The sequence below is a fragment of the Mesorhizobium sp. BR1-1-2 genome (assembly GCF_020165435.1).
GTDB lineage: Bacteria > Pseudomonadota > Alphaproteobacteria > Rhizobiales > Rhizobiaceae > Mesorhizobium.
Genome location: NZ_JAIUID010000006.1, coordinates 171330 through 227074 on the forward strand (window position 1 = coordinate 171330; position 55745 = coordinate 227074).

General features: G+C 64.4%; 56 protein-coding genes, 1 tRNA gene and 1 riboswitch (1 of these 58 only partly in view). Of the genes, 34 read left to right on the forward strand and 23 right to left on the reverse strand.

The window, feature by feature from the left end:
• Positions 1-9 precede the first annotated feature (9 nt).
• The 9 genes from LB551_RS16130 to LB551_RS16170 all read left to right on the forward strand — a co-directional run bounded on the left by LB551_RS16130 (position 10) and on the right by LB551_RS16170 (position 10784).
• Entirely contained in the window at positions 10-1791 is a 1782-nt protein-coding gene (locus LB551_RS16130) for an acetolactate synthase 3 large subunit (protein WP_140553557.1), read from the forward strand.
• Between the two features lie 82 nt (positions 1792-1873).
• Positions 1874-2446, forward strand: coding sequence for an acetolactate synthase small subunit (gene ilvN / locus LB551_RS16135; protein ID WP_023676680.1), 573 nt, complete (start codon positions 1874-1876; stop codon positions 2444-2446).
• Positions 2447-2555: 109 nt separating this feature from the next.
• Complete coding sequence (locus tag LB551_RS16140; RefSeq protein ID WP_140553558.1) at positions 2556-3152, forward strand: LysE family translocator; 597 nt, start codon at positions 2556-2558, stop codon at positions 3150-3152.
• Between the two features lie 215 nt (positions 3153-3367).
• A complete protein-coding gene (locus LB551_RS16145) occupies positions 3368-4654 on the forward strand; it encodes an efflux RND transporter periplasmic adaptor subunit (protein WP_224659823.1) in 1287 nt (428 codons plus the stop codon).
• Positions 4651-7812 carry an efflux RND transporter permease subunit gene (locus tag LB551_RS16150; protein ID WP_224659824.1) on the forward strand — a complete coding sequence of 1054 codons (3162 nt, stop codon included), beginning with the start codon at positions 4651-4653 and terminating at the stop codon, positions 7810-7812. Before LB551_RS16145 ends, LB551_RS16150 begins: the two co-directional genes overlap by 4 nt.
• A gap of 75 nt (positions 7813-7887) precedes the next feature.
• On the forward strand, positions 7888-8493 hold the full coding sequence (gene nthA / locus LB551_RS16155; RefSeq protein WP_224659825.1) for a nitrile hydratase subunit alpha: 606 nt from the start codon (positions 7888-7890) through the stop codon (positions 8491-8493).
• Positions 8494-8507: 14 nt separating this feature from the next.
• Positions 8508-9167, forward strand: coding sequence for a nitrile hydratase subunit beta (gene nthB / locus LB551_RS16160; RefSeq protein ID WP_224659826.1), 660 nt, complete (start codon positions 8508-8510; stop codon positions 9165-9167).
• Complete coding sequence (locus tag LB551_RS16165; protein ID WP_224659827.1) at positions 9154-9516, forward strand: nitrile hydratase accessory protein; 363 nt, start codon at positions 9154-9156, stop codon at positions 9514-9516. The genes nthB and LB551_RS16165 overlap by 14 nt, the downstream gene beginning before the upstream one ends.
• A 140-nt stretch (positions 9517-9656) precedes the next feature.
• Positions 9657-10784 carry an ATP-dependent RecD-like DNA helicase gene (locus LB551_RS16170; RefSeq protein WP_224659828.1) on the forward strand — a complete coding sequence of 376 codons (1128 nt, stop codon included), beginning with the start codon at positions 9657-9659 and terminating at the stop codon, positions 10782-10784.
• Here the strand turns inward: LB551_RS16170 and LB551_RS16175 are convergent.
• Complete coding sequence (locus tag LB551_RS16175; RefSeq protein ID WP_224659829.1) at positions 10777-11184, reverse strand: STAS/SEC14 domain-containing protein; 408 nt, start codon at positions 11182-11184, stop codon at positions 10777-10779. The genes LB551_RS16170 and LB551_RS16175 overlap by 8 nt on opposite strands.
• A gap of 112 nt (positions 11185-11296) precedes the next feature.
• Here LB551_RS16175 and LB551_RS16180 point away from each other — a divergent pair, with 112 nt between their 5' ends.
• From LB551_RS16180 to LB551_RS16190, 3 genes are all read left to right on the forward strand, one after another.
• On the forward strand, positions 11297-12037 hold the full coding sequence (locus LB551_RS16180) for a pyridoxine 5'-phosphate synthase (protein WP_224659830.1): 741 nt from the start codon (positions 11297-11299) through the stop codon (positions 12035-12037).
• Between the two features lie 103 nt (positions 12038-12140).
• Positions 12141-14060 carry a potassium transporter Kup gene (locus tag LB551_RS16185; RefSeq protein ID WP_224659831.1) on the forward strand — a complete coding sequence of 640 codons (1920 nt, stop codon included), beginning with the start codon at positions 12141-12143 and terminating at the stop codon, positions 14058-14060.
• Between the two features lie 40 nt (positions 14061-14100).
• A complete protein-coding gene (locus LB551_RS16190) occupies positions 14101-15141 on the forward strand; it encodes an SDR family oxidoreductase (protein WP_224659832.1) in 1041 nt (346 codons plus the stop codon).
• A gap of 44 nt (positions 15142-15185) precedes the next feature.
• On the opposite strand, the gene LB551_RS16195 is transcribed toward LB551_RS16190, so the two are convergent.
• Positions 15186-16079, reverse strand: coding sequence for an SDR family oxidoreductase (locus LB551_RS16195; protein WP_224659833.1), 894 nt, complete (start codon positions 16077-16079; stop codon positions 15186-15188).
• Positions 16080-16214: 135 nt separating this feature from the next.
• Here LB551_RS16195 and LB551_RS16200 point away from each other — a divergent pair, with 135 nt between their 5' ends.
• A complete protein-coding gene (locus tag LB551_RS16200) occupies positions 16215-16625 on the forward strand; it encodes a winged helix-turn-helix transcriptional regulator (protein ID WP_224627449.1) in 411 nt (136 codons plus the stop codon).
• Positions 16626-16757: 132 nt separating this feature from the next.
• On the opposite strand, the gene LB551_RS16205 is transcribed toward LB551_RS16200, so the two are convergent.
• Positions 16758-17495, reverse strand: coding sequence for a glutathione S-transferase family protein (locus tag LB551_RS16205; RefSeq protein WP_224659834.1), 738 nt, complete (start codon positions 17493-17495; stop codon positions 16758-16760).
• A 100-nt stretch (positions 17496-17595) separates the two neighbouring features.
• Here LB551_RS16205 and LB551_RS16210 point away from each other — a divergent pair, with 100 nt between their 5' ends.
• The 3 genes from LB551_RS16210 (at position 17596) to ilvC (ending at position 19901) form a co-directional block, all read left to right on the forward strand.
• Positions 17596-18054, forward strand: coding sequence for a MarR family winged helix-turn-helix transcriptional regulator (locus LB551_RS16210; RefSeq protein WP_224627453.1), 459 nt, complete (start codon positions 17596-17598; stop codon positions 18052-18054).
• A gap of 151 nt (positions 18055-18205) precedes the next feature.
• Positions 18206-18856, forward strand: a complete 651-nt coding sequence (locus LB551_RS16215) for a TetR/AcrR family transcriptional regulator (RefSeq protein ID WP_263495894.1) — start codon at positions 18206-18208, stop codon at positions 18854-18856.
• 25 nt (positions 18857-18881) lie between these two features.
• Positions 18882-19901 (forward strand): ketol-acid reductoisomerase, encoded by a 1020-nt coding sequence (gene ilvC / locus LB551_RS16220; protein ID WP_010910140.1) that lies wholly within the window; start codon positions 18882-18884, stop codon positions 19899-19901.
• Positions 19902-20002: 101 nt separating this feature from the next.
• Here ilvC and LB551_RS16225 read toward each other — a convergent pair whose 3' ends face one another.
• Positions 20003-20575: a BA14K family protein gene (locus LB551_RS16225; protein WP_224627473.1), complete on the reverse strand. Its 573-nt coding sequence runs from the start codon at positions 20573-20575 to the stop codon at positions 20003-20005.
• Between the two features lie 187 nt (positions 20576-20762).
• Here LB551_RS16225 and LB551_RS16230 point away from each other — a divergent pair, with 187 nt between their 5' ends.
• The 4 genes from LB551_RS16230 to LB551_RS16245 all read left to right on the forward strand — a co-directional run bounded on the left by LB551_RS16230 (position 20763) and on the right by LB551_RS16245 (position 23446).
• Positions 20763-21875 carry an endonuclease/exonuclease/phosphatase family protein gene (locus tag LB551_RS16230; RefSeq protein WP_224627485.1) on the forward strand — a complete coding sequence of 371 codons (1113 nt, stop codon included), beginning with the start codon at positions 20763-20765 and terminating at the stop codon, positions 21873-21875.
• A gap of 3 nt (positions 21876-21878) precedes the next feature.
• Positions 21879-22595, forward strand: a complete 717-nt coding sequence (locus LB551_RS16235) for a hypothetical protein (RefSeq protein WP_224659835.1) — start codon at positions 21879-21881, stop codon at positions 22593-22595.
• A 174-nt stretch (positions 22596-22769) separates the two neighbouring features.
• Positions 22770-23024 (forward strand): FitA-like ribbon-helix-helix domain-containing protein, encoded by a 255-nt coding sequence (locus LB551_RS16240; RefSeq protein ID WP_224659836.1) that lies wholly within the window; start codon positions 22770-22772, stop codon positions 23022-23024.
• Positions 23021-23446 (forward strand): type II toxin-antitoxin system VapC family toxin, encoded by a 426-nt coding sequence (locus tag LB551_RS16245; RefSeq protein ID WP_224659837.1) that lies wholly within the window; start codon positions 23021-23023, stop codon positions 23444-23446. The genes LB551_RS16240 and LB551_RS16245 overlap by 4 nt, the downstream gene beginning before the upstream one ends.
• An 80-nt stretch (positions 23447-23526) precedes the next feature.
• Here the strand turns inward: LB551_RS16245 and LB551_RS16250 are convergent, their stop codons facing one another.
• The 3 genes from LB551_RS16250 to LB551_RS16260 are packed head-to-tail and all read right to left on the reverse strand — an operon-like array spanning position 23527 to position 26751.
• Positions 23527-24744 carry an ABC transporter permease gene (locus LB551_RS16250; protein ID WP_224659838.1) on the reverse strand — a complete coding sequence of 406 codons (1218 nt, stop codon included), beginning with the start codon at positions 24742-24744 and terminating at the stop codon, positions 23527-23529.
• Positions 24745-24746: 2 nt separating this feature from the next.
• The gene (locus LB551_RS16255) at positions 24747-25454 is read right to left on the reverse strand and encodes an ABC transporter ATP-binding protein (RefSeq protein WP_224659839.1); all 708 of its coding nucleotides are present in this window, start codon (positions 25452-25454) and stop codon (positions 24747-24749) included.
• Positions 25455-25458: 4 nt separating this feature from the next.
• On the reverse strand, positions 25459-26751 hold the full coding sequence (locus LB551_RS16260) for an efflux RND transporter periplasmic adaptor subunit (RefSeq protein WP_224659840.1): 1293 nt from the start codon (positions 26749-26751) through the stop codon (positions 25459-25461).
• A gap of 130 nt (positions 26752-26881) precedes the next feature.
• Here LB551_RS16260 and LB551_RS16265 point away from each other — a divergent pair, with 130 nt between their 5' ends.
• Together LB551_RS16265 and LB551_RS16270 are read left to right on the forward strand one after the other, a co-directional pair.
• Positions 26882-27814, forward strand: a complete 933-nt coding sequence (locus LB551_RS16265; protein ID WP_224627502.1) for a PhzF family phenazine biosynthesis protein — start codon at positions 26882-26884, stop codon at positions 27812-27814.
• A 107-nt stretch (positions 27815-27921) separates the two neighbouring features.
• Positions 27922-27997: transfer RNA gene (locus tag LB551_RS16270), tRNA-Lys, on the forward strand.
• A gap of 137 nt (positions 27998-28134) precedes the next feature.
• Here the strand turns inward: LB551_RS16270 and LB551_RS16275 are convergent.
• From LB551_RS16275 to cbiE, 8 genes are read right to left on the reverse strand one after another with little or no spacing between them, the layout of a single operon-like run.
• Positions 28135-28398, reverse strand: a complete 264-nt coding sequence (locus LB551_RS16275; protein WP_224659841.1) for a hypothetical protein — start codon at positions 28396-28398, stop codon at positions 28135-28137.
• 39 nt (positions 28399-28437) lie between these two features.
• Positions 28438-29448, reverse strand: coding sequence for a nicotinate-nucleotide--dimethylbenzimidazole phosphoribosyltransferase (gene cobT / locus LB551_RS16280; protein ID WP_224659842.1), 1011 nt, complete (start codon positions 29446-29448; stop codon positions 28438-28440).
• Between the two features lie 24 nt (positions 29449-29472).
• Positions 29473-30249 (reverse strand): adenosylcobinamide-GDP ribazoletransferase, encoded by a 777-nt coding sequence (gene cobS / locus LB551_RS16285; RefSeq protein ID WP_224659843.1) that lies wholly within the window; start codon positions 30247-30249, stop codon positions 29473-29475.
• 3 nt (positions 30250-30252) lie between these two features.
• On the reverse strand, positions 30253-31566 hold the full coding sequence (locus tag LB551_RS16290; protein WP_224659844.1) for a cobyrinate a,c-diamide synthase: 1314 nt from the start codon (positions 31564-31566) through the stop codon (positions 30253-30255).
• Positions 31563-32381 (reverse strand): uroporphyrinogen-III C-methyltransferase, encoded by an 819-nt coding sequence (gene cobA / locus LB551_RS16295; protein ID WP_224659845.1) that lies wholly within the window; start codon positions 32379-32381, stop codon positions 31563-31565. Before cobA ends, LB551_RS16290 begins: the two co-directional genes overlap by 4 nt.
• Positions 32378-33142 (reverse strand): precorrin-4 C(11)-methyltransferase, encoded by a 765-nt coding sequence (cobM, locus tag LB551_RS16300; RefSeq protein ID WP_224659846.1) that lies wholly within the window; start codon positions 33140-33142, stop codon positions 32378-32380. The genes cobA and cobM overlap by 4 nt, the downstream gene beginning before the upstream one ends.
• The gene (locus LB551_RS16305; protein ID WP_224659847.1) at positions 33139-33525 is read right to left on the reverse strand and encodes a cobalamin biosynthesis protein; all 387 of its coding nucleotides are present in this window, start codon (positions 33523-33525) and stop codon (positions 33139-33141) included. Before LB551_RS16305 ends, cobM begins: the two co-directional genes overlap by 4 nt.
• Complete coding sequence (gene cbiE / locus LB551_RS16310; protein ID WP_224659848.1) at positions 33522-34763, reverse strand: precorrin-6y C5,15-methyltransferase (decarboxylating) subunit CbiE; 1242 nt, start codon at positions 34761-34763, stop codon at positions 33522-33524. Before cbiE ends, LB551_RS16305 begins: the two co-directional genes overlap by 4 nt.
• 1 nt (position 34764) lies before the next feature.
• Between cbiE and LB551_RS16315 the strand changes: the two genes are divergently transcribed.
• Positions 34765-35529 (forward strand): cobalt-precorrin-6A reductase, encoded by a 765-nt coding sequence (locus tag LB551_RS16315; RefSeq protein ID WP_224659849.1) that lies wholly within the window; start codon positions 34765-34767, stop codon positions 35527-35529.
• Here the strand turns inward: LB551_RS16315 and LB551_RS16320 are convergent.
• The 8 genes from LB551_RS16320 to LB551_RS16355 all read right to left on the reverse strand — a co-directional run bounded on the left by LB551_RS16320 (position 35493) and on the right by LB551_RS16355 (position 45608).
• Entirely contained in the window at positions 35493-36257 is a 765-nt protein-coding gene (locus tag LB551_RS16320) for a precorrin-3B C(17)-methyltransferase (protein ID WP_224659850.1), read from the reverse strand. The two genes, LB551_RS16315 and LB551_RS16320, sit on opposite strands and share 37 nt — an antisense overlap.
• Complete coding sequence (locus LB551_RS16325) at positions 36254-37024, reverse strand: precorrin-2 C(20)-methyltransferase (protein WP_140553611.1); 771 nt, start codon at positions 37022-37024, stop codon at positions 36254-36256. Before LB551_RS16325 ends, LB551_RS16320 begins: the two co-directional genes overlap by 4 nt.
• Positions 37021-37653 carry a precorrin-8X methylmutase gene (locus LB551_RS16330; RefSeq protein ID WP_224659851.1) on the reverse strand — a complete coding sequence of 211 codons (633 nt, stop codon included), beginning with the start codon at positions 37651-37653 and terminating at the stop codon, positions 37021-37023. The genes LB551_RS16325 and LB551_RS16330 overlap by 4 nt, the downstream gene beginning before the upstream one ends.
• 2 nt (positions 37654-37655) lie before the next feature.
• Positions 37656-39131 carry a precorrin-3B synthase gene (gene cobG, locus LB551_RS16335; protein WP_224659852.1) on the reverse strand — a complete coding sequence of 492 codons (1476 nt, stop codon included), beginning with the start codon at positions 39129-39131 and terminating at the stop codon, positions 37656-37658.
• A complete protein-coding gene (gene cobN / locus LB551_RS16340; RefSeq protein WP_224659853.1) occupies positions 39128-42637 on the reverse strand; it encodes a cobaltochelatase subunit CobN in 3510 nt (1169 codons plus the stop codon). Before cobN ends, cobG begins: the two co-directional genes overlap by 4 nt.
• A gap of 16 nt (positions 42638-42653) precedes the next feature.
• Positions 42654-43706, reverse strand: coding sequence for a cobalamin biosynthesis protein CobW (cobW, locus tag LB551_RS16345; RefSeq protein WP_224659854.1), 1053 nt, complete (start codon positions 43704-43706; stop codon positions 42654-42656).
• Between the two features lie 2 nt (positions 43707-43708).
• A complete protein-coding gene (locus LB551_RS16350) occupies positions 43709-44137 on the reverse strand; it encodes a DUF1636 family protein (protein WP_224659855.1) in 429 nt (142 codons plus the stop codon).
• Positions 44138-44174: 37 nt separating this feature from the next.
• A riboswitch (cobalamin riboswitch) is annotated at positions 44175-44379 on the reverse strand.
• Between the two features lie 29 nt (positions 44380-44408).
• Positions 44409-45608, reverse strand: a complete 1200-nt coding sequence (locus LB551_RS16355) for a winged helix-turn-helix domain-containing protein (protein ID WP_224659856.1) — start codon at positions 45606-45608, stop codon at positions 44409-44411.
• A gap of 331 nt (positions 45609-45939) precedes the next feature.
• Here LB551_RS16355 and LB551_RS16360 point away from each other — a divergent pair, with 331 nt between their 5' ends.
• The 11 genes from LB551_RS16360 to nuoI all read left to right on the forward strand — a co-directional run.
• The gene (locus LB551_RS16360; protein ID WP_140639103.1) at positions 45940-46305 is read left to right on the forward strand and encodes an NADH-quinone oxidoreductase subunit A; all 366 of its coding nucleotides are present in this window, start codon (positions 45940-45942) and stop codon (positions 46303-46305) included.
• Complete coding sequence (locus LB551_RS16365) at positions 46296-46877, forward strand: NuoB/complex I 20 kDa subunit family protein (RefSeq protein WP_140553622.1); 582 nt, start codon at positions 46296-46298, stop codon at positions 46875-46877. The genes LB551_RS16360 and LB551_RS16365 overlap by 10 nt, the downstream gene beginning before the upstream one ends.
• A gap of 4 nt (positions 46878-46881) precedes the next feature.
• Positions 46882-47484, forward strand: a complete 603-nt coding sequence (locus tag LB551_RS16370; protein WP_224659857.1) for an NADH-quinone oxidoreductase subunit C — start codon at positions 46882-46884, stop codon at positions 47482-47484.
• Between the two features lie 34 nt (positions 47485-47518).
• Positions 47519-47896, forward strand: a complete 378-nt coding sequence (locus tag LB551_RS16375; protein WP_224659858.1) for a four helix bundle protein — start codon at positions 47519-47521, stop codon at positions 47894-47896.
• Positions 47897-47962: 66 nt separating this feature from the next.
• Positions 47963-49153 carry an NADH-quinone oxidoreductase subunit D gene (locus LB551_RS16380; protein ID WP_140553626.1) on the forward strand — a complete coding sequence of 397 codons (1191 nt, stop codon included), beginning with the start codon at positions 47963-47965 and terminating at the stop codon, positions 49151-49153.
• Complete coding sequence (locus LB551_RS16385; protein ID WP_224659859.1) at positions 49154-50431, forward strand: NADH-quinone oxidoreductase subunit E; 1278 nt, start codon at positions 49154-49156, stop codon at positions 50429-50431.
• A gap of 10 nt (positions 50432-50441) precedes the next feature.
• The gene (gene nuoF, locus LB551_RS16390; RefSeq protein ID WP_224659860.1) at positions 50442-51746 is read left to right on the forward strand and encodes an NADH-quinone oxidoreductase subunit NuoF; all 1305 of its coding nucleotides are present in this window, start codon (positions 50442-50444) and stop codon (positions 51744-51746) included.
• 76 nt (positions 51747-51822) lie between these two features.
• Positions 51823-52518 (forward strand): NADH-ubiquinone dehydrogenase, encoded by a 696-nt coding sequence (locus tag LB551_RS16395; RefSeq protein WP_224659861.1) that lies wholly within the window; start codon positions 51823-51825, stop codon positions 52516-52518.
• Between the two features lie 73 nt (positions 52519-52591).
• Positions 52592-54673 (forward strand): NADH-quinone oxidoreductase subunit NuoG, encoded by a 2082-nt coding sequence (gene nuoG, locus LB551_RS16400; protein WP_224659862.1) that lies wholly within the window; start codon positions 52592-52594, stop codon positions 54671-54673.
• Between the two features lie 2 nt (positions 54674-54675).
• Positions 54676-55719 carry an NADH-quinone oxidoreductase subunit NuoH gene (gene nuoH, locus LB551_RS16405; protein WP_140553632.1) on the forward strand — a complete coding sequence of 348 codons (1044 nt, stop codon included), beginning with the start codon at positions 54676-54678 and terminating at the stop codon, positions 55717-55719.
• Positions 55719-55745 carry the 5' portion of an NADH-quinone oxidoreductase subunit NuoI gene (gene nuoI, locus LB551_RS16410; protein ID WP_140495584.1) on the forward strand. It continues 465 nt past the right edge of the window, so the window shows 27 of its 492 coding nt (coding positions 1-27); the start codon lies at positions 55719-55721; its stop codon lies off the right edge, out of view. Before nuoH ends, nuoI begins: the two co-directional genes overlap by 1 nt.

A 55745-nucleotide genomic window follows, 5' to 3' on the forward strand; every position in this document is an offset into this window, starting at 1 on the left:
ACCAAACCGATGAGCAACGGACAGAGCGAGCGGCGCGAAATGACTGGCGCCGAAATGGTGGTGCAGGCGCTGAAGGACAATGGCGTCAAGCATGTCTTCGGTTATCCGGGCGGCGCGGTTCTCCCGATTTATGACGAGATCTTCCAGCAGGACGACGTCGAGCACATCCTGGTGAGGCACGAGCAGGGCGCAGGCCACGCGGCCGAGGGCTATGCGCGCTCGACCGGCAAGGCAGGCGTCATGCTGGTGACATCGGGTCCGGGCGCGACCAACGCGGTGACGCCTTTGCAGGACGCGCTGATGGATTCGATCCCGCTGGTGTGCCTGACCGGCCAGGTGCCGACCTCGCTGATCGGTTCGGACGCTTTCCAGGAGTGCGACACGGTCGGCATCACGCGCCCCTGCACCAAGCACAATTGGCTGGTGAAGGACGTCAACGAACTTGCCGCAACCATCCATGAGGCCTTCCATGTCGCCACCACCGGCCGTCCCGGTCCAGTCGTGGTCGATATCCCGAAGGACGTGCAGTTCGCCAAGGGTTTTTACGTTTCTCCGCAAACCGCGCCACGCACCAGCTATCAGCCGAAGGTGCAGGGTGATCTGGAGAAGATCAAGGCGGCGGTCGAGCTGTTGGCCGGTGCCAGGAAACCGATCATCTATAGCGGCGGCGGCGTCATCAACTCCGGTCCGGAAGCGAGCCATCTGCTGCGCGAGCTGGTCGACCTCACCGGCTTCCCGATCACCTCGACGCTGATGGGGCTCGGCGCCTATCCGGCATCGGGCAAGAACTGGCTCGGCATGCTCGGCATGCACGGCACCTACGAAGCCAACATGGCCATGCATGACTGCGACGTGATGATCTGCATCGGCGCGCGCTTCGACGACCGCATCACCGGCCGGCTCAACGCGTTCTCGCCGAACTCGAAGAAGATCCATATCGACATCGATCCGTCCTCGATCAACAAGAACGTCCACACCGACGTGCCCATTATCGGCGATGTCGGCCGGGTTCTGGAGGATCTCGTGCGGCTGTGGCGGGCGACCGCCAAGGCCGACAAGAAGGCGCTCTATCCCTGGTGGGAGCAGATCGCCAAATGGCGCGCGCGCGACTCGCTCGCCTATAAGATGAACAACGACGTGATCATGCCGCAATATGCCATCCAGCGGCTCTACGCCCTGACCAAGGACATGGACACCTACATCACGACGGAGGTCGGCCAGCACCAGATGTGGGCGGCCCAGCACTACCATTTCGAGAAGCCGAACCGCTGGATGACGTCCGGGGGGCTCGGCACGATGGGTTATGGCCTGCCGGCGGCACTCGGCGTGCAGATCGCTCATCCGAACGCGCTGGTCGTCGATATCGCCGGCGACGCTTCGGTGCAGATGACGATGCAAGAGATGAGTGCCGCGGTGCAGTTCGACGCGCCGATCAAAATCTTCATTCTCAACAACCAGTATATGGGCATGGTGCGGCAATGGCAGCAGCTGCTGCACGGCAACCGGCTGTCGCATTCCTACACCGAGGCGATGCCCGATTTCGTCAAGCTGGCCGAAGCCTATGGCGGCCACGGCATCCGCTGCGACAAGCCGGACGAACTGGACGATGCCATCAAGGAGATGATCTCGGTCAGGAAACCGGTGCTGTTCGACTGCCGCGTGGCGACGCTCGCCAACTGCTTCCCGATGATCCCGTCGGGCAAGGCGCACAATGAGATGCTCTTGCCGGACGAGGCCACGGACGAGGCGGTGGCCAACGCCATCGACGCCAAGGGCAGGGAACTGGTGTAGCAGCGGACAGAGGCAGGGCTGTCGCGAGAAGCCGTGCGTAAACAGAGATTAGACCCTAGAGTTTGAAGTCGAGATTCACATCATGAACGCACAGCTACAACCGACCGGCTCCGCCTATTTCATCGCCAAGGAAACGGAAAAGCCCGAGAACCACACGCTTTCCGTGCTGGTCGACAACGAGCCGGGCGTGCTTGCCCGGGTCATCGGCCTGTTTTCCGGGCGCGGCTACAACATCGAGAGCCTGACGGTCTCGGAAACAGAGCATGAGAAACATCTGTCGCGCATCACCATCGTAACGCGCGGCACGCCGCATGTGCTGGAGCAGATCAAGCACCAGCTCGAGCGCATCGTGCCGGTCCACCGCGTCGTCGACCTCACCGTGCGCTCGCAGGAATTCGGCCAGGAACGGCCGCTGGAGCGGGAACTGGCGCTGGTCAAGGTCGCCGGCACCGGCGAGGCCCGCGTCGAGGCGCTGCGGCTCGCCGACGCCTTCCGCGCCAGCGTCATCGACGCCAACACCGAGCATTTCATCTTCGAGATCACCGGCAAGGGCTCCAAGCTCGACCAGTTCATCGCCATCATGAAGCCGCTCGGCCTGGTCGAGATCTGCCGCACCGGCGTGGCGGCGATGAACCGTGGCCCGCAGGGGATGTAGCACCGGTCAGTTTCTCCACAGCGTGACGAGGGCTCGGCCACCGGCCGAGGGTGGCCTTTGTGCGGTCGTTGGAAAGAGACAATAATACTGGCTTATCCGGGAGGATATCATGTCGCTCGACGCATTCCTCGCCTTGCTTGTCTACGCCTTCGTGACCTCGATCACGCCTGGGCCTAACAATCTGATGCTGCTCGCCTCAGGTGTGAATTTCGGCCTGGTGAGGAGCGTGCCGCATATGTTCGGCATCAGCATCGGCTTTCTTGTCTTGCTGCTGGCGGTCGGCCTGGGTCTTGGCGCCGTGCTGACCGCGTTCCCGGCGCTCCACACCGCGCTCAAGATCGCCGGCGCTGCCTACCTCCTTTATCTTGCCTGGAAGATCGCCATGTCGCGCTCGCTCAGCGGCAAAGGCGAAACGAAGGCGCGTCCGATGCGTTTCATCGAGGCGGCGGCGTTCCAGTGGGTCAATGCCAAGGCTTGGGTGATGGCAATCACCGCCATGGCCGTCTACTCCAACCCCGAGCATCCGTTCCTGTCGGTGGCCCTGATCTCGATTGCCTTCACCATCGTCAACCTGCCGAGCGTCTCGGTGTGGGCAGGGTTCGGTACCGCGCTGCGCGGCTTCCTGTCCGATCCAGTGCGGCTGAAATGGTTCAACATCGCCATGGGCGTGTTGCTGGCCGCGACGCTTTGGCCGATGCTGCGGTGAGCTGTCGAGGTTCGCGATCGGGCTTTTGCACGTGATCATAGTGGGCTGCCCATCCATTGTGCAGTGCACATTAAATCTTCGTAATGCCGTGTTTTGGCCCTTTTCCGCCAAAGCCCTGTCCTATCTATTCAGCGAAATCGCGGCAGGCAGCCGTGATTTGAGCTAGAATACGACCACCTGGCTATGGCGTGTCGGACGGAGAGGGTCTTTTGTCGATGCGTGGAAAAGTCATTCTTTCATTGCTTGCGGTCGCCTGCGCAGGCGCGGCCTGGCTCTATCTGTCTCCCGACACGCTGAGCAGGGCCCGGCAGATCATCGGTGCAAAGCAGGTCGCGTCGGACAAGCCGGCGCCGGATAGGCAGGATCCGCAGGCAGGGGCCAAGCAGGCGGCTGGCGGCACTGGCGCCCGTTCGGCCTCGATCATCTCGGCCACGGCAACGACGGCCGATTTCCCGGTCCGGCGCTACGCCATCGGCTTCGTCTCCTCTCCCGCCGTGGTCAGCATCAACGCGCGCGTGTCCAGCCAGATCGTGTCGATCGACGTCAAGGACGGGCAGATGGTGAAAACCGGCGACCTCCTGTTTTCGCTGGATGACCGTGCCTTGAAGGCGCAACTCGCCAAGGATCAGGCGACGCTCGCCAAGGATCAGGCGCTGCTTGCCAGTTCGAATTCCGATCTTCAGCGCGCCAAGGATCTTGTCGCCAAGCAGGCCGGTACGCAGCAGACCTACGACCAGGCCGTTGCCACGCAGAAGGCGGCGGCAGCGACTGTCGATGCCGACAAGGCGACAATCGATGCAGACAATGTCCAGCTTGGCTTTGCCACGATTACCGCGCCGATTTCCGGCAGGCTTGGCGCGGTCAACGTTGCCGTGGGCGATCTCGTGACCACCAGCAATGGCAGCAGCAGCACCTCGACCCCGCTCGTCACCATCACCCAGATGGATCCGCTGCAGGTGAACTTCAACCTGCCCGAAAGCAACCTTGCGCTGCTGCACAAGGCACTGGCAAAGCCACAGCAAGGGGCAGTGACCTTGACCCAGGACGGCGACCCGACACCGATCGGCAAGGGCACGCTCGATTTCGTGGATTCCAGCGTCGATACCGCTTCCGGCACCATCGCAACGCGAGCCAGCATACCCAACGCCGATCTGTCGCTGTGGCCGGGCCAATATGTGAATGTCGTGCTCGACGCCGGCATCATGCCGCAGATGACGTCCGTCCCCACGGTCGCGGTGCAACCCAGCCAGAAGGGGCCGTTCGTCTACGTGGTCAAGCCTGACAACACAGTCGAAATGCGGCCGGTGCAAGTGGCGCTGACCGAAGGTCAGAACAGCGCCATCAGCGATGGCCTGAAAAGCGGCGAGAAGGTTGTCATCGAAGGCCAGACGCGACTGAAGAACGGGGCTGCCGTGCACGAAGGCAAGGCATCGGCCAGATCCGGCGACCAGGCAGCACCCAAGGTTGCGCAAGCCGACAAGGCCGGCGAGGCCGCCCAATGATCTCCGAGTTCTGCATTCGCAGGCCTGTCGCCACCCTCCTGATGTCGTTCGCCCTCGTTCTGGGCGGGCTGTTCGCCTACAAGTTCCTCCCGGTGGCCGCGCTGCCCAGTGCCGAATTCCCTGTCGTCAACGTCTCGGCTCAGCTGCCCGGAGCCTCGCCGGAAACGATGGCGACGTCGGTGGCGACGCCGCTGATCAAGCAATTCGCCACCATTGCCGGCATCGACTCGATCTCGACCACCAACTCGCTCGGCCAGACCTCGATCGCCATCCAGTTCGTGCTCAACCGCGACATCGATGCCGCGGCCGCGGACGTGCAGGCTGCTATCGCGCGCACGCAAAGATCGCTGCCGCCACAGATGACCTCGCCGCCGAGCTACCGCAAGGTCAATCCGGCCGACGCGCCGATCCTTTTGATGTCGCTGGTCAGCGATACGGTTCCGCTGACCGATCTCGATGCTTTCGCCGAAAACGTCATCTCGCCGTCGCTGTCGACCATCGACGGCGTGGCGCAGGTCTCCATCTTCGGCCAGCAGAAATATGCAGTCCGCATCCAGATCGATCCGACCGCGCTTGCCGCGCGCGGCATTTCGATCGACCAGCTGCAGGCGGCGATCGCATCCGCCAACTCCAACACCCCGCTGGGCGTTCTGAAGAACAACAAACAGCAGCTGACGATCACGGCCAATACGCAACTGACCGACGCCGCCGGATTCTCCAACCTCATCATCGCCACCAAGAACGGCCACCCGGTGCGGCTGGGCGAGGTGACACGCGTCGTCGATTCGGTGCAGACCACGACGACTGCGAGCTGGTATGACGGCACGCGCGCGATCATCATGGCGGTGCAGCGCCAGCCCGACGCCAACACTGTCGACGTCGTCGACAAGGTCAAGGCGATGCTGCCGTCCTTCCAGGACCAGATGCCGGCCGCCGCCCAGATCAAGCTGCTCAACGACCGCTCGACCTCGATCCGCCAGGCCGTGGACGACGTGCAGTTCACGCTGCTGTTGACCATCGCGCTGGTGGTCATGGTGATCTTCGTGTTCCTGCGCCGCGTTACGGCGACCATCATCCCGGCCGTGGCGGTGCCGATCTCGCTGATCGCTACGCTCGGCGCGATGTTCCTGTTCGGCTTTTCCATCGACAACATCTCGCTGATGGGCCTGACGCTCGCGGTCGGCCTCGTCGTCGACGATGCCATCGTGATGCTGGAAAACATCTTCCGTCACATGGAGGAGGACGGATTGTCGGCGTTCGATGCGTCGCTGAAGGGCGCGCGCGAAATCGGCTTCACCATCATCTCGATCTCGATCTCGCTGGTGGCGGTCTTCATCCCGGTGCTTCTGATGGGCGGCGTGATCGGGCGCATCTTCAACGAGTTCGCCGTCGTGGTGACGGTCGCCATCCTGGCGTCGATGTTCGTGTCGCTGACGCTGACGCCGATGCTGTGCTCGCGGCTGCTGTCGGTGACCAAGGCCGACCGGGAGGCGCATGGCGATGGCCACAGGCGCGATTTCATCACCCGCGGCTACGACCGGGTCTTGAGCTTCTGCCTGCGGCACACCTTCCTGGTGTTCCTGGTCTTCATAGGCACCGCCGCGGCGTCGGGGTGGCTGATCGAGGTCTCGCCGAAGGGCTTCTTCCCGCAGGAGGATATCGGCCAGATATCGGTGACGACCATCGCGCGCCAGGACATCTCGTTCGACGCCATGGCAAAGCTGCAGGGGCAGGTGGCCAGCGTCTTCTCGCATTCGCCCTATGTCGATCATGTGGCGTGGTCGGCGGGCAGCGGCAACAATGCGCTCAACCAGGGGCAGCTTTTCGTCCAGCTCAAGGGCAAGGACCAGCGGCCCAATATCGAGAAGGTGCTTGCGGATCTGCGCAAGCAACTGGCCGGCGTGGCGGGCATCGAGACCTACATGCAGCCTGTGCAGAATTTGAGGCTGGGTTCGCGCTCGTCTGCCAGTGCCTACCAGCTCGTGGTTCAGGGCCTCGACACCGGCCAGACAGATATCTGGGCGCAGAAACTGAATGACGCGATGGCGGCCGATCATGCGACCTTCACCGACGTCACCAGCGACCTGCAGAACAATGCGCTGCAGGCGACGCTGGTGGTGGATCGCGACAAGGCGGCCCAGCTCGGCATCGACACCGACACGCTGCGCTCGGCGCTGTATGGCGGGTTCGGCACCGACCAGGTTTCGACCATCTTCGGCTCCGCCGACAGCTACGAAGTCATCACCGAGCTCGATCCCAAGATCGAGTGGTCGCCGGAGCGGATGCTGGCCATCCAGATGAGGACGGCGAGCGGCTCTCTGGTTCCGCTTGGCGCCTTCGCCCGGGTCGATCGCACGGCCGGCGCCTTGACGGTCAACCAGCTCGGCCAGCTTCCGGCCGTGACGATCTCCTACAATCTGCCGCAAGGCGTGGCGCTCGGCGACAGCGTGAGCCGCATCAACGCGCTCAAAGAGCAGATCGGCATGCCGGAGATGATCTCGACCAGCTTCGCCGGCACGGCCAAGACCTTCCAGGACTCGCTCGCCAACCAGGGCCTGCTGATCGGCGGCGCGATCCTGACCATCTATATCGTGCTCGGCATTCTCTATGAGAGTTTCATCCATCCGCTCACGATCCTCACAGGTTTGCCATCGGCTGTGCTGGGGGCGGTTGTCGCCTTGCGCCTCGCCGGCATGGACCTGTCCGTCATCGCGGTGATCGGCATCCTGATGCTGATCGGCATCGTCAAGAAGAACGGCATCATGATGGTCGACGTCGCGCTCGAATTGCGACGAGAAGGCATGTCGGCCACCGAGTCCATCCACAAGGCCTGTCTGATGCGGTTCCGGCCGATCATGATGACGACGCTGGCCGCCTTGATGGGCACGTTCCCAATCGCGCTCGGCACGGGCGCCAGCGCGGAGCTGCGCCAGCCGCTGGGCGTCGCCGTCGTTGGCGGCCTGCTCGCCTCGCAGGCTCTGACCCTGTTCGTCACACCGGTGATCTATGTCTACATGGAGAATTTCTCGGGTTGGCTGCTGGGGCTATTTCCGAAGCGAAAGGCCGAGTTGCACCTGGTCGAAGCGGGGGATCAGCCTTCGCTGTTCGACGGCGATGACGAGAGGCAGGGCGAGCCGCAGAAGGCGGCTGCGGAGTAGGAAATCCGCATTGCACCCACTGGCCCAAGCCGTCATGCTTGCGGCCGGCGGATAGGAGAGCCATAATTTGTCGCCATGTCCCACGATCATGACCACGACAACGAGCTCGATCCGTTTGCCGCCCGCGTGCGCGCGCTGGAAACCATTCTCACCCGCAAGGGATTGATCGATCCGGCCGCGATCGATGTCACCGTCGATACCTACGAGACCAAGATCGGTCCGCGCAACGGCGCGAGGGTGGTAGCCAAGGCCTGGAGCGATCCCGCTTTTGCCGAGTGGCTGAAGCGCGATGCGACGGCGGCGATCGGATCGCTCGGTTACACCGGCCGCCAGGGCGAGCACATGCAGGCGGTGTTCAACACCGGAGAGACGCACAATCTCGTCGTCTGCACGCTGTGCTCCTGCTATCCGTGGTCGGTGCTCGGCCTGCCGCCGGTCTGGTACAAGGCGCCGCCCTATCGATCGCGCGCGGTCATCGATCCGCGCGGCGTGCTTGAGGAATTCGGGCTGACGCTGCCGGCCTCAACAAAGATACGCGTCTGGGATTCGACCGCGGAGTTGCGCTATCTCGTCGTCCCGATGCGGCCGCAAGGAACCGAGGGCTGGAGCGAGGAGCGGCTGGCCGAACTGGTAAGCCGTGATGCCATGATCGGCACCGCGCTGGCCAAAGTACCGGAATAAAGGGGGGAGCCGGCATGAACGGGCCGCAGGACCTCGGCGGACAAATGGGATTCGGGCCGGTGGCGCCGGAACGGAACGAGCCGTATTTCCATGCCGACTGGGAGCGGCGGGCGCTCGGCGTGACGCTCACCGCCGGCGCAATGGGTGCCTGGAATATCGATGAGAGCCGGCATGCGCGGGAATCGCTGCATCCGGCCGACTATTATGCCTCCAGCTACTACCAGATATGGATCAAGGCGCTGGAAACCCTGCTCAAGCGCCATGGTTTCGTCAGCGAGCGTGACCTCAAGGCAGGCGAGGCGATCGATCCGGCGCCGACGCCCAAAAGAGTGCTGAAGGCCGATGACGTTCCGACCGTGCTGGCTAAGGGCGCTCCGTGCAACAGGCCTGTGGGGACGACCCCACGCTTCAAGGCCGGCGACCGCATACGAACCAGGAATTTCAACCCGACCGGCCACACCAGGCTGCCGCGCTACGCGCGCGGCAAGCGTGGGAGGATTGAAGCGGTGCGCGAAGGCTTTGTGTTCCCCGACACGAACGCGCATGGGCAAGGCGAAAACCCGCAATGGGTCTATACGGTGGTCTTCGACGGGGCCGAGATCTGGGGCGACGGGGCCGATCCGACGCTGACCGTGTCCATCGATGCCTGGGAGAGCTATCTTGAACCGGCCTGAGGCGAACGGGCCTGCCGGTTTGCCCGCCGGCCTCGATGCACCCATCTTCGCCGAGCCTTGGCAGGCCCAAGCCTTCGCGATGACGGTGGCGCTGCACGACAAGGGCCTGTTTTCGTGGAGCGAGTGGGCGCAGGCACTGTCGGCCGAAGTGAAGAAACCCGGCGTCGCGACTGACGGCCATGACTATTACGAACATTGGTTGGCGGCGCTGGAAGGGCTGCTGGCGTCGAAAGGATTGGCCGCCAAGCCCGATGTCGATGCAATGGCGCGGGCCTGGGAGCGCGCAGCGCATGCCACCCCGCACGGCAAGCCGATCCTGCTGGAGAACGATCCGCACGCCGTCATCTGATCGTGCGGACATGGCGCCCGTTCCCTTTACGTTCCCGTGCTCGCCTGATAGGCTGAAGCGCAGGGAGTTCGCCACCAGGCTGCGTCGATGGCGGTGGCGGCTATCTTGTCTTTCCCTCGCGAATCCGGTCACACGATCAGATGGAATTTTCACCCCAACAGGACGAGGCGCTGCAAGCGGTCGCGCGCTGGCTCAAGGCCGGCAAGCCGCAATTGTTCCGGCTGTTCGGCTACGCCGGCACCGGCAAGACGACGCTGGCGCGCTATTTCGCCGAACATGTCGACGGGCAGGTGCAGTTCGCCGCCTTCACCGGCAAGGCAGCACAGGTGCTGCGCTCCAAGGGCGCGGTCAATGCCCGCACCATCCATTCGCTGATCTACAGGCCCAAGGGCGAGGAATCGGTCGAAGACGAGGTGACCGGCAAGACGTCGATGTCGCCGACCTTTTCGCTCAACCGGCAGAGCCCGATCTCGCGTGCGAAACTGGTCATCATCGATGAATGCTCGATGGTGGACGAGCAGCTTGGCCGGGACCTGATGAGCTTCGGCACGCCGATCCTGGTGCTGGGCGATCCCGGCCAGTTGCCGCCGATCTCGGGCGGCGGCTTCTTCACCGACCACGAGCCGGATTTCCTGCTCACCGAAATCCACCGGCAGGCGCGCGACAATCCTATCCTGCGGCTGGCGCTCGACGTGCGCGAGGGGCGCGAATTCATGCGCGGCGACTACGGCACGGCGCAGGTGATCGGCAAGGAAGGCGTCAACCAGGAGCTGGTGCTGAGGGCGGACCAGGTGCTGGTCGGCACTAACCGCACGCGCCGCCGCTACAACCAGCGCCTGCGCGAGCTCAAGGGGTTCAATGCCGACTATCCGCAGGCCGGCGACAAGCTGGTGTGCCTGCGCAACGACCCGGCCAAGGGCCTGCTCAACGGCTCGCTGTGGAAGGTGATGACCTCGTCGCGCGAGACAGTAAAACCTGGCATCAACCTCCTGGTGTCGCCGGAAGAGGATGATCCGGACCGCGGTGTCGCCAAGATCAAGCTGCTCAAGGCGGCTTTCGAGGATCCCGACGCCGATATCCCGTGGCAGCAGAAGAAGCGGTTCGACGATTTCGACTATGGCTATGCGCTGACCGTGCACAAGGCGCAGGGCTCGCAATGGAACGAGATCGTGCTGTTCGACGAGAGCTGGGCGTTCAAGGAGACGCGCCAGCGCTGGCTTTACACCGCGATCACCCGGGCGGCCGAACGGTTGACGATCGTCAGGTAGCGGAGCCCAGATGCCTGGCGCCGAGCCATTGCCAGGCATCGGCCTCGTCCTCGTCTTTGAAGTGCCTGAGTTCGACTGGCGGCGGGGTGGGGAGGAAGTCTCGCGCTTGCGCCGTCCAGTCCGGCTCGCCGATCGCGGCACAACGGCCGACATGCTCCACGGCCTGCACCGCGCCCTGTCTCAGCGTCTCGTCCGATATGTCGTTCCAGTCGACGCCGTCATGATCGATCACGCGCACCAGCACATCGATTCGCGGGTGAAGCGCGTAGGCCGCTTCGAGCAGGCCGAACAGGTTTTCCGCGTCGGCCGCCGAGACATGGCCGACGATATCGATGGCGAAGAGATCCTCACGGTCCGTATCGATGCGCCGGATTGCCGGCACGGCTTCGAGGAAATTCAAGGGATCCTATCCTTTCACAAACGTCATCCGATCTTCTGGAACACCGGAAACCCCCTATCTGTTCCCGTCAAAGGCGGTATAGATGCGCCGAAATCGAGCAGGATCCGAAGCCATGCCCGCAAAGCTTTCCGTCAATCTCAACGCCATCGCCATGCTGCGCAACCGGCGCGACCTGCCGTGGCCTGATGTGATCAGGCTTGGCCGCATCGCGCTTGCGGCGGGAGCGCATGGGCTGACGGTGCATCCTCGCCCGGACGAGCGCCATACCCGCCGTTCAGACCTGCCTGAGATCAGGGCCTTGATCGACGATGAGTTCCCGCGGGCCGAATTCAACATCGAAGGCCATCCGACCGAGGATTTCCTGGCGCTTGTGGAGAAGCACCAGCCGGAACAGGTGACCCTGGTGCCTGACGATCCCTCCCAGGCAACCTCGGACCATGGCTGGAACTTCATCGCCGATGCGGCGTTCCTGACACCGATCGTGAGACGCCTGAAGAAGGGCGGTTTCCGGGTCTCGTTGTTCTCCAATGCGGATCCCGCCGGCATAAACGCCGCGCGCGATACCGGCGCCGACCGTATCGAGCTTTACACGGGACCTTATGGCAGTTGTCATGCCGATTCCGCCAAGGCGGCCAAGGAGCTGGAAAGACTGGGAAAAACCGCCGATGCGGCCGTTGCCGCGGGCCTTGAGGTCAATGCCGGGCACGATCTGACGGTGAGCAACCTGCCGGCCCTGGCGCGACGCGTTCCGGCATTGGCCGAAGTGTCGATCGGACATGGGTTGACAGCCGACGCGTTGGAGTATGGCATGGCCGGCACGGTGGGCCGATTTCTCAGGGCTTGCGGGTGGTAATGGTGGCAGCCTCGCGTGCAAAGCATGGCAGCCATAACGCGACGGTACTTGATATTGCATCGCAGCAAGCGTAGAGCACCGCCCGCTTATCGGAGTGTCGTTCATGGCCCTTGCCAACACTGGTAGTGAGGCAGAAACCGTCGAACAATCGAGCCATCCTGAGATCGAGCAGCACAGCACCAAGGTGTTGATGCTCGGCGCGCTCGGCGTTGTTTACGGCGATATCGGCACCAGCCCGATCTACGCGTTCCGCGAGGCGCTGGTGGCGTCGTCGGGCGGCGAAGTGGCCGACCGTGGCGACATTCTTGGCGTTCTCTCGCTCATCATCTGGTCACTGACGATCATCGTCACCATCAAATACATCATGTTCGTGCTGCGCGCCAACAACCGCGGCGAAGGCGGCGTGCTATCGTTGATGGCATTGGCGCGCGGCAGTTTCCCGAAGCGCTCGGCGATCATTCTGGGCATCGGTATCGTCGGCGCCTCGCTGTTTTTCGGCGATGCCGTCATAACCCCGGCAATTTCGGTGCTTTCGGCGGTCGAGGGCATGAATGTCGTCACGCCGACCTTCCAGCCCTATGTCGTGCCGCTGACACTGGTCATCCTGGCGGTTCTGTTTTCGGTGCAGCGCTTCGGCACCGGCGGCGTGGCGCTGATCTTCGGCCCGATCACCGCGGTCTGGTTCCTGGCTATCGGCCTGTCCGGTCTCAACCATATCATCGCCGATCCGGAAATCCTGTGGGCGATCAGCCCGCACTATATCGTCGCCTTCCTGATCAATTCGCCCGATGTCGCCTTCGTCACCATCGGCGCCATCTTCCTTGCGGTCACCGGCGCCGAAGCGCTCTATGCCGATCTGGGCCATTTCGGCCGCAAGCCGATCGTGCTCGCCTGGCTGGCGATCGTGTTCCCTTGCCTGTTGCTCAACTATGCCGGCCAGGGCGCCTTCGTGCTGGCCAAGAACGGCGTGGTCGGACATCCCTTCTTCGAAATGAACGAAGGCTGGACGCTGATCCCGATGGTGGTGCTGGCGACCGCCGCGACGGTCATCGCCAGCCAGGCGGTGATTTCAGGCGCATTCTCGCTGACCAGGCAGGCGGTGCAGCTCAACATGCTGCCACGGCTGGAAATCCTGCACACGTCGGAAAAACAGTCAGGCCAGATCTACATGCCGCGCGTCAACCTGTTGCTGGCGCTGGTGGTGATGATGCTGGTGGTGGGCTTCGGCGAATCCAGCAGGCTGGCTTCGGCATACGGCATCTCGGTGACCGGCAACATGCTGGTGACGACGGTGCTGCTGTTTGTCGTCATGACCCGCATCTGGAAATGGCGGCTGTGGGTGGCGGTCGCGATGACAGCCTTGTTCGGTTTGATCGATGTCGGTTTCTTCGCTTCCAACATCGTCAAGGTGTTCGAAGGCGGCTGGGCCTCGCTGGCAGTGGCCTTCACCATCGTTCTGGCGATGTGGACTTGGGTGCGCGGCAGCCGTTATCTCTTCGACAAGACCCGCCGCAACGAGATCCCGCTCGATTTCCTGGCCGGCAATCTGTTGAAGAAGAAGCCGCAACTGGTATCCGGCACCGCGGTGTTCCTGACCAGCGATCCGCTGAGCGCGCCGACCGCGCTGATGCACAGCCTGAAGCACTACAAGGTCCTGCACGAGCAGAATGTAATCCTCTCGGTGGTGACCGCGCCGCAGCCGGTGGTGCCTGACAGCGATCGGGTCAAGATGGAGACGGTCAACGAGCTGTTCATGCGGGTGACGCTGACCTTCGGCTATATGGAGCAGCCCAACATCCCGCGCGCGCTGGCGATCTGCCGCAAGCAAGGCTGGAAGTTCGACATCATGACGACGTCCTTCTTCCTGTCCCGGCGCTCGCTGAAAGCCTCGCCCAATTCCGGCATGCCGGTGTGGCAAGACCGGCTGTTCATCGGGCTGGCGCGCACGGCGGCCGACGCCACTGAATATTTCCAGATACCGACCGGCCGTGTGGTAGAGATCGGCACGCAGGTGGCGATCTGACAGTCTCGATCGCCTTGGGCTGAGGCTTCGGGGGGCGGGCATGAGCGGCGAATTGGTGCTTGTCACTGGCGGATCTGGCTTTCTCGGCGCTCACTGTATCCTTGAACTGCTGAAGGCGGGCTACCGCGTGCGCACAACCGTGCGCTCGGCCAGGCGGCAAGCCGATATCCTGGCCATGCTCAAGGCAGGTGGCGTCGGGCCGGATGACAGGCTCTCCTTTGCAATCGCCGATCTCATGATCGATGCCGGCTGGCTGCCAGCCGCTGCCGGCTGCGACTATGTCCTGCATGTCGCTTCGCCGTTCCCGCCCGGCGTGCCCAAGCATGAGGACGAGCTGATCATTCCGGCCCGTGAAGGCGCGTTGCGGGTGCTGCGGGCGGCACGAGATGCCGGCGTCAGACGCGTCGTGCTAACGTCCTCCTTCGCGGCTATCGGCTACGGCAAGCTGCCGCCCGACGGCCGTGCGTTCACCGAGGAGAGCTGGACCGATCCGATGGGAAGGGTCAGCGCCTATGTGAAGTCGAAGACGCTCGCCGAGCGCGCGGCCTGGGATTTTATCGCCGCCGAGGGGGACGGGTTGGAGCTTGCTGCCGTCAACCCCGTCGGCATCTTCGGGCCTGTGCTTGGCTCCGACCATTCGACCTCCACCGAATTTGTCCAACGCATGATGAATGGCGCCATGCCGGGGCTGCCGCGCCTGTCCTTCGGCGTCGTCGATGCACGCGACGTGGCGGACCTGCATGTCCGCGCCATGACCGATCCAGCTGCCAATGGCGAGCGCTTCCTGGCGGTCGCCGGCGATTTCATGACCGTGCGGGAAATCGCGCAAACCTTGAGAAAGCGGCTCGGCAATGCGGCGGCGCGCGTTTCGACCAGAGAGCTTCCCGATTGGCTGGTGCGCATGGTGGGACTGTTCAATCCGGAAGTCGCACAGCTCGTGCCTGAACTGGGCAAGGTCAAGAATGCCACCAATGCCAAGGCGGTGCGTATGCTCGGCTGGAAACCGCGTTCGCGCGAAGACGCGCTGGCGGCGACCGGAGAGAGCCTTATCCGGCACGGCCTGATCAAAACATCGAAGTAGGGGGGCGGCGGTAAGTCGAGAACAGACTTCCCGCCGCGTGGATTTCAACCGGCCAGGGCAGCCTTGTTCGCCTCGAGGAATTGCCTCAACGTCCTTGGCGTCCTGCCGGAAAGCATCTCGACCGCGTCTGTCACCATGGCGATGCGGCCGGCGCGCGTGTTGACGTCGAAGGAAACGATGACGCCGGCGAAATCCTCGGGAACACCTGATGCCTTTACGCCTTCGGTCAGGGCATCATCCGAAACCTGCACGACATCGAGCGGTTTGCCGGTGACTTCGCTGACGAGGGCGGCGATCTCGGCCGTCGTATACGCTTGCGGGCCAGTTAGCGTGTAGGTTTTGCTGTCGGTCGAGCCCGAAGCGAGACTGGCGGCGATCGCCGCGGCCATGTCATCGCGTGCGCCATGGGCGATGCGGCCTTCGCCGGCGGACGTGTACCAGTGTCCAGAGGCGATCGCATGGGGCAGCGCCATGAACAGGTTCTCCTGGTACCAGCCGTTGCGGAAGATCGTGTAGGGGATGCCGCTCGCCTTGATCGCCTGCTCGGTGCCGTAATGGTCGTTGGCGAATAGCACCGGCGAAACCGGTTCGGGGTTGGGCATCGAGGTATAGAGCAGATGCGAAACGCCGGCCTTCTTCGCGGCAACGACCGCGTTCTCATGCTGCCTCAGGCGCTTGCCGTGAAGCAGGTCGAGCTCGCCAGTCGAGATGATCAGCACCCTGTCGGCGCCCTTGAATGCAGCCTCCAGCGATGCGGTATCGTCGAAGTCGGCGGCCCTGACGGTGGCGCCGCGCGCCGCCAGGTCGGCAAGGTTTTCCGGATTGCGGGTGGTGGCGATGATTCGTTGCGGCGGAACCTTGAGGGAGCCCAGCAAATGATGAATGACGCCGCGGCCGAGTTGGCCGGAAGCGCCGGTGACGAGAAGGGTAGCGGTCATGGAGAATCCCAACATTGCGCCGGAAGCGCGGTTCGAGTGGTGGTCTCAAAAAGAGACCAGCGCTAAAATAGGAATTGACCCAGGGTCGTAAAGAAGGCAGTTTTTCGGGAGGTAGGCACAGCCAGGGAACCAGCCGTGGACAGCAAGATCGTCAATCTCAGAACGAAGTTGGAGGTCTACAAGGCCATCTCAGGCGGAGGCAATTTTTCCAATTGCCCGGTCCGCGACGTCATCCAGGGGGTGAGCGGCAAATGGAGTTCGCTGCTGATGATGGCGCTGGCCGAAAGGCCCTACCGCTTCGGAGAATTGCGCAGGCTGGTGCCGGACATCTCACAACGTATGCTGACGCAAACGCTGCATGATTTGCAGCGCGACGGTTATGTGCATCGCGAAGTGTTCCCGACCAAGCCGCCAAGCGTCGAATACAGCCTGACCGATCTCGGACGTTCGATGTTCGGTGCCTTGCACCAACTGATCCTATGGGCCGAGCTCAATCATGACGCGGTGCGCGACGCGCGCCTCGGTTTCGATGCCGCCAAGGCTTGAGCCTGACAAGGTCGAGAGGCGCGACTAGATTTCACCCGGCGGGGCTGATCCCGCAGTCCACGGGCTTGGCGGTGCCGGCCCCGGCGCCGCAGTTGCTGGCCTCGATGGTGGCCGGCACGGTGGTCGATCCGTTCAGGCGAACTGGGCTGGTAGAAGCGCGCTGGCCGGATCGTTCTTGCGAATGACCGTCGAAAGATACGATCCCTTCGCCCGCAGGAAGGCATGCAGGCGCTGCGGATAGTCTTGCGCCACGGCATGCTTGATCGACGGGCGTTCACTCAATACCTGGCGCCAGGCCTGGACGAGCGGTTTGCCGTCCAGAATGCCGAAATCGCCGATCCGGTCGAAGGTATCGATGTAGCGAAAGACAGGGCCGTAGACTGCGTCGACGAGCGAAAAGCGCCCGCCTTCGAACCATGGTCCAGTCCGGCCGGCTTCGCCCGCCAATTCGGTCTCCACACGATCGAACATTTCCGACAGCGTCCGGGACTCGGCGAGGAATCCTGCCTCGGTCGACGCCGAATAGAACCGGCCGACGGCGTTGAGGATGGCCGAGCCGTACTCGATCCAGGCGCGATGCCGGGCACGGGCATAGGGATCGGCGGGGTGGAGGGGATTGGCCTCGGTTTCTTCGAGGAATTCGAGGATGACGGCGGATTCGAAGATCACCGTTTCATCGTTCCCCAGCCGCACGCACAGCAGCGGCACCTTGCCGAGCGGTGAGATCGCCTTGAACCAGTCAGGCTTGTTGGCGAGGTCGATGTCGACGCGCTCGAACGGCACGCCTTTCTCGGCCAGCGAGATCGCCGCACGCTGGACATAGGGGCAGAGGGCATGGCTGACGAGAATAAGGGTGTTGGCATGCTTCATCGGATTTGCCTCTCGATATCGATGCATTCGCATCTATCTAGATGCAAATGCATTCATCGTCAAGCTTGATGCAATTGCATCTATCTCTTATGATGCCGCCATGATCGAGACAGCCATGCCATCGCCGGAGGCCATCAAGACATGGGCACGCCTGATGCGGGTATCGCGCCAGCTGGTGGAACGTGCCGAAGATGCGCTGAAGGAGGGCGGCCTGCCGCCGCTTGCCTGGTATGACGTGCTGCACGAACTCGCCGAGGCGGGCGAGGGCGGCTTGCGGCCGTTCCAACTGATCGAACGGACCCTGTTCGCGCAGTACAACATTTCGCGTTTGCTGGCCCGCCTGGAGACCGACGGGCTTGTCGAGAAGCTGCCGGTGGCCGATGACGGCCGCGGCCAAACCGTCCGCATCACGGCCAAGGGACGGGAGACGCGCCGCCGTATGTGGGCCGTCTACGGCAGGTCGATCGCGGAACTGGTTGGCGACAAGCTCTCGCCGCAAGAACTGAACACGGTATCGGCCTTGCTCGGTCGGTTGCGCGATCCGCCAGCCGGCGACTGACATACGTTTGCGCGGCTGCGGGGACACCGGAAGGCATTTCGTCATTTTCCCCTTGCGCCGATCTTCGGATTGCGCAATATGCCGAACCGTAACGTACGGTACGGACTCCGGGGCGATCCGCGGCTCTACTATCAAACGGGAACAGAGTGTGTTGCAGGCAAACGCCGATCTCGACGACAGCGAAGCGCTGACGGAGCGTCAGAAGGCGGTTCTGGATGCCGCACTCCGCCTGCTGGTCGAGGAGGGCGACAATCTGACCATGACCGCAGTGGCGCGCCGGGCGAGCTGCTCCAAGGAAACGCTCTACAAATGGTTCGGCGACCGCGACGGGCTGCTCACCGCGACGGTGCAATGGCAGGCCTCGAAGGTGCGGGTGACGGCGGTCGACGGCAAGGGACTCGATCTTGCCTCATTGGCCGCGAGCCTGGAGCGATTTGCTTCCGACTGGCTGAGGGTCATTTCCAGCGACACTTCGATCGCGCTCAACCGGGTGGCGGTCGGCCATGCCGGTTCGGGCAAAGACAATCTTGGCGCGGTGGTGCTGGAGAACGGGCGCTTTGCCCTCGCCAAGCGCCTGAAGCCGGTGCTGGAGGCCGGCCGCCGGGCCGGGCTGCTCGATTTTTCGGATGCCGAGACGGCGTTCCGCACCTTTTTCGGGCTGGTCGCCCGCGACGTGCAGATCCGTCTCTTGCTCGGCGACCGGCTGGAATTGACTGAGGCGGCGATCGGCGGCGATGCCGTCCGCGCGACGCAGCAGTTTCTCGCTCTTTTCGGAGCAAAAACCGGGCCGCAAGGCCTCTGATCTTCAAACGGGAAGGAAGACAAAAATGCGTGTCTATTACGATCGTGATGCCGATCTCAATCTGATCAAGGGCAAGAAGGTCGCCATCATCGGCTATGGCAGCCAGGGCCGGGCGCATGCGCTCAACCTCAAGGATTCCGGCGCCAAGGAGATCGCCATCGGCCTCAAGGCCGGATCGGCGACCGCCAAGAAGGTCGAGGCCGACGGGCTCAAGGTGATGAGCGTGGCCGACGCCGCCAAATGGGCCGACCTGATGATGATGGCGACGCCAGACGAATTGCAGGCCGACATCTACAAAAACGAGATCGCGCCGAACATCCGCGACGGTGCGGCAATCGCCTTCGCGCACGGCCTCAACGTGCATTTCGGCCTGATCGAGCCGAAGTCGACGGTTGACGTCGTCATGATCGCGCCGAAGGGCCCTGGTCACACCGTGCGCGGCGAATACCAGAAGGGCGGCGGCGTGCCGTGCCTGGTCGCGGTCAACCAGGACGCCTCGGGCAACGCGCTCGACCTCGCTCTCTCCTACGCCTGCGGCGTCGGCGGCGGCCGTTCGGGCATCATCGAGACCAATTTCCGCGAGGAATGCGAGACCGATCTGTTCGGCGAGCAGGTCGTGCTGTGCGGCGGCCTGGTGGAGTTGATCCGGGCCGGCTTCGAGACCCTGGTGGAAGCCGGCTATGCGCCCGAAATGGCCTATTTCGAGTGCCTGCACGAGGTCAAGCTGATCGTCGACCTGATCTATGAAGGCGGCATCGCCAACATGAACTACTCGATCTCGAACACCGCCGAGTGGGGCGAATACGTCTCGGGGCCGCGCATCATCACCGCCGAGACCAAGGCTGAGATGAAGCGCGTGCTGAAGGACATCCAGACCGGAAAATTCACCTCGGAGTGGATGCAGGAATACCGCGCCGGCCTGTCGCGCTTCAAGGGCATCCGCCGCATGAACGACAGCCATCAGATCGAGGAGGTCGGCGCCAAGCTGCGCGCGATGATGCCGTGGATCTCGAAGAACAAGCTGGTCGACAAGGCCAAGAACTGAGCGATCCACGTCCCTTGTTTTGAACGTCCTGAGCGATCCACGCTCGAAAGGAAACGGCGCCGCGCGGCGCCGTTTCTTATTGCAAGATTATGCGGCCTGGCTCAGCGATAGGGCGAGTAGCACTGCTGGCGCGGGCCGTTATAGGGCTGGAAGGTGTTGTCCCAAGCGCGATACGACCGGTATCGGTTGTAGCACCACCGGACATGGGCGCTCGACAGCCGGCCGGCGCGATAGTAGCGGCGCGGCGGCGCATCATAGTAGTTGTAGTTGTTGTACAGGCTGCTGAGGCCAAGCCCCAAGCCAAGGCCCAGGATCGCGGCACCGGCTCCGTCGTCATAGTAGCGGCCGCGATAATGGTGGCGGCGCCAACGCCAATCGTCGCCGCCATTCCAGTGGCGACCGTTCCAGTGGCGGCCGTTCCAATTACCGCGATTCCAGTTGCCGCGGTTCCAGCCGCCCGACCGGCGCCATCTCCAGTCGTTGTTGAAACTACTCCGGTTGTTGCCGCCGGCCCAGCTGTCGCGAACAGGCGTCACAGTCGGCGCTGCTGTGCTGGCGGGAATCGACAGGTCCGGCTGCAGGATCGGTCCGGCAGCGGAAGGTGCCGTGATGCCGGAGAAGATACCGAGCGCTATCAGCCCGGATTTTACAGTGGAAGAAAAGAGCGCGTTCATTGCACTTCTCCAAGAAAACAGGCCCCACGCCGACCCTGGATGGGCGCACTGTGGGTCTTTGCGTCTGAACGGCGGATGAACGGAAAGGTTCCGTCAACCACGGCGCGAAGCCCGCCAGGATCAATCGCTCCCAGCTGGTGGTTGCCCGGCCTTGTTTTCTGCCGCGCTTGCGGGCAAAGGTCATGATATGTCGCTGCGCCTTGCAACCTTCAATGTCGAGAACCTGATGAACAGGTTCGATTTCTCCGGATACCGCAACCAGCTCAACGAGGATCGGACGCTGGCCCTCTTCGATATCCAGAGCGAGGCCGAGTACAAGATGCTGGAGCAGGCCCGGGCCATCGCGCAATCGGACGACACGCGGCAGCTGACGGCGCTGGCCATCGCGGCCACGCGCGCGGACATCATCTGCATGCAGGAAGTCGACAATATCGAGGCCCTGAAGGCGTTCGAATATGGCTATCTTTTCAAGATGGTGGGTCAGGGCTACCGCCAGAAATACACCGCCGCCGGCAATGATTCGCGCGGCATCGACGTCGCCGTGATGATGCGCAGCGAGACCGCGCAGGGCCAGCCCATCGACTTCGTGCGCATGACCAGCCACGCTTATGTGACCTATGAGCAGTTCGGGCTGCACACGCCGGAGCTGGCGGCGCTCGGCAACCAGCCCAATGAACGCATCTTCCGGCGCGACTGCCTGGAAGTGGACCTTACCGTGGGCGGCTCGCCGCTGACCATCTATCTCGTGCACTTCAAGTCGATGGGCTCGCCCCGCAACGGGCTCGACGGGCGTGAAGCGACGATGCCGATCCGCATCGCCGAGGCGCAGGCGGTGCGCCGGATCATCGAGGAGCGCTTCGGGGCGGATCATGCAGCCGACAAGCGCTGGGCGATCTGCGGCGACATGAACGATTACCGCCAGCGCGTGAAGATCGCCGGCGACGAATTCGACGGCTATCGTTTCGAAGTGGTCGACGAGAACCTGTCCTGCATCAACGTGCTGACGGCTGGCGGTTTTTGCGAAAACGTGGTCGAGAGGCGGCCGGAAATGAACCGCTGGACTTTCTACCACACGCGTGGGCCGCAAGAGCGGCATTTGTGCCAGCTCGATTATATCCTGCTGTCCAAGGGACTGGCGGCGAAGAACGCCACCGCCGTCCCGGACATCATCCGCAACGGCCAGCCCTGGCGCACGATCTTCCCCGCCGGCCAGGAAGTTGAACGTTTCCCGCGCGCCGGCTGGGACCGGCCGAAGGCATCGGACCATTGTCCGGTGGCCATCACGCTGGACATGGCCTGAGCCGTGAGCTTCGACCTGCCGCGCAATGTCATTTTGCCGGTCGACGCCGTCGATGTCCGGCTCGATCCCGGCCCGCATCCTTTCGCGCTGGCCAATGCCGAGGCGATCGCCGCGAACTGGCAGCACGAGATCGCGGCCAATCCCGCGTTGTTCGATGGTCCCGTGGTGCTGCTTTCGCGACTTGCCTGGCGCGACAATCGCCTCGTCGGCCGGTGCCACGCGGTCAACTACTCCACCTTCATGCTTTGGCGGAAGCGGCGCGAGAATTCCGGCGCCGAGCACGCCTATGCCCATGCCATGCTAGTGGCCGGCGACAATGCGCTGGTGGCTATCCGCATGGCCGCCCACACCGTCACTGCCGGCCGTGTCTATTTCGCCGCCGGTTCATTCGAACCGGCCGATTTTCGCGACGGCCTCGTCGATGTCGATTTCAACATGATCCGCGAGGTGCGGGAAGAAACCGGCCTCGACATTTCGGGCGCCGCACGCGGCTTGCACTACCATGCGCTGTCGACGGCAAGCGGCACGGTGATCTTCCGCCGCTACCGGGTTCCCCAGCCCGCCGAGGAGATCGCGCAGCGCATCTCGGCCTTCGTCGCAGCCGAGGCCGAACCGGAGATCGTGGGTCCGGTCATCATCCGCCATGCCACCGACCTGCCGCATGGGCTGATGCCGCATATGAAGCCGCTGATCGAATGGCATTTTGCGAACCGGGACTAAAATCTTAGTACCCTTCCGTGCTGATCGTCTGGCCAGCCATGCGATGGTCTGAGTGGCTTTCCGCTACCGCGAACATCGAAGGTCTCCCTCCTGTCAGGGGCGCGGACTGTTGTGCGTTGATGGCAAATTCTCTATATTGCTATCAATGACATCATTGTGACCTGGATGATATCAATGAGCGCTGTCACTATCCGCAATTTGCCAGAGGAAACGCTGCGCGCCTTGAAGGTGCGGGCAGCACACCATGGCCGTAGCACCGAAGCCGAAATGCGCGAAATCCTGGAAACGGCCGTGCGGCCGGCCAATCGGGTCAAACTCGGCTCGCTGCTCGCCGCCATCGGCCGCGAGGCCGGATTGTCGCAAGAGGATGTCGATAGATTGCAGCAGCTCCGCGACAAAACACCGGGCGAGCCGATGAGGTTCGAATGATCCTCATCGACACAAATGTCATTTCTGAGCCGTGGAAACCTGCACCCGATCGCCGCGTAATCGCATGGATCGACGCCCAGGCTGTCGAAACCCTGTATCTCTCAGCCGTCACCGTGGCTGAGCTGCGTTTCGGCATCGCAGCGATGCCCGCCGGGAAGCGCCGCGCGGTCCTGCATGATCGTCTCGAGCAGGATGCGTTGCCGCTGTTTGCAGGCCGCATTCTGCCTTTCGACCTCGAGGCGTCGCGCGCCTATGCCAAGCTCATGGTGCAAGCGAGAGCCGCAGGCAAGGCGATCGGCAATGCGGACGGCTACATCGCGGCCACGGCCGCAGCAAACGGCCTCACGGTCGCCACACGCGACATCAGCCCATTCGCGGCCGCCGGATTGAATACCATCAATCCGTGGGAAATAGCGTCGTAGCCGCGCCTCTCAGCCGTAAGCAAGCAAAAGCCCAAGCATGTCAGGGCGACTATGGACGCCGCAAGCTTTCCAATCGCGCCCTATTCATGGCGCAGCGCGTCGATCGGATCGAGCCTGGCGCCGCGCAGCGCCGGGAAGAAGCCGAAGACCATGCCGATCAGCGCGGAAAAGCCGACGGCGAGCAGGATGACCGCCGGACTCGGCGCGAAAGGAATGGTCAGCGTCGCCGAGGCGAGGCCGGCCAGCGAGAGCCCGATCAGGATGCCGATGATGCCGCCAAGCAGCGACAGCACCGTCGCCTCGACAAGGAACTGGATGAGGATGTGCTTTTCATGCGCGCCGATGGCGAGCCTGATGCCGATCTCGCGGGTGCGCTCGGTGACCGACACCAGCATGATGTTCATGATGCCGATGCCGCCGACCAGCAGGCTGACGCCGGCGACCGCGCCCAGCATGCCGGTCATAGTGGTGGTGGCGCTGGCCATGGCGTCGGCGATCTGGGTCATGTCGCGGATCGCGAAATCGCTTTCGCGGTCGGGGGTGAGGCGTCTGGCGTCGCGCAAAATATCCTCGACGCGCGGCTGCAGCTCGCTGGTCGGGGTGCGGTCGTCGGCGGCGACGTAGATGTTGTCGATGTTGCGGTTGCCGGCAATGCGCCGCTGATAGGCATGCAGCGGCATCAAGACGACATTGTCCTGGTCCTGGCCGAAGCCGGTATAGCCCTTCGGCTCAAGCAGGCCGATGATCTTGCAGGAGGTGCGGTTGACGCGGATGATTTCGCCCTCGGGGTCGCCGGCACCGAAGAACTGCTGGCGCACCGTCTCGCCGATCAGGCACACGCCGGTGCCCGCGCGGGTCTCGGACTCGCTGAACGAACGGCCTGAGACCAGTTTCCAGTCGCGGGCGTCGAGATAGGCGCTGTCGGTGCCGGTGACGCCGGAGGTCAGGCTCTCGGTACCGAAGATGACACGGACCTGCTTCTGCGAGGCCGGCGAAATCGCGCGAGCGCCAGTCAGGTGCGTGACCAGCGCGGCAAGGTCCTTTTCGGCGAGCGGGCGGACCACCTGGTCGAGCCCGCCCGGGCCTCCAGGCCCGGCGGGGCGGCCGGAGCGCACAACCAGAAGATTGCTGCCGAGTTTGGCGATGTCGCTCTTGACCTTGGCGGTGGTGCCCGCGCCGATGGTGAGCATGGCGATGACCGCGGCGACGCCGATGACGATGCCGAGCAAGGTCAGGAACGAGCGCAGCATGTTGCGGCGGATCGAGCGCAAGGAGAGGCGGACGGTTTCCCAGAGCATGGTCAGGCCACCTCGACAGTCATCGTGTCGGAGGCGACATGGCCGTCGAGGAAGCGCACCGTGCGCTCGGCATATTCGGCGACGTCGGCCTCGTGGGTGACCATGGTGATGGTCAGGCCAAGCTCCTTGTTCAGTTGCGTCAGCAACTCCATGATCTCGTGGGTGCGGGCAGTGTCGAGATTGCCGGTCGGTTCGTCGGCGACGAGCAGCGTCGGCCTGGTGACGATGGCGCGCGCGATCGCAACGCGCTGCTGCTGGCCGCCGGAAAGCTCGGCCGGAGTGTGATGCTCGCGACCGACAAGGCCGACTTGCGCCAGCGCCTGCATGGCAAGATCGCGGCGCTCGCGGCCGGCCACGCCGCGATAGATCAGCGGCAGTTCGACATTTTCCGCCGCCGTGGTGCGCGCCAGCAGATTATAGCCCTGGAAGACGAAGCCGACATAGAGGTTGCGCAACATGGCGCGGCGGTTGCGGTCGAGCCGGCCGGCATCGACGCCCATGAAGGAATAGGTGCCGGCGGTCGGCGTGTCGAGGCAGCCGATGATGTTCATCGCCGTCGATTTGCCGGAGCCGGACGGGCCCATGATGGCGACGAACTCGCCGCGCCGGATCGCAAGATCGACGCCGGCAAGCGCGTGCACCTTGGCTTCGCCCTGGCCGTAGCTCTTCCAGACCTTGTCGAAGGTGATGAGAGGCGCGCCCACCGCCACGGCGTCAGCTCCGCTGCTGCGAGGCGGTGATGACCTGCGCCCCCTCTGACAGACCCGAGGTGATCTCGGTCAGTTCGCCGTCGGTCGAGCCGATCCTGACGTTGACTGGATGCGGACGGCCTTTCTCCAGCACGTAGAGCGTGCGTGAGCCGTCGGCGGGCGGCGTTGCCGCCTGGCGCTGGCGATTGCCGCCGGGACGTCCCATGCGGCCGGTGAACAGGTCGCTCAGGCTCCAGCCGCGGGCGGCCTGCTGCGCAGGACGATAGCGGAAGGCGGAGGAGGGGACGGTCAGCACGTCCTTGGCCTGCCGGGTGACGACTGAAACCGTGGCGGTCATGCCTGGCCGCAGCAGCAGCTCGTTGTTGTCGACCTCGAGCCGTGCATTGTAGGTGACGACGCCATCGGTGGTCACCGAGGCGTAGGAGATGTCGCGGATCTCGGCGTCGAACGGCCGCTCCGGGAAGGCGTCGACGGTGAAGCGGGCATGCTGGCCCGGCTTCACCGCGCCGATATCGGCTTCGTCGACTGCCGCCACCAGTTCCATGTTCCGGAGATCGGCGGCGATGATGAACAGCACCGGTGCCTGCAAGGAGGAGGCGACCGTCTGGCCGGGGTCGACAGAGCGCGTCAGCACGATGCCGTCGATCGGCGCATAGATGGTGCTGTTGGCAAGGTCGGTCTGCTGCGATTTCAGGTCGGCGTTGGCGATGGCGAGATTGGCCTCGGCGCTATCGAGCGCCGCCTTTGAACGGTCGCGGGTCGCGATCGCGGCCTCGAGCGACTGGTCGGTGGCCATGCCGCGCTTGGTGAGGGCGGCTGCGCGCACGAGCGCGCTTTCATTCTCGGCCAGCGTCACGGTGGCATCCGCGACATTGGCGGCGGCCGCCTTGGCGGATGCCTCGGCGCGTTCGATCTGCACCTGCAGCTTGGCGGTGTCGAGCGCGGCCAGCACATCGCCCTTCTTGACCTGCTGGTTCTCGTTGACGGAGACTGAACGGATGATGCCGGAGAGCTGGCTGGAAATGTCGACCTGGGTGAGGGGCTGCAAGGTGCCGGTCGCCGAAACCTCGACAGTGAGGTCGGCCCTGGCGGCGGGCGCCGTCGTATAGTCGATCTTGACCGGCGAGCCGGCATACCACTGGTAGCCGGCAAAAGCCGCGACAAGGACGATCAGCGCCAGCAGGCCATAGAGCCAGCCGCGGCGGCGTTTCTTGCGCCGCCCCGTCTGGTCGAGCCCGAGCGCCGTCTCGATGGCGGAATCCGATTCCGTCTTTGGCAGATTGACAATCTGGTCCACGCCGGACCCCCTGAAGCGCAATATGTCCCTATGAGTGCACAGATCAGTGCTAATGGTTCGAATATCAAATTAAATTTCGCTCATGTTGGGATTGAGGCAGAAATTCGGATCAAAGCGGAAGGTTTCCTCCATGAGACGCGATTACTTGCTTTACGATGTGTTTACGACCGATCGGTTGGCCGGCAACCCGCTGGCGGTGGTGTTGGACAGCGGCGGACTGGACACGGCTGCGATGCAGGCCATAGCGCGCGAGTTCAACCTGTCGGAATCCGTGTTCGTGCTGCCGCCGGACAATCCCAAGCACCGCGCCCGCATCCGTATCTTCACGCCCGACTATGAAATGCCTTTCGCCGGCCACCCGACCGTGGGTTCGGCGATCGCGCTGGCGGAACTCGCCGATATCGCGCTCGCTGAAATGGCCGACAATGACGGCGCTGCGAGCATTTTCGTGCTGGAGGAAAACATCGGTCCGGTGCGCTGCGCCGTCAGCAAGCACGATGGCGCGACATTCGCCGAATTCGACTTGGCGAAGCTGCCGGAGCCGCTGAAGCTCGAAGCCGACCCGGTGGCGATCGGCGCCGCTCTTGGCCTGGCGCCGCACGAGATCGGTTTCGAGAATCACCGCGTCGCGTTCTGGTCAGCCGGCGTGCCCTACGTGACCATTCCGGTGGCCAATCTTGAAGCGGCGGGCCGGATCCGGCTCGACAACCAGGCCTGGTCGGAGTTGGCGCCGCGCAAGAGCGAATGGGCCTTCGCCAGTCCCTATGTGTATTGCCGGGAGACGGTGAACCACGAGAGCGCCTTCCATGTGCGCATGATCGTGCCCGGCACTCCTTCCTACGAGGACCCGGCGACCGGTTCGGCGGCCGCGGCCTTCGCCGGCGCCATCATGCATTTCGACGCTCCGACGGATGGCGTTTCGCAGCTGTGGATCGAACAGGGGCTGGAGATGGGGCGGCCCTCGCGCATCCGCCTGGAACTGGCCGTGCAAGGCGGAAAACTGGCATCGGCGCGCATCGGCGGCAACGCGGTCAAGGTAGCGGAAGGCAAGCTGTTCGTCTGATCATCCGCGTCACTTCGGCGATTTGTCGGGAAATGATTCCGGCAGGGCTGGACAGGACCGGCATCGGCGGCTATATGCCCGCCAACGCCGGTTTTTGCCGGCCGAGTGGGTGCGTAGCTCAGTTGGTAGAGCAGCTGACTCTTAATCAGCGGGTCCACAGTTCAATCCTGTGCGCACCCACCAAATTCTTCAAAGACTTGGTGGAAAGACCCTGAATAGGCCGGTTCAATTGCGGCGCTCGTTCATCAGTGTTTGGCTGCTTTCGCCGCCCGGCCGCCTTTGGCCAGAAGAGTTGTAGGACTTTGCAGCTTGGTCAAAGACTACGATTGGCCGCGCCGAAAAACGCGGCTCAGAAACCTGCCCAACCGAAAAGCCATGCCGTTGTCAGCGCTCCGACCGTCGCCGGCATCAATGGCGGCCTTTCCGCCTGAGAAATCGCTGATGAGCCACCAGAAGAAAACCAGAAAAACAACGAGAATTGCGGTGTCGATCGGGCCGTAAGTTGAATATTCACTGTGCCGAAGCACGCCAGCAAGCAGCACGGCGATAGTCACAGCAGCGGCAACCGGGTGAAGCTTTTTCATCCACCAGAGTTATTCGAAAATCGCTACAACCGGAAGATGTTACTTCTCCGACACGCCCGCCTCGGCAAAGCTTGCCATGCGAGCATGGCACTCCAGCGCCGAGCGGACGATGTTGACCGCCAGGCACGCGCCGGAGCCTTCGCCTAGCCGCATGCCGAGGTCGAGCAGCGGCGGCAGGCCGAGGGCTTCGAGCAGGCCGCGATGACCTGACTCGGCGGAGACGTGGGCGGCGACGGTGTGAGCCAGGCCGGCCGGATGCAGCTTTGCCAAAGGCGCCGCGGCGGCGGTGCAGACGAAACCGTCGAGCAGCACCGGTATGCCCAGATGACGGGCGGCAAGCGTCGCGCCGAAGATGGCGGCGAGTTCGCGGCCGCCAAGTGCCGCGGCAACCCCCAGCGGGTCGGCAAGAATGGCGGCATGGCGCTTCAGGCCCGATTCGATGGCAGCCACCTTGCGCTTGAGGCCGGCATCGTCGACGCCGGTGCCGCGTCCGGTCCATTTTTCCGCACCGCCGCCGAACAGCGCCGCCGAGATCGCGGCAGCCGGCGTGGTGTTGCCGATGCCCATCTCGCCGAAGCAGACGAGATCGAGATCATCGGTCACCGCATCGTAGCCGGCCGAGACGGCGGCAAGAAACACCTTGTCGTCCATCGCAGGTGTTTGCGTGAAATCGCCGGTCGGATGGTCGAGATCGAGCGGAATGACGTCGAGTTCGGCGCCGGCGATGCGGGCGAGCTGGTTGATGGCCGCACCGCCGCCGGCGAAATTCGCCACCATCTGCACCGTGACTTCCGAAGGGTAGGCCGACACGCCCTGCGCGGTAACGCCGTGATTGCCGGCGAAGACGAACACCTTCACGCGGTCGAGTTTCGGCATGTCGCGGCGCTGCCAGCGCGCCAGCCACGCGGCTATGGTCTCGAGCCGGCCGAGGCTGCCTTGCGGCTTGGTCAGCGTGTCCTGGCGGCGGCCGACCGCGCTCGCGGCGGCGTCATCGCCATCAGGCAGGTCGAGGCAAGCGGCGCGCAATTCATGCAGTGATTTGAAGGGCATGGAAAGAAGTTCTCCGAGACAGAGTCAGGAAAGGGCGACAGTGGCGACGAGCAGCACCGCGATTTCGCTCACCTGCTGCAAGGCGCCGATCGTGTCGCCGGTCTGGCCGCTGATCTGGTTGAGGCAAAGCGCGTGGAAGGCGGCAAACAGCAGTCCAAGCAGGATAAGCGCCGCGATGGCGCCGCCGATCCCGAGCAGGAGGAGTGGGAGGGCGCCGAGCACGGCGGCGGCGATGGCGATTCCCCGCGAGACGGTGCCGGCGCCGGCCGAGAGGCCATCGTCGCGCGCCGGGGGCAAGAGATGCATGAAAGCGCCGAATACGCCGCGCGACGCCGCATGGGCGGCCAGGAGCGCGAAGAGGGCTTGTGTGGGATCGACGAATTCCGAGAGCGCGCTCCAGCGGATGAGCAGCGACAGCGCCAGTGCCATGGCGCCATAGGCGCCGATTCGGCTGTCGCGCATGATCTCCAACTTGCGGCCGCGCGTCTTGCCGCCGCCAAAACCGTCGGCGACATCGGACAGGCCGTCCTCGTGCAGGCAGCCGGTGGTGACCACGGTTGCAACCAGGGCAAGGGCTGCCGCCGGTCCCATGGCAAGGCCAAACCGTTCCGCCGTGGCAAAGACGATGGCGCCGATCAGGCCGACGACGAGGCCGGCGACCGGGGCGGCCCAGATCGCGGTGGCAAGGCTGCGGCCGCGAAAGTCAATGACGGGCAAGGGCAGCCTGGTGAAGAACACTAGGCAGAGGGCAATATCGCTGGGGATTTGCCGGGGCGAAAGGGTGACCTTCGGGAACTTCATGCCTCAGCCCCTTGCGATGGCATGGAAGAAGGTGCCGCTGACTTGGCCGCGCCGGTAGCCCGAGGCGCCGATCGGATTGCCTTGCCCGTCGGCGAGGTCGGCCAGGGGCTCGTCATTGCCGGCAGCAAGCATCTGCGCATAGTGGAATTCGTGCCCGCGGATCAACGCGCCCCGCGGGCCGAGCGGACAGTCGGCGTGCAGCCGCGCTTCGCGATAGCCGAGGTTCATCTTGCGCCTGGCGAAGCTGGTTGAATGGCCGAGCAGGCCGAGCATTTTGTGCGTTTCGCCAGATGCATCTTCCAGGGCCTCGCCAAGCACCATGAAGCCACCGCACTCACCATGGATTGGCTTCGTCCCGGCGAACCTTGCCATTCCTCTCCGAAAATTCGCAGCGGCGGCGAGACGGCCGGCGTGAAGCTCGGGATAACCGCCGGGCAGCCAGCAGACGTCGCAGCTGCCCTCAGGCGCCTCGTCCGCGAGCGGCGAAAACGGAACGATCTCCGCGCCGGCCTTGCGCCAGTAGGCCGCGACGTGCGGATAGAGGAAAGTGAAGGCGGCATCCTCGGCAAGTGCGATGCGCTGGCCGGGCGGCGGCAGCGCATCATCGAAGCCGCCTTTCGCAGGAGCGAGGGGGGTCGCCAGCCGCATTATCGCGTCAAGGTCGAGCGACTTTTCGGCCATGTCGGCCAGCCGGTCGAGATGCGCCATCAGGTCATCATATTCGCCGGCCTGGACGAGGCCGAGATGGCGCTCGGGCAAGTTGAGCGTGGGATCGCGCAGGATGGCGCCGACGACCGGCAGGCCGATCGCCTCGACGGCGTCGCCGGAGAGCCGCCTGTGGCGCTCGCTGCCCAGCCGGTTGAGCACGACGCCCGCCATGCGCACATCCGGATCGTAGGTGGCGAACCCCTTGGCGACCGCCGCAGCCGTGGTGGACTGGCCCGCGACGTCGAGCACCAGCAGCACCGGCAGGCCGTAGAGCCGCGCCAGATCGGCCGCCGAACCGCTGCGCCCAGGCGCGGCCGGAATGCCGTCGAACAGGCCCATGGCGCTTTCGAGGATGACGAAATCGGCGTCGTCGGCGGCATTCACGGCCAGTGCGTTGAGCAGCGACGGCGACATCGCCCAACTGTCGAGATTGACGCCGGACAGGCCGGTGGCGGCGGTGTGGAAGCCGGGATCGATGTAATCGGGACCGGACTTGGCGCCGCGCACTTTCAGGCCGCGCCGGGTGAGTGCGCGTAAAATACCGATGGTGACGCTGGTCTTGCCGGAGCCGGAGCGCGGCGCGCCGATGATGATGGCGCGGGCCGTCATGCCTTGCCCGCCAGTGCCGCTCGCATGGCGACGATGCCGCCGACGACGATCAGCGCCGGCGCGGACAGGCCGGCGGCGGCGGCTTTCTCGGCGATGGTGGCCAGCGTGGCGACGACAATGCGTTCCTGCGGCGTCGTCGCGGCGACGATCACCGCGGCGGGTGTCGACGGCGCCAGCCCGCCATCGAGCAGTGCGGCCGATATTACGGGCAGATTGGCCATGCCCATGTAGACCACTACAGGCTGGCCGGTGCGCGCGATCGCGGCCCAGTCGAGATCGTCATCTGTACCGGCGGCATGGCCGGTCGCCAGGATCACCGCCTTGTTGATGCCGCGCATGGTGGCGGGGATGCCGGTGGCGGCCAGCGCGCTGAGGCCCGAGGTGAGGCCGGGCAGGACGCGGAACGGGATGTTTTCCCGCGCCAGGGCCAGCGCCTCTTCGCCGCCACGGCCGAAAATATAGGGATCGCCGCCCTTCAGCCTGACGACGCGGCGACCCTGGCGCGCCAGCCGGACCAGCAGGGCGGTTATGTCGTCCTGTTTCATCGAGGGTTTTCCGCCGCGCTTGCCGGCAAAGAAGAGCTCGGCGTTTTCGGCAACCGCGACGATGTCCGAGGAGACCAGCGCATCGTAGACCAGCGCATCCGCCTCACTCAGCGCCGCCAGCACTTCCAGCGTCAGGCAGCCGGGATCGCCGGGGCCGGCGCCGGCGAGCCAGACATGGCCGGGCTCAAGCGTCCGCGGCTTGAAGTTCAGCCGGGCAAGCGCCTGTTGGAGCGCGGCGTTTCCGCCGTTGTTTTTGGTGCTGCCGCTCACAATCCGTCCCGTCCGCGAAAACGCCTTTGGTAGTGGGCGTCGTACAATGAACTCTCGCCAAAACCTTCCGCCCCCAGCGAGCGGCCGACGAAGATGATGGCCGTGCGCTCCATCGGATCGACGGCCAGTTGTGCCTCGATGGTTTCCAGCGTGCCGGTCAGCACGCGCTCGTCCGGCCAGGAGGCACGGAAGACGACCGCCACCGGGCAATCGCCGCCATAGAGCGGCGTCAGCTCGGCGACGACGCGATCGACGGCATGGATGGCTAGATGAATGGCAAGCGTGGCGCCGGTGCGGCCGAAGCCGGCCAGCGTTTCGCCAGGCGGCATTTTTGAAGCGCGGCCGGAGACGCGGGTCAGTACCAGGCTCTGCGCAACTTCAGGGATGGTCAGCTCGCGCCGCAGAGCAGCCGCCGCGGCAGCGAAAGAGGGGACCCCCGGCGTCAGCGTGTAGGGAATGCCGTGCTTCTCCAGCCGGCGGATCTGTTCGGCAACTGCGCTCCACACCGACAGGTCGCCGGAATGCAGGCGCGCGACATCATGGCCGGCTTTGTGGGCGGCCAGATACTCGGCCTCGATCTCGTCGAGCGACATGGGCGCTGTGTCGATCAGCTTCGTTCCCGGGGCGCAGTGCTGCAGCAATTCCGGCGCCACGATCGAACCGGCATGCAGGCAGACCGGGCAGCTTGCCAGCAGCCGCGCGCCGCGTAGGGTAATAAGGTCGGCGGCGCCCGGGCCGGCGCCGATGAAATGCACGGTCATGCCGCGTCTCCGCTGATGGCGATGGCGCAGGTGACCGGTCCGAGCACGGTGCGGGGTCCCAGCAGCCTGGCGCCTTCGCCGGCGACGGCCAGCGCCGATGCTTCGGAAACCGATGCTGTGCCGGCCAGATCCTGCGAGAGGCTGGAGTTGCTGAGCGCCTTCGTCGACGCTGCTTTAAGCACTGCTTCATCGATGACGATGACTGGAAGGTTGAGTGTGCGACCTGCGGCAGCGATCGCCTGTTCGTCTTTCTTGAGCGTGGCGGTGGCGAGCGCAGAAAGCGCGCTCATCGCCAGTCCATGTGCTTCGAGCGCGGTTTCTATCGCGGCAAGCACGTCCTCGACGCTCACGCCCTTTCGGCTGCCGATGCCCGCGACCATCATGGCTTTATCCAACTCCATTGGGTGACCGGCATCGCCGGCCGCCAGGCCTGCATCGAACCGACAGGCGCGGCGCGGGATATGGCGATGCGGGTGAGATCGCCCCCGAGCTCGGTATGACAGGCAAGAAGCAGCGTCTCCATTTCCAGCGTCACGGCATTGGCCACGAGCCGGCCGCCCGAGCGCAGCGCCTTGATGGCGGCGGCCAGCACGCCGGCATCGCTGCCGCCGCCGCCGATGAAAATGGCGTCGGGTGTCTCGAGCCTTGCAAGCGCCTTGGGTGCGCTGCCTTCCACCACGATGAGGCCGGGAACGCCGCAGGCAGCAGCGTTGTGGCCGATGCGGGCGGCGCGGATCGGGTCGGCTTCGATGGCAACAGCGCGCATCGAAGGATGGGCGAGCATCCATTCGATGCCGATGGAACCGGAGCCGGCGCCAATATCCCACAGCAATTCGCCGCGACTCGGCGCCAGCGCCGAGAGCGTGACGGCGCGGATGTCATGCTTGGTGATCTGGCCGTCATGGTCGAACAGGTGGTCGGCGAGGCCTGATGTCAGCGGCAGGATACGCGCATCCAGACCGGATTCGATTTCGAGCGCCAGCACGTTGAGCGGATTGATGTTTTCGAGGTCGAACGCATCGGCTCGGGCCGAGCGCAGATTCTCCTTTGACCCGCCAAGCGCCTCCAGGACCGTCAGCCGCGAGGCGCCGAAATCAAGCTCGGTGAGCAGGCGGGCGATCGCCACTGGTGCATCGGCATCGGATGTCAGGGCCAGGATGCGTGCGTTGGGTTGCAGCAATGGACGGATCAGGTCGATGGGGCGGCCATGCAGCGAGACCGTTTCGATGTCCTGGAGCGCCCAGCCAAGGCGAGCGGCCGCCAGCGAAATGGCCGACGGCGCGGGAATGACATGCATCTCCCGCGGCTGGACCTTGCGGGCGAGGGTGACGCCGACGCCGTGGAAAAAGGGATCGCCGGAAGCAAGGACGCAAACGCGCTTGCCGGCGAATGCCAGTACGTCGCGCATCTCGGTATCGAAAGGAACCGGCCAGGGACGCGGATCGCCCTTGGCGAATGATGAGACGAGTGCCAGATGCCGCTTGCCGCCGAAGATGATTTCCGCATCGGCAATCCGCTGCTTGGCCTCGTCGCCGAGACCCGCTACACCGTCCTCGCCGATGCCGACGATCGTGAGCCATTTCTGGTTGAGCTTGGCGCCGCGCGGACCCTTAGCAGGCATGATGACCCACCGCATTCTGATCCTCGGCGGAACCACCGAAGCCCGGCAACTGGCTGGAAACCTGGCCGCCACCGGTCACTCGGTGATGCTGTCGCTGGCGGGCCGCACCGAAAGCCCGGTGGCGCAGGGGGTCCCGGTGCGCAGTGGAGGGTTTGGCGGTGCTGAAGGGTTGGCCGCATATCTCAGGGAGACGGGCACGGACCTGCTGATCGACGCCACGCATCCCTACGCGGCACGAATCTCCGCCAATGCGGCGCAAGCCGCGCGCATGGCTGGGGTGCCGATCGTCGCTCTGCGCCGTCCCGGCTGGGAGCCTGTCGAGGGTGATCGCTGGACTGAGGTCGACACGACAGGGGATGCGGTGCAAGCACTTGGATCGGCGCCGCGCCGTGTTTTCCTGGCACTCGGCCGGCAGGAGGTCGCGGCTTTCGAGGCCGCGCCCCAGCATCACTATCTCATCCGCAGCGTCGATCCGGTCGAGCCGAAGCTGGCAGTGCCCGATGCCACCTACCTGTTGGCGCGCGGGCCGTTTCGCGAGGCGGAGGAGCGCGCGTTGCTCGAACGGCACGGCATCGACATCGTCGTATCCAAGAACAGCGGCGGCGCGGCGACCTATGGCAAGATCGCCGCGGCGCGGGGGCTCGGCCTCGACGTGGTCATGGTGCGCAGGCCTGCGCTGCCGGAGATTCCTTCGGCTGCGACCGTCGACCAGCTTGCCAACATGGTCGATCATCTTGTCGAGCCTGCCGCGGAGCGCGGCGTGTAGACCAGCGCCGGCCTGTCGCCGCGCCTGATGATCCGGGTTTCCGGCGAGCCGATGATGACGCAGGTCGCCATATCAGCCTTGTCGGCATCGGCATCCGCCAGCAGGAACACCTCGATGCGCTCGTCAGGCCGGCCCGCGGCGCGGCCGAAGATGACGGGCGTGGTGCCAGGCAGAATGGCCTTCAGACATTCGAAGGCGCGGCCAAGCTGCCAGGGGCGCGCCTTGCTGATCGGATTGTAAAGCGCGATGACGAAGCCGGCACCGGCGGCCGCCAGCAGGCGCAGTTCGATCAGGTCCCATGGCTTCAGATTGTCGGACAGCGAGATGGCGCAGAAATCATGGCCGAGCGGTGCCCCGATGCGGGCAGCGACGGCGAGCATGGCGGTGACGCCAGGCACGATTGCGAGGTCGATGGTGCGCCATTCGGAGGGGCCGGCTTCGATTGCCTCGCAGACGGCCGCCGCCATGGCGAAGACGCCTGGATCGCCCCCGGAGACGACGGCGACATGGTGACCTTCGGCCGCCTTCGCCAACGCCTCGTTGGAGCGGGCAAGCTCTTCGCGATTGTCGGAGGCGATGCGGGTCTGGTCCGGGCGCAATTCCAGCCGGTCGAGATAGGGCTTGTAGCCGTAGAAGAAGCTTGCCTCGGCGACGGCATGGCTCGCCTGCGGCGTCACCTGATCGGCGTTGCCGGGTCCGAGCCCGATGACGGTGAGGCGGCCGCTCATGCGCCACCCGCCGGCGCGACCGGGCGTCCGGACCAGCCGGCGACGAGCACGATGGCGAAATAGGGCGCCTTGTCGTCCGGCTTGTCGGCGAGCCGCATCGAGACGCTGCCCGGCATGGTGCCGCGCTCGACATAGACGGCGCGGGTCAGCTTGCCGGTGGCCTCCAGCGCCCGTCGGATTTTGGGCAGGTTGCGGCCGACCTTCATGATGACGGCGGCATCGGTGTCGGCGAGGCGCCGGGTCAGTTCGAACTCGCTCATCGTGCCCGGCAGCACGGTCAGCACGTCGTCGCCCTGGACGATCGGCAGGCCGGTCGCCGACCAGCAGCCCGACATGGCGGTAACGCCGGGAATGACCTCGGTCGGAAAACGATGGGCGAGGCGCACATGCAGATGCATGTAGGAGCCGTAGAAGAGCGGATCGCCTTCCGACAGCACGGCGACCATCCTACCGGCATCCAGATGACCGGCAACGGTCTCGGCGGACTCCTCGTAGAAGGCCGATATCTGCGCGCGGTAGTCGTCGTGATCCTTGTCGATCTCCGTGGTCACGGGATAGAGCAGCGGCAGTTCCAGCATGTCGGGCCGGAAGCGCGTTTCGACGATGGCGCGCGCATTGCTGTTGTTGCCGCGCTTGGCGAAATACGCCACCACATCGGCCTCGGCCAGGGCACGCGCGGCCTTCAGCGTCAACAGTTCGGGGTCACCGGGACCGGTACCGACGCCGACCAGGCGGCCCCTTGAGCCGGTTTTGGGGAGCGCGTTCACAGTCCGGGCCTCGCCAGGGAATTGAGGGCTGCCGCGGTCATGGCGCTGCCGCCAAGCCTGCCGCGCACGATCGCATAGGGTACGCCGTAGGAATTCTGCGCCAGCGCGTCCTTCGATTCGGCGGCACCGACGAAGCCCACCGGCATGCCGATGATGGCGGCCGGTTTCGGCGCACCGTCGCGCAGCTTTTCCAGGAGATAGAAGAGTGCGGTCGGCGCGTTGCCGATGGCGACGACCGAACCGGCCATGCGCTCGCCCCACAGGTCGATCGCGGCGGCAGAACGGGTGTTGCCGATCGTCCTGGCGATTTCATGCGTGCGCGGATCGCGCAGCGTGCAGATCACCTCGTTGCCGGCAGGCAAGCGGGCGCGGGTGACGCCGTGCGAGACCATTTCGGCGTCGCAGAAGATCGGCGCGCCGGCGGCAAGCGCGGCCCGTGCGGCGGCAACGAAATCGCTGGAGAAGACAAAATTCTTGGCGGCTTCCACTTGGCCGCAGGCATGGATCATGCGGATGGCGACATCGGCCTCTGCTTCGGAAAAGCGCGCGAGATCAGCCTCGGCGCGGATAATGGCAAAGGAGCGTTCGTAGATCGCCGTGCCGTCGTGGATGTAGTCGTAGGCGACCATTGTCATTCCTGTCGATAAGCTTCTGCGATGCCGGCCGGCCCGAGCCTTGCCAGGCAGGCGGCGGCGGTCTCGCCCTGATAGCGTGCGCTGCGGATTGCCGCCGCGACGCGGCCGATGCCGCGCGCGGCGTCATAGCCCGGCCTGTAGCCGGCAGGAAGGGCCTTTGCCGTCGCGTTCACGACAAGTCCGGCTCCATTTTCGCCGCCGACCACGGTCAGCGCCGCTGGGCCGGGATGCGCGCAACCCTTGGCGCAGCCCGAAACATGCAAGGTGAAGTCGAGACTATCGGCGTTTTCGGTGGCGATCGCCTCGGCGATGTCGCGCGTGGCGATGCGACCCGAGGCGCAAGCCGGCGCGCCGGGACAAGCAGCGATGCGCGTGCGCGGGTCCGTGGGAGAGGTGACGAAGCCGAGGGCAGCGGCGGTGTGTTGGAGGGAGGGATTGGCGGCTGGTGGCTGGCCGAGGAAGAGCAGGGCGCGGCGCGGGGCGAGGCGGATTTCTGACGTGCCGAGGGTGAGGGCGTTTTTTGTGAGGTCGATGATCTTGTCCGCCGGCATGCTGCCGTAGGGGAGGCCGATGCCGAGGGTGAAAGTGTCGCCTGCTAAGGGGAAAAGGCCGATAGGTTTGCGCGAGGCGCCCCCCTCTGTCCTGCCGGACATCTCCCCCTCAAGGGGGGAGATTATGCTGTCACCGATGGTTTCGCCAATCTCCAGCGTTATTAAGGAGGAGACAGCGTCGAAGCTGCCGATCTCCCCCCTTGAGGGGAAGATGTCCGGCAGGACAGAGGGGGGCGCCACAGAATGCCAGCTTGCGAGCGAGGCCAACTGCCGCGCCGATAAATCCCGTGTGTGTGCCTCGCGGCCTTTCTCGGCGACCATCCTGAGCGCAGCGACGGCAATATCGCGCGCGGCATCGTCTTCTACTGTGACAAGCAGCCTTGCACTCCGCCCGTCACCGGAAACCGAAACCCGCCACCGGATACCCGCATTAGCGCTCACCGCAACAAGCCGCACATCTGCCACAACAGCATCCATCGTCAGTTGCCCGCCGCCGTCGACGACCACCGAAACCTTCGGCCCGAGCCGCTGCGCCAGCCCGGCTTCGTCGGTCGCCACCCGGATCCGCTCCGCCAAAGGGAGAGGATCAGCGACCTCATGCGGATCAATGCCGGCCAGTGGTCCGCTCTCCACTGGTACGCCAGTGCGGACCACAATGCCCAGCGCATCGACTTCCTTCGCCAGCAGGGTGGCACTTTCCGCAGTCAATCCGCGTATTTGCAAGCTGCCGCGCGCTGTCACTTCCATGATGCCGTTGCCGTGCCGCAGGGCGGATTCTGCCAGCCCGATCAGAAGTTTCGGCGACAATCCGCCAGAAGATGGGCCTCCGGCGACCGGGTTGAGCCGTACCAGCAGGCCGTCGCCGGTCTGCATCGGCGCCGAAAGGGCCGGGCAGGCGCCGCGGCGCGTGTAGGCGTTCATGCCGCCACTCCTTGGGCTTCGGCAATCAGTGCCGCGAGATCGTCGTCGATCGAATTGCGCAAGGGATGCCACAGGCCCCGCCGGCGCGCCGACAGGAGGCGTTCGGCGATGGCCTTCGCGGCGGCCGGGTTTTCGCGCAGGATGAAGGCGCGGACGTCCGCATCGCCAAGATAGGCATCATGCACGGCCTCTAGCAGCGCACCCGGTATGGCCTGCGTGGTTTCGGCGAAGCCTACCAGCCGGTCGACCGTTTCGGCGAATTCCGAGGCGCCGCGCGGGCCGTGACGCATCTGGCCCGCTATGAAGCGGGCATTGACGGCGCGGGCGCGCACGACGCGCGTCACGGCCTCACAGAGCGAGCGCGGCTTCGGCCTTTGCGGATCCGTCGTGTCCAGCACGATGACGTCGGCATTCCTGCCAAGCGCCGCAAGAGCGGCCGAAAAGCCGCCGATAAAGGCGACATCGGCGGAGCCTTCGAGGATGTCACGGCCGGGATCGTCGCCGGTGTGGACGAGAAGATCGGCTTCGGCGATGCGATTCTCGAAAGCGCCGGGCGCGGCGATCCCCTCACCGCCCGCGCCGCCATAGGCGTGCGATGTGGCATCGAGATAGGCGCGGCCGATCTCCTCGCGCGCCACCCAGTCGCCGCTCGACAGGATTTCCTCGACGCCGGCGCCATAGGTGCCGGGCGAGGTGCCAAAGATGCGCGGGCTGATCTTGCCGTCGGCGCGGGTCCTTGCGGCGAGCGGATTTTCCCAATCGTCTTCGTCGCGGGCGGCAACGGCGTTGGCAGCGGCATCGATCAGCGCGATCTGGGTCGGGAACATGTCGCGGAACAGGCCCGATATGCGCCAGGTGACGTCGACGCGCGGGCGGCCAAGCGCTGCCGGTGCCAACACCTCGATGCCGGTGACGCGGCCGGTGGCAGTGTCCCATTGCGGCCGGCAGCCCATCAGCGAAAGCCCCTGAGCGATCTCCTCGCCGCCGGTGCGCAAAGACGCCGATCCCCAGAGGTCCGTCACCAGCGAGCGCGGCCAGTCGCCATGCGATTGCATATAGGCGCGCACCACTTCCTCGGCGGCGGCCTTGCCGATCTCATAAGCGGTCGGCGTCGGCATGGCACGCGGGTCCGATGTGAACAGGTTGCGGCCGGTGGGCAGAACATCGGAGCGGCCGCGCGCGGGCGCGCCGGCCGGACCTGCCGTGACGTGGCGGCCGTCGAGCGCGTCGAGAAGGGCGGCCTTTTCGGTCTTGGCGCTTTGCCGGCGCATAGGGTCGGTCTCGTCCTCGGGCGAGCGGCCGTAGACATGCAGCCCGTCCTTGATGGCGAAATCCTTGAGGTCGCAGAGCCAGGCATCGATGCGGCGCAGGGCCTCGTCCGGCGCGTCGGTGCGGGCAACGCCGGCCTCCGCGGCGAGGCCCGTCGTCTGCGCGGTTTCGACGATCAGCCTGGCCAGACGGTCGCGGCGGCGGCGGTCGAGCCCGTCGGCCTGGGCGTATTCATCGACCAGCCGTTCGAGCCTGTGCTGGTTCTCGTCCAATCCGGCGCCGGTCAGCGGCGGCGGCAGATGGCCGAGCGTGACGGCGGCGATCCGCCGCTTCGCCTGCGCCGCCTCGCCAGGATTGGAGACGATGAAGGGATAGATCACGGGCAGGGGGCCGGTGACGATCTCGGGGAAGCAGCTTTGCGAAAGCGCAACCGTCTTGCCCGGCAGCCATTCCAGCGTGCCATGCGCGCCGACATGGATGAGCGCATGGACGCCGAGCGATTTGCGCAGCCACAGGCCGAAGGCGAGCAACGCATGGCGCGGCGGCAGCGTCGGGTCGTGATAGTCGGCGCGGCGGTCGGCCGAGCGGCCGCGATCCGGGGCGAGGGCCACGGTGATGTTGCCGAAGGTCGCGGTGCGGAAGGGGAAGCGCTTTTTGCTTGATAGCGAACGTCTGCGCGAGGCGCCCCCCTCTGTCCTGCCGGGCGCCTCGCGCAAACCTGTCTCGTTTTTCGCCTTGCCCCAAGCCGCCTCCACCGCGTCGATTGCGGCTGCCGGCAATTCAGTCGACTGGTCGAGATACTCCTCCAGCCCCAGCCCATCATTGCTGTGCTCCAGCATCCGCAGCAATTCCCGCGGTGTCTCGGGAATCCCTTCAACGGCATAGCCCTGTTCCTTAAGGTCGTGCAGCATCGCCAGCACGCTGGACGGCACATCCAGTCCGACGGCATAGCCGGTGCGACCGGGAGCGCTTGGATAATCCGGAATCAGGATCGCCAATTTGCGTTCCGCGCGCGGCGTTTCCCGAAGCCTGATGAAGGCCGCGACCCGGTCCGCCACCTGTTCGACGCGATCGAGCTCCGGCCGGTTGGCAAAGGCACGGTGGCCGAGCGCCGGGTCGGTCTCGCTTTCGCCCTTGAACGAAATGGCGCCGGCGAGGATGCGACCGTCGAGTTCGGGCAGCACGACATGCATGGCAAGGTCGGCTGGCGCCAGCCCGCGCTGGTTCGTTTCCCAGACGTCGCGGCGGGTGGTGGCGACGATCACCTGGAAGACCGGCACGCCGGCGCGGTCGAACAGGGTTTCGACGCCCGGTTCGGCGCCGGAAGCGAAGGCGGTCGCCGTGACGATGGCGGCGGGCTTGAGCTGGGCAATCGCGGTCTCGACAAACGCCAGGGATTCCGGGTCTTTCAGGCTGGAGACGAAGATCGGCACCGGGAGCATGCCGCGCTGCCGTAGCGCATCGAAAAGCGCGTCGATCGGCGCGACATCGGCGGCGAGCAGCATTGAGCGGTAGAAGAGGACGGGCACGACCTTTCCCTCCCCCTCGAGGGGAGGGTGGCCCGCAGGGCCGGGTGGGGTCGGTGCGACTGGGTTCGGCGCCTCTTTAAGTCGGCGCACTTCAGAGGCGACCCCACCCCCGGCCTGCGCCCGAACCCTTCCCTCGAGCGGGAGGGGGACGACGCCGCGACCCGGCTCGTAGTAACCCGCCTTCGGCACGATTACCGGCTCGGCTGCTATCGCATCAGACCCCGTCAACCGCGCCAGCCTGCCCACCAGCGCGCTCATATTGGCCGGGCCGCCCTCGCGGAAATAGCCCAGCAATGCGTCCAACTCCTCGCGCGGCAGCGTCGAGGCTTCGATCAGCCTGATATCCTCGTCATGGCTCTCTCCGGGCAGCAGCGCCAGCTTTATGCCGCGCTCGCGGGCAACCACGGCCAACTGGTCGCAGCCGTAGCGCCACCACTCGTAACCGCCGAGAATACGCACCAGGATGACTTTGGCGTGACGGGCGACGCTGTCGATCCAGAGGTCGACGGACATGGGGTGACGCAGGTCGCGTAGCGCGGCCAGCCGCATCGTGGGCAGCCGATCGGCGTCGCCTTTCCAGGCCGCCGCCAGTCCGGCTAGGTCGCTGTCGGTGAAGGACAGCGCCACCATATCCGCCGGCGTCTGCCGCAGATCGACCGGCTCGGCGAGATCGTCGAGCGAGGCGGATGTGGTGGCGAGGATGTGCATCGCGATCGGTGTTGCGTCAGCCGGCGAGGATATGCTCGATCGCCGGGCGGTTCAGCCCCTTGAGACCGATGACGACCAGGCGCGAGCGGCGGTCGTCGTCAGCCGTCCAGGCGCGGTCGTAGTAATGATTGACGCGCGGACCGACCGCCTGCAGCAAAAGCCGCATCGGCTTGCCTCCGACCTCGACGAAACCCTTCACCCGCAGCACGTTTTCCTGTTCGGCGGCGGTCGCGACGCGTTTTGCCAGGTCGTCCGGGTTGGCGATCGAGGGGATGTCGACGATGAACGTGTCGAAGTCGTCATGCTCGTGGTCGAAGGCGCCGTCATGATGGGACTTGCGGTTCTCGATGTCGTCCTCGACGGCGAGGCCCAGCCCGAGCAGCACGGACGGATCGACCTTGCCATGAGCCGTCGGCACGACCTTCACGGCGCGAGCGGAGTGTTCGCCAATGATGGCGTTGGCGCGAGCCGAACCTGCGGCATCCATCAGGTCGCTCTTCGACAGGATGATGAGGTCGGCGCAGGCGATCTGGTCCTCGAACACCTCCTCGACCGGGTCGTCATGGTCGAGGCTCTCATCCTCGGCACGCTGCGCCCGCAGGGCGTCCATGTCGTTGGCGACGCGCCCCTCCGCCAATGCCGGACCGTCGACCACGGCGATCACACCGTCGACCGTCACGCGGCTCTTCACCGTCGGCCACTGGAATGCCTGGACCAGCGGCTTGGGCAGAGCCAGGCCTGAGGTTTCGATCAGGATGTGGTCGACCTTCGGCGTCAGCGACAGGATCTGGTCGAGCGCCGGGACGAAATCGTCGGCGACGGTGCAGCAGATGCAGCCATTGGCCAGTTCGACGATGTTTTCCTCCGGGCAGGTGTCGATGCCGCAGCCCTTGAGGATCTCGCCGTCGACGCCGATATCGCCGAATTCGTTGACGATGATGGCGATACGCTTGCCGCCCGCGTTTTCCAGGAGATGGCGGACCAGCGTGGTTTTGCCGGCACCCAGGAAGCCGGTGACGACGGTACAGGGGACGCGGGAGAGAGTGGCGGCGGAAACTGCGGCGGTCATGATCAGTCCTTCAACAGGTCAAGGGGTGGAATGCGGGCCACGAGGCCGCGCTTGAGGGAATCGGGCCGGCCACGCCAGGGAATAAGGCCGTCGGTCGAAGTGGCGAAAAGTTTCGCGCCGGTGACGAGATCGGCGCCACTGGCGATGTTCAGGTCGCCGAAGACATAACTCCAGCAGCCGTCGCGAAGGATCGCCGCACTGAGGCGGCGCTTGCAGTTGCCGAGGCATTCGACGGTGCGGACGCGGATGTTTTCGGCCGAGGCGGCTTGGCGCGTATCTTGAGCCAAAGCTTCGCCGGCGCGGGGATGGGCGTCGGAACCGGTCTCGTCGCGGCAGGAAGCGCAGACGATAACAGTGACGCCGGCCAAGGCGTCGCTATCGCCAGACAAAATGTCCGCTGTTTCAGCCGGGAAACTGCTGTCGCGTTCCAAATCGGGCTCCTTGCCCGGAAAACCCGCCGGGCGATCGGATTCTTATGTCTCAGACGGCAGGTCTCCTGGCTCGCGGGTCATCGCCTTCGTGCCGCCTTCCCGGGACCGTCCCAGTGGTTTTCGGCCTTGGCTCGTCGCTTACAGTTGCGGGGACAGCCGCGGATTTGAAATCGAGATTTCGCACCGCATTCCCTCTTGGCTCCTCCCTTTGCCGAGAGGAGACCGTCTGGATGGGATTTAGGCTCTTGCAGGCGGCGGTGTCAACGCGCGTCTACGACACGGCAATGTCGGCGAGCGGCTGCCCAAGGTCGCCGGCGGGCGTAACCTCAATCCGTTCGAGGCCGAGCCAGCCCTGCATCTGCGTCAATTCCTGGAAGAGTTGCGCGGCGGTCTCAGGCGGCGCGCTCGGCTCGGCATAGGCCGCGTGGACGCGTAGCACGCCGGCCGGCCGGTCGGCCTTGAGGTCGACGCGCGCCACGATCCTGTCGCCGAGCAGGAAGGGCAGGACGTAATAGCCGTATTGCCGCTTTTCGGCAGGGGTGTAGATTTCTATGCGGTAGTGGAAATCGAACAGCCGCTCCGTGCGCGAGCGCTCGAAGACGACCGGATCGAACGGCGCCAGCAGGGCGCGGGCCTCGATTTTGCGGGGAATGCGGACCTCCTTGTGGAGGTAAGCCGGTTTATTCCAACCCTCGACACGCACCGGCACCAACTCGCCTGTTTCAACCAGTTCCTCCAGCCGGCCCTTCATGTCGGCCGGCGACAGGCGGAAATAGTCGCGCAGGTCGCTTGCTGTCGCGACGCCATGGGCGCGGGCGGAGATCCGCAGCAATTCCCGATGCGCGTCCTCCGCTGATGGCACCGGCAGATCGAGGATTGCCTGCGGCAGCACGCGCTCGGGCAGATCATAGAAGCGTTCGAAGCCACGGCGGTGCGCGGTGGTGATGCGTCCTGCCCAGAACAGCCATTCGAAGGCATGCTTGGCGTGGCTCCAGCCCCACCAGCCGCCGGATCCTTTCTGGCCTTCGAGCGCGGACGCGGCTATCGGACCGCGCTCCGCGACCTCGCGGTAGATCTCTTCTATATAGGCGGCGTGCTCGCGCCCCCATTTGGCCAGTCCCAGGTACATTTCATCGCCGCGCTCGGCGCGCTGCATGCGCCAACGCATCAACGGATAGGTCTCGACCGGCAGGAACGAGGCCTCGTGGGCCCAGTACTCGAACACCGTGCGCTTGCGCGTGACGGCGGCGTTGTCGAGCAAGGTGAACGGGTAGGGGCCAAGGCGCGAATAGAGCGGCATATAATGAGCGCGCACCACAGCGCTGACGGAATCGATCTGCAGCAGGCCGGTACGCGAGAGCACACGGGCGAAGTGGCGTCGGTCGGGCGTGCCGGCGGGGCGGGGATCAATGAACCCTTGGGCGGCGAGCGCGATGCGCCGGGCCATGGCGAGCGAGATCTTTTCCTTCATTCGGATGCGACTCTGAGGCTTGTTGAACGTCGTTCGGACAGTGATTCCAGCGATGCTAGCAGGGTTTTGGCGGCAACTCTGTCAGGAGAGAAAAGTGGAGTGAAAAGCGAAGGAAATCAAACAGGAGCGGATCGGACCAGTTTCTTCCCTTATGCCGTCCAGGCCAGCGTTTTGAACAAGGTTTGACTTGCTTCGCCGGAAGCGCTGCGCTAACCCTCGCCGCGTTGCAGCAAAGGCCCCTTAAAACGGTTCAGCGGTTAAACTGTCACGCTTCCGCAATAGGGACTGGTGCTGTAATCAAAATGGATTGGCGCCAACGGAAAGCCGCAGCATGAACGCACTTCTCGGTTCGTACCTGCCCATCGTCCTGTTTATCGCAGTGGCGGCGGCTGTCGGCGTTGCGCTTATCGTGGCGCCGTTCCTGGTGGCCTACCGCAACCCCGACCCGGAAAAGCTTTCCGCCTACGAGTGCGGTTTCAACTCGTTCGATGACGCCCGCATGAAGTTCGACATCCGCTTCTACCTGGTGTCGATCCTGTTCATCATCTTCGACCTGGAAGTGGCCTTCCTGTTCCCGTGGGCGGTGTCGTTTTCGAAGATCGGCATGCTCGGTTTCTGGTCGATGATGGTGTTTTTGGCGGTGCTGACCATCGGCTTTGCCTATGAATGGAAAAAAGGAGCGCTCGAATGGGATTGAGCGACAGTTCCGGCACGCTCGTCGCGCCGAAGCCCAAGGGTCTGATCGATCCCAATACCGGCAGGCCGGTTGGGTCCGATGATCCGTTTTTCCTCGAGATCAACGACGAACTCGCCGACAAGGGCTTTCTCGTCACCTCGACCGAAGCGCTGATCACCTGGGCGCGCAGCGGCTCGCTGATGTTCATGACCTTCGGCCTCGCCTGCTGCGCCGTCGAGATGATCCACACCTCGATGCCGCGCTACGATTCGGAGCGGTTCGGTGTTGCTCCTCGCGCGTCTCCGCGCCAGTCCGACATCATGATCGTTGCCGGCACGCTGACCAACAAGATGGCTCCGGCGCTGCGCAAGGTCTACGACCAGATGCCGGAGCCGCGCTACGTCATCTCGATGGGCTCCTGCGCCAATGGCGGCGGCTATTACCACTATTCCTATTCGGTGGTGCGCGGCTGCGACCGCATCGTGCCGGTCGACATCTATGTGCCCGGCTGTCCGCCGAGCGCCGAAGCGCTGCTCTATGGCATTCTTCTGCTCCAGAAGAAGATCCGCCGCACCGGCACGATCGAACGGTAAATCCATGGCCGCATCCCTGAGCGAACTGTCGACCTATCTCGGCGAAAAACTGATTGGCCGCGTCAATGAAGCGGTGTTCGCCTATGGCGAACTCACCATCCATGTCGAACCGCGCGATCTGATCGAAGTGGTGACTTTCCTGCGTGACGATCCGCGCTGCCAGTTCATCTCGGTCATCGATGTCTGCGGCGCCGACTATCCGTCGCGGGGCAAGCGTTTCGACGTCGTCTATCACCTTTTGTCGCCGAAGCAGAACGTGCGTATCCGCATCAAGGTGCAGGCCGACGAGGAGACGATGGTGCCGTCGATCACCGGCGTCTATCCCGGCGCCGACTGGTTCGAGCGCGAGACCTACGATCTCTATGGAGTGCTGTTTTCGGGCCACCCCGATCTGCGGCGCATCCTCACCGATTACGGTTTCGACGGTCACCCGCTGCGCAAGGATTTCCCGCTGACCGGCTTCGTCGAGGTGCGCTACGACGACGAAGCCAAACGCGTCATCTACGAGCCGGTGGAACTGAAGCAGGAATTCCGCAATTTCGATTTTCTGTCCCCATGGGAAGGCACCGATTACGTGCTGCCAGGGGATGAGAAGGCGAAACAGTGAGTAGGGAAGTAGTGAGTAGTCAGTAGGAGAAGAATTGGAGCAACGGATCGAATCCTATCGGGACTTGAAGGTGTGGCAATCGGCGATGACGCTTGCTGAAGACTGTTACCGGCACACCAAGGAATTTCCGAAGGAAGAGATCTACGGCATGACCTCTCAGATGCGCAGATCGGCGGTTTCGATCGCAGCAAATGTCGCAGAGGGATACGGTCGGGAAAACAGAGGGTCGTTCGTTCAATTTTTGCGCATGGCGCAAGGCTCGTTGAAGGAACTGGAAACACACATACTGTTGGCTTGCCGGGTCGGCTTGCTGCGAAAAGACAATGAGATTGAACTGCTGCTGCGATGCGAAGAGATTGGAAAAATGACGAGATCTCTTATCCGAACAGTGCAGGCCAAGCAGGCGGAATGAAGCAGGCATTGAGATTGATGATCACTACTCACTACTCACTACTGACTCTTCGCCAGAGGCGCCAGAATGGCTGAAACCTCCGTCCGCAATTTTAATATCAACTTCGGACCTCAACATCCTGCTGCGCATGGTGTTTTGAGGTTGGTTCTGGAGTTGGACGGCGAGGTCGTCGATCGCGTCGATCCGCATATCGGGCTCTTGCATCGCGGCACCGAAAAGCTGATCGAGCACAAAACCTATCTGCAGGCAGTGCCTTATCTCGACCGGCTCGATTATTGCGCGCCGATGAACCAGGAGCATGCCTTCGCACTGGCCGCCGAGCGCCTGCTCGGCATCGAGGTGCCGAAGCGCGGCCAGTTGATCCGCGTGCTCTACTGCGAGATCGGCCGCATCATGTCGCACATCCTCAACGTGACGACGCAGGCGCTCGACGTCGGCGCGCTGACGCCGCCTCTGTGGGGCTTCGTCGAGCGCGAAAAGCTGATGGTGTTCTACGAGCGCGCCTCGGGTTCGCGCATGCATGCCGCCTATTTCCGTCCGGGCGGCGTTCATCAGGACCTGCCGCAGAAGTTGCTCGAGGACATCGGCAAGTGGATCGACCCGTTCCTGAAGTCGATCGACGACCTCGATCAGCTGCTGACCGGCAATCGCATCTTCAAGCAGCGCAATGTCGATATCGGCACGGTTTCGCTGGCCGACGCCTGGGCCTGGGGCTTTTCCGGCGTCATGGTGCGCGGCTCGGGCGCTGCCTGGGACCTGCGCAGATCGCAGCCCTATGAATGCTATTCGGAGCTCGATTTCGATATTCCGATCGGCAAGAACGGCGACTGTTTCGACCGCTACCTCGTGCGCATGGAAGAGATGCGCCAGTCGGCGAAGATCATGCGCCAGTGCATCGATCTCTTGCTCGGCAAGGAAAGCACCGGGCCGGTATCGAACCTCGACGGCAAGGTCGTGCCGCCGAAGCGCCAGGCGATGAAGCGCTCGATGGAAGCGCTGATCCATCATTTCAAGCTCTACACCGAGGGCTACCGCGTGCCGGCCGGCGAGGTCTATGCGGCGGTCGAGGCGCCCAAGGGCGAGTTCGGCGTCTATCTGGTCTCCGACGGCACCAACAAGCCTTATCGCTGCAAGCTGCGCGCGCCCGGTTTCGCGCATCTCCAGGCCATGGATTTTCTGTGCCGCGGTCACATGCTGGCCGACGTCACCGCCGTCCTCGGCTCCCTCGACATCGTGTTTGGTGAGGTCGATCGCTAAATGTCAGTCCGTCGTCTCGCAGAAGCCAGCGTCCAACCAGCATCCTTCGCCTTCAACCGGGCGAACGCGGCCGCGGCCAAGCAATGGATCAAGAAATACCCGAAGGGCCGGGAACAGTCTGCGATCATTCCACTGCTGATGCTGGCGCAGGAGCAGGAAGGCTGGGTCACCAAAGCGGCGATCGAGACGATTTCGGACATGCTCGGCATGCCGCGCATTCGCGGGCTCGAGGTCGCGACCTTCTACACACAGTACCAGCTGAATCCTGTCGGTACGCGGGCGCACATCCAGGTTTGCGGCACCACGCCCTGCATGCTGCGCGGCTCGGAAGCGCTGATGGACGTGTGCCGCTCCAAGATCCACCATGACCAGTTCCACACCAACGACAAGGGGACGCTGTCGTGGGAAGAGGTCGAATGCCTCGGCGCCTGCGTCAACGCGCCGATGGTCATGATCTTCAAGGACACATTCGAAGACCTGACGCCGGAACGGCTGGCCGAAATCATAGACCTCTACGATGCGGGCAAGGGCGCCTCGGTGACGCCGGGGCCGCAGAACGGCCGCACCGGCTCGGAGCCGGCCACCGGCCTCACGACGCTGAAAAGCGAGAAGGCTATCCTTAAGTCGACCCGTGACAAGGACGCCATCGAAGCCGCCAAGGCCGCCAAGGCGGCACCCGACGCGATCATCGCGGCGCCGGTGCCAACGCCGGCCGCCACCCCTGTCGCGCCGTCCAATGCCAGCAAGCCGAAAACCGACGCGGCTGAAACCAGCCCGGCGCTGAAAACGCCGTCGCCGGCCAAGGTCGCGTCGGCAACGGAAAAAGCGGCGAGCGTCGCAGCCCCCCGCCACTCGGCGACAAACGCCAACAAGGCGGCGCCCGAGGTTGAGAAAGTTTCGAAGCCGCGCAGCGGCCCCCTGAACAAGGCTGAGCCGGCTTCCGCGTTCAAGTCGCCGGAAACCAAGATTCCTGCCAAAACGGCCAAGCCTTCGTTGGAAGACAAGAACCGGCCGGCCGGCATCGCCAGGCCGGCGCTGGTCGACGATCTCAAGCTGATCTCCGGCGTCGGCCCGAGGACCGAGGGCATCCTGCATTCGCTCGGCATCTTCACCTTCGCCCAGGTTGCGTCCTGGAAGAAGGCCGAACGGGAGTGGGTGGACAGCTATCTCTCCTTCCGCGGCCGCATCGAGCGAGACGACTGGGTCAAGCAGGCCAAGGCGCTCGCCAAGGGCGGTGTCGCCGAATATATCCGCGTCTTCGGCAAGAAGCCGGTCTGAGGGACGAACAATGCTTCAGGACAAAGACCGCATCTTCACCAACATTTACGGCCTCTTCGACAAGTCGTTGGCCGGCGCAATGGCGCGAGGCGCCTGGGATAACACGCCCGGCATCGTCGCCAAGGGGCGCGAGTGGATCGTCAACGAGATGAAGGCGTCGGGCCTGCGCGGCCGCGGCGGCGCCGGTTTCCCGACCGGCCTGAAATGGTCGTTCATGCCCAAGCAGAGCGACGGCCGGCCGAGCTATCTCGTCATCAATGCCGACGAATCCGAGCCCGGTACCTGCAAGGACCGCGACATTCTGCGCAACGATCCGCACACGCTGGTCGAAGGCGCCTTGCTCGCCGGCTTCGCCATGGGCGCGGTCGCGGCCTACATCTATGTGCGCGGCGAGTTCATCCGCGAGCGCGAGGCGCTGCAGCGTGCCATCGACGAGGCCTATGAGGCCAAGCTGATCGGCAAGGGCAACACTTCAGGCTACGATTTCGACGTCTATATGCACCATGGCGCCGGGGCTTATATCTGCGGCGAGGAGACGGCGCTGCTCGAAAGCCTCGAGGGAAAGAAGGGCCAGCCCAGGCTGAAGCCCCCATTTCCGGCCAATGTCGGCCTCTATGGCTGCCCGACCACGGTCAACAATGTCGAATCGATCGCGGTGGCGCCGACGATCCTGCGCCGTGGCGCGGCCTGGTTCTCGTCCTTCGGCCGGCCCAACAATGTCGGCACCAAGCTGTTCTGCGTCTCGGGCCACGTCAACAATCCGTGCACCGTCGAAGAGGCGATGTCGATCCCGTTCCGCGAGCTGATCGAGACGCATTGCGGCGGCATCCGTGGCGGCTGGGACAATCTCCTCGCCGTCATTCCTGGCGGCGCCTCGGTGCCGCTGTTGCCGGCCGAGCAGATCATCGATACGCCAATGGATTTCGACGCGCTGCGCGACCTCAAATCCGGCCTCGGCACGGCGGCCGTCATCGTCATGGACAAGTCGACCGATGTCGTGAAAGCCATCGCGCGGCTGTCCTACTTCTACAAGCATGAGAGCTGCGGCCAATGCACGCCGTGCCGTGAAGGCACCGGCTGGATGTGGCGGGTGATGGAGCGTCTGGTGCGCGGCGAGGCGCAGAAGCGCGAGATCGACATGCTGCTCGACGTGACCAAGCAGGTCGAAGGCCACACGATCTGCGCGCTGGGCGACGCAGCCGCTTGGCCGATCCAGGGCCTGATGCGGCACTTCCGCGGCGAGGTGGAGCGGCGCATCGACGAGTTTTCGCGCAACGCGCACCGGGCCGAGCCGGTGCTGGTGGCGGCGGAATAGAGAAGCATTGAATGGGCGAAAGCCCGGAGCGAGAAGAACGGGGCGGGGCGAACGAAGAAACGACCAGGAGAATTCTATGGCGCCGTATTCGACACCCCACCCGTTGATGCCCAATTTGGACCAGATCGAGAAGATGAACCAGGACCTGACCAGGATGATGCCGAAGGAGATGGCCGGCGCCGTCAACCTTCTGGCGCATCCTGTCGCGGGCGCGGCGGCGATGTCGGCTCTGGGACTTGGGCTCGCCAACCACGCTTTCGGCGTCTGGTTGGGTGCGCTGTCGGGCGCAGCCGAGGCGTCGCAACGCCTCATGCAGCCGCTCATCGAGGATTTCGAGGCGCGCGTCGAACAATTCGAGGATGCGAGCCTTTCGTCCACCAGAGCGCGGGCGACGGCCAAGACCCTGATCGCCGAGGCGCAGTCCTTCGCGCAGGAAGTCACCGACATTGCCGCCAGGGAGGCCGCCGCCACGGTGCCGGCAGCACAGGCCGGGCGGTCAGCGGACGAGCTTCCGGATGTGCTGCTGCCGGAGGATTTCAGGCAGCCCAAGGCTGTGGACAGGCCGGCGAAGCCTTCGGATCTCAAGAAGATATCGGGCATCGGCCCGAAGCTGGAGACGGTGCTCAACGGGCTCGGCATCTGGACGTTCCGCCAGATCGCCGACTGGTCGCCCGAAGAGATCGCCTGGGTCGACGACTACCTGTCGTTCAACGGCCGCATCGTGCGTGACGACTGGATTGCCCAAGCGGCTGTGCTGGCCGCGAAGAAGTGAATGAAATGCCGGGCGCCGCGTCTGTCGCGCCCGGGAAATGAGATTGCGGGAAATCCGCAGAGGTTTGAGGCGAATGGCAAAGCTCAAGGTCGACGGGAAAGAGATCACTGTACCCGACCATTACACGCTGCTTCAGGCGGCAGAGGACGCGGGCGCGGAAGTGCCGCGCTTCTGCTTCCACGAGCGGTTGTCGATCGCCGGCAATTGCCGCATGTGCCTGATCGAGGTGAAGGGCGGGCCGCCCAAGCCGCAAGCATCCTGCGCCATGGGCGTGCGCGACCTGCGCCCCGGTCCGAACGGCGAAGCGCCGGAAATCTTCACCAACACCCCGATGGTCAAGAAGGCCAGGGAAGGCGTGATGGAATTCCTGCTGATCAACCATCCGCTGGATTGCCCGATCTGCGACCAGGGGGGCGAATGCGACCTGCAGGACCAGGCGATGGCCTTCGGCGTCGATTCCTCGCGCTATCACGAGAACAAGCGCGCGGTCGAAGACAAGTATATCGGCCCGCTGGTCAAGACGGTGATGAACCGCTGCATCCACTGCACGCGCTGCGTTCGCTTCACCACCGAGGTTGCCGGCATTTCCGAACTCGGCCTGATCGGCCGCGGCGAGGATGCCGAGATCACCACCTATCTCGAGCAGGCGATGACCTCGGAGCTGCAGGGCAACGTCATCGACCTATGCCCCGTCGGCGCGCTGACCTCCAAGCCTTTCGCCTTCCAGGCACGGCCGTGGGAGCTGACCAAGACCGAATCCATCGACGTCATGGATGCGGTCGGCTCGGCGATCCGCGTCGACAGCCGCGGCCGCGAGGTGATGCGCATCCTGCCGCGCGTCAACGAGGCGGTGAACGAGGAATGGATCTCCGACAAGACCCGTTTCATCTGGGACGGCCTGCGCACGCAGCGCCTCGACCGGCCTTATGTGCGCAAGGACGGCAAGCTGGCCCCGGCGAGCTGGGCCGAGGCCTTCGCGGCAATCAAGGACGCCGTGTCGAAGACCACGCCCGAGAAGATCGGCGCCATAGCGGGCGATCTTGCCGCGGTCGAGGAAATCTACGCGCTGAAGCTCCTGATGACCGCACTCGGTTCGAAGAACATGGATTGCCGCCAGGACGGCGCCGCGCTCGACCCGTCGCTTGGCCGGGCAAGCTACATTTTCAACCCCACTATCGAAGGCATCGAACAGGCGGACGCGGTGCTGATCATCGGCGCCAATCCACGCTTCGAAGCCTCGGTGCTCAACGCCCGCATCCGCAAGCGCTGGCGGGTCGGCAATCTGCCGGTCGGCGTCATCGGCGATGTCGGGGATACACGCTATGACTATGAACTGCTGGGCGCAGGACCGGAATCGCTCAAGGATCTGGCCGACGGCAATGGCAAGTTCTTCCAGGTGCTGAAGAAAGCCACGCATCCGCTCATCATCGTCGGCCAGGGCGCGCTGGCGCGCCCTGATGGCGCGGCCGTGCTTGGCCAGGCAGCGAAGCTCGCCATGGCCGTGAACGCCGCGCGCGCGGACTGGAACGGCTTTGCCGTGCTGCACAATGCGGCTGGACGCGTCGGCGGCCTCGACCTTGGCTTCGTGCCGAGCGAGGGCGGCAGGAACGTCGCCGGCATGCTGGGCGAGACGGACGTGCTGTTCCTGCTCGGCGCCGACGAGATCGACATGGCAAAGACCGGCGGCGCTTTCGTCGTCTATGTCGGCACCCATGGCGACGCCGGCGCGCACCGCGCCAACGTCATCCTGCCGGGCGCCGCCTATACCGAGAAATCGGGCACTTACGTCAACACGGAAGGGCGCGTGCAGCAGACCAACCGCGCCGGCTTCGCGCCGGGCGACGCGCGCGAGGATTGGGCCATCGTCAGGGCATTGTCGGATGTACTGGGCAAGAAGTTGCCGTTCGATTCGCTGCCGCAGCTACGCGCTAAACTCTACGGCGAATACCCGCATCTTGCCCGCATCGACCAGGTTGCTACGGGCAATGCCGAGGATATCGCCAATGTGGCGAAGCTCGGCGGACGGCTAAACAAGGGCACGTTCACGTCGCCGGTCCAGGACTTCTACCTGACCAACCCGATCGCGCGGGCCTCTGCCGTGATGGCGGAATGCTCTGCGCTGGCCAAGAGCGGCTTCAAGCAGGCGGCGGAATAAGCATGGACACCTTCTTCTCCTTTTACGTGCTGCCGGCGCTGATCATCGTGTTGAAGTCGGTCGTGCTGATCGTCGTGCTTCTGATCGCCGTCGCCTATCTGCTCTATGCCGACCGCAAGATCTGGGCGGCGGTGCAACTTCGCCGCGGCCCGAACGTCGTCGGCCCCTGGGGCACGCTGCAGGCCTTTGCCGATCTGTTGAAGTTCGTCTTCAAGGAGCCGGTGATCCCGTCCGGCGCCAACAAGGGCGTGTTCCTTTTGGCGCCCCTGGTATCGGCGGTTCTGGCGATCTCGGCCTGGGCGGTCATTCCGGTCAGCCAGGGCTGGGCCGTCGCCAACGTCAATGTCGGTATCCTCTATGTCTTCGCCATCTCCTCGCTCGAGGTCTATGGCGTGATCATGGGCGGCTGGGCGTCCAATTCGAAATATCCGTTCCTCGGGGCGCTGCGTTCGGCCGCGCAGATGGTATCCTACGAGGTCTCGATCGGCTTCGTCATCGTCACCGTGCTGCTTTGCGTCGGCTCGCTCAACCTGTCCGACATCGTGCTGTCGCAGCAGGATGGGCTCGGCACCAAGCTCGGCCTGCCCAACACCTTCCTCGACTGGCACTGGTTGTCGCTGTTGCCGATGTTCGTCATCTTCTTCATCTCGGCCCTGGCCGAGACGAATCGCCCGCCTTTCGACCTCGTCGAAGCCGAATCGGAACTCGTCGCCGGCCACATGGTCGAATATTCGTCGACGCCGTTCCTGCTGTTCTTCCTCGGCGAATATGTCGCCGTCGTGCTGATGTGCGCGCTGGCCACCATCCTGTTCCTCGGAGGCTGGCTGCCGCCGTTCGACTTCGCGCCCTTCACCTGGGTGCCGGGGGTGATCTGGTTCGTGCTCAAGATCTGCCTGATGTTCTTCATGTTCTCCATGGTGAAGGCGTTCGTGCCGCGTTACCGCTACGACCAACTGATGCGGCTTGGCTGGAAGGTGTTCCTGCCGATCTCGCTGTTCATGGTGGTGCTGACCGCCGCCTTTCTCAAGATCACGGGGTTTGCGTGATGTCCGCTCTGTCCCAAGCCGCCAAA

What these genes read in the sequence shown, in the direction of transcription:
- LB551_RS16395 (WP_224659861.1), top strand. Translation starts at nt 51,823, where the DNA reads ATGGCGCCGTATTCGACACCCCACCCGTTGATGCCCAATTTGGACCAG.
- cbiE (WP_224659848.1), bottom strand. Translation starts at nt 34,763, where the DNA reads ATGCCTGCTAAGGGTCCGCGCGGCGCCAAGCTCAACCAGAAATGGCTC.
- LB551_RS16240 (WP_224659836.1), top strand. Translation starts at nt 22,770, where the DNA reads ATGAGCGCTGTCACTATCCGCAATTTGCCAGAGGAAACGCTGCGCGCC.
- LB551_RS16315 (WP_224659849.1), top strand. Translation starts at nt 34,765, where the DNA reads ATGACCCACCGCATTCTGATCCTCGGCGGAACCACCGAAGCCCGGCAA.
- LB551_RS16205 (WP_224659834.1), bottom strand. Translation starts at nt 17,495, where the DNA reads ATGAAGCATGCCAACACCCTTATTCTCGTCAGCCATGCCCTCTGCCCC.
- LB551_RS16290 (WP_224659844.1), bottom strand. Translation starts at nt 31,566, where the DNA reads ATGACGGCCCGCGCCATCATCATCGGCGCGCCGCGCTCCGGCTCCGGC.
- LB551_RS16195 (WP_224659833.1), bottom strand. Translation starts at nt 16,079, where the DNA reads ATGACCGCTACCCTTCTCGTCACCGGCGCTTCCGGCCAACTCGGCCGC.
- LB551_RS16365 (WP_140553622.1), top strand. Translation starts at nt 46,296, where the DNA reads ATGGGATTGAGCGACAGTTCCGGCACGCTCGTCGCGCCGAAGCCCAAG.
- LB551_RS16330 (WP_224659851.1), bottom strand. Translation starts at nt 37,653, where the DNA reads ATGGTCGCCTACGACTACATCCACGACGGCACGGCGATCTACGAACGC.
- LB551_RS16185 (WP_224659831.1), top strand. Translation starts at nt 12,141, where the DNA reads ATGGCCCTTGCCAACACTGGTAGTGAGGCAGAAACCGTCGAACAATCG.
- cobG (WP_224659852.1), bottom strand. Translation starts at nt 39,131, where the DNA reads ATGAACGCCTACACGCGCCGCGGCGCCTGCCCGGCCCTTTCGGCGCCG.
- nthA (WP_224659825.1), top strand. Translation starts at nt 7,888, where the DNA reads ATGTCCCACGATCATGACCACGACAACGAGCTCGATCCGTTTGCCGCC.
- LB551_RS16140 (WP_140553558.1), top strand. Translation starts at nt 2,556, where the DNA reads ATGTCGCTCGACGCATTCCTCGCCTTGCTTGTCTACGCCTTCGTGACC.
- LB551_RS16190 (WP_224659832.1), top strand. Translation starts at nt 14,101, where the DNA reads ATGAGCGGCGAATTGGTGCTTGTCACTGGCGGATCTGGCTTTCTCGGC.
- cobW (WP_224659854.1), bottom strand. Translation starts at nt 43,706, where the DNA reads ATGACCGCCGCAGTTTCCGCCGCCACTCTCTCCCGCGTCCCCTGTACC.
- LB551_RS16250 (WP_224659838.1), bottom strand. Translation starts at nt 24,744, where the DNA reads ATGCTCTGGGAAACCGTCCGCCTCTCCTTGCGCTCGATCCGCCGCAAC.
- LB551_RS16150 (WP_224659824.1), top strand. Translation starts at nt 4,651, where the DNA reads ATGATCTCCGAGTTCTGCATTCGCAGGCCTGTCGCCACCCTCCTGATG.
- ilvN (WP_023676680.1), top strand. Translation starts at nt 1,874, where the DNA reads ATGAACGCACAGCTACAACCGACCGGCTCCGCCTATTTCATCGCCAAG.
- LB551_RS16230 (WP_224627485.1), top strand. Translation starts at nt 20,763, where the DNA reads ATGTCGCTGCGCCTTGCAACCTTCAATGTCGAGAACCTGATGAACAGG.
- nuoG (WP_224659862.1), top strand. Translation starts at nt 52,592, where the DNA reads ATGGCAAAGCTCAAGGTCGACGGGAAAGAGATCACTGTACCCGACCAT.
- nuoF (WP_224659860.1), top strand. Translation starts at nt 50,442, where the DNA reads ATGCTTCAGGACAAAGACCGCATCTTCACCAACATTTACGGCCTCTTC.
- LB551_RS16305 (WP_224659847.1), bottom strand. Translation starts at nt 33,525, where the DNA reads ATGATGGTCGCGGGCATCGGCAGCCGAAAGGGCGTGAGCGTCGAGGAC.
- LB551_RS16360 (WP_140639103.1), top strand. Translation starts at nt 45,940, where the DNA reads ATGAACGCACTTCTCGGTTCGTACCTGCCCATCGTCCTGTTTATCGCA.
- nthB (WP_224659826.1), top strand. Translation starts at nt 8,508, where the DNA reads ATGAACGGGCCGCAGGACCTCGGCGGACAAATGGGATTCGGGCCGGTG.
- cobS (WP_224659843.1), bottom strand. Translation starts at nt 30,249, where the DNA reads ATGAAGTTCCCGAAGGTCACCCTTTCGCCCCGGCAAATCCCCAGCGAT.
- LB551_RS16370 (WP_224659857.1), top strand. Translation starts at nt 46,882, where the DNA reads ATGGCCGCATCCCTGAGCGAACTGTCGACCTATCTCGGCGAAAAACTG.
- LB551_RS16210 (WP_224627453.1), top strand. Translation starts at nt 17,596, where the DNA reads ATGATCGAGACAGCCATGCCATCGCCGGAGGCCATCAAGACATGGGCA.
- LB551_RS16380 (WP_140553626.1), top strand. Translation starts at nt 47,963, where the DNA reads ATGGCTGAAACCTCCGTCCGCAATTTTAATATCAACTTCGGACCTCAA.
- LB551_RS16385 (WP_224659859.1), top strand. Translation starts at nt 49,154, where the DNA reads ATGTCAGTCCGTCGTCTCGCAGAAGCCAGCGTCCAACCAGCATCCTTC.
- LB551_RS16145 (WP_224659823.1), top strand. Translation starts at nt 3,368, where the DNA reads ATGCGTGGAAAAGTCATTCTTTCATTGCTTGCGGTCGCCTGCGCAGGC.
- LB551_RS16275 (WP_224659841.1), bottom strand. Translation starts at nt 28,398, where the DNA reads ATGAAAAAGCTTCACCCGGTTGCCGCTGCTGTGACTATCGCCGTGCTG.
- LB551_RS16265 (WP_224627502.1), top strand. Translation starts at nt 26,882, where the DNA reads ATGAGACGCGATTACTTGCTTTACGATGTGTTTACGACCGATCGGTTG.
- LB551_RS16225 (WP_224627473.1), bottom strand. Translation starts at nt 20,575, where the DNA reads ATGAACGCGCTCTTTTCTTCCACTGTAAAATCCGGGCTGATAGCGCTC.
- LB551_RS16320 (WP_224659850.1), bottom strand. Translation starts at nt 36,257, where the DNA reads ATGAGCGGCCGCCTCACCGTCATCGGGCTCGGACCCGGCAACGCCGAT.
- cobM (WP_224659846.1), bottom strand. Translation starts at nt 33,142, where the DNA reads ATGACCGTGCATTTCATCGGCGCCGGCCCGGGCGCCGCCGACCTTATT.
- LB551_RS16355 (WP_224659856.1), bottom strand. Translation starts at nt 45,608, where the DNA reads ATGAAGGAAAAGATCTCGCTCGCCATGGCCCGGCGCATCGCGCTCGCC.
- cobT (WP_224659842.1), bottom strand. Translation starts at nt 29,448, where the DNA reads ATGCCCTTCAAATCACTGCATGAATTGCGCGCCGCTTGCCTCGACCTG.
- LB551_RS16130 (WP_140553557.1), top strand. Translation starts at nt 10, where the DNA reads ATGAGCAACGGACAGAGCGAGCGGCGCGAAATGACTGGCGCCGAAATG.
- LB551_RS16245 (WP_224659837.1), top strand. Translation starts at nt 23,021, where the DNA reads ATGATCCTCATCGACACAAATGTCATTTCTGAGCCGTGGAAACCTGCA.
- nuoH (WP_140553632.1), top strand. Translation starts at nt 54,676, where the DNA reads ATGGACACCTTCTTCTCCTTTTACGTGCTGCCGGCGCTGATCATCGTG.
- cobN (WP_224659853.1), bottom strand. Translation starts at nt 42,637, where the DNA reads ATGCACATCCTCGCCACCACATCCGCCTCGCTCGACGATCTCGCCGAG.
- LB551_RS16170 (WP_224659828.1), top strand. Translation starts at nt 9,657, where the DNA reads ATGGAATTTTCACCCCAACAGGACGAGGCGCTGCAAGCGGTCGCGCGC.
- ilvC (WP_010910140.1), top strand. Translation starts at nt 18,882, where the DNA reads ATGCGTGTCTATTACGATCGTGATGCCGATCTCAATCTGATCAAGGGC.
- LB551_RS16180 (WP_224659830.1), top strand. Translation starts at nt 11,297, where the DNA reads ATGCCCGCAAAGCTTTCCGTCAATCTCAACGCCATCGCCATGCTGCGC.